The organism is Acidobacteriota bacterium, assembly GCA_016715115.1.
Taxonomy (GTDB): Bacteria; Acidobacteriota; Blastocatellia; order Pyrinomonadales; family Pyrinomonadaceae; genus JAFDVJ01.
Window position 1 is genome coordinate 287,056 of record JADKBM010000001.1, and the last position, 57,671, is coordinate 344,726.

45 protein-coding genes and 1 tRNA gene (1 of these 46 running past the window's edge) are annotated in these 57,671 nt (G+C 56.3%); 26 read left to right on the forward strand and 20 right to left on the reverse strand.

All coding sequences use genetic code 11. The features are described 5' to 3' along the window. A protein-coding gene (locus IPN69_01260) for a HEAT repeat domain-containing protein (protein MBK8809348.1) crosses the window boundary here: on the forward strand, positions 1 to 3,149 show its 3' portion. Its footprint begins 571 nt before the window's first position; 3,149 of the gene's 3,720 nt are visible here — the last part of the coding sequence; its start codon lies off the left edge, out of view; its stop codon occupies positions 3,147 to 3,149. On the opposite strand, the gene IPN69_01265 is transcribed toward IPN69_01260, so the two are convergent. Continuing rightward, positions 3,142 to 3,321 carry a hypothetical protein gene (locus tag IPN69_01265; GenBank protein MBK8809349.1) on the reverse strand — a complete coding sequence of 60 codons (180 nt, stop codon included), beginning with the start codon at positions 3,319 to 3,321 and terminating at the stop codon, positions 3,142 to 3,144. The two genes, IPN69_01260 and IPN69_01265, sit on opposite strands and share 8 nt — an antisense overlap. Positions 3,322 to 3,434: 113 nt before the next feature. Here IPN69_01265 and IPN69_01270 point away from each other — a divergent pair, with 113 nt between their 5' ends. The 11 genes from IPN69_01270 to IPN69_01320 all read left to right on the forward strand — a co-directional run bounded on the left by IPN69_01270 (position 3,435) and on the right by IPN69_01320 (position 13,314). After that, positions 3,435 to 3,656: a 30S ribosomal protein S21 gene (locus IPN69_01270; protein ID MBK8809350.1), complete on the forward strand. Its 222-nt coding sequence runs from the start codon at positions 3,435 to 3,437 to the stop codon at positions 3,654 to 3,656. A 102-nt stretch (positions 3,657 to 3,758) separates the two neighbouring features. Then, positions 3,759 to 4,517: a 5'/3'-nucleotidase SurE gene (gene surE, locus IPN69_01275; protein ID MBK8809351.1), complete on the forward strand. Its 759-nt coding sequence runs from the start codon at positions 3,759 to 3,761 to the stop codon at positions 4,515 to 4,517. A gap of 90 nt (positions 4,518 to 4,607) precedes the next feature. Next, entirely contained in the window at positions 4,608 to 5,228 is a 621-nt protein-coding gene (locus IPN69_01280; protein MBK8809352.1) for a protein-L-isoaspartate(D-aspartate) O-methyltransferase, read from the forward strand. Between the two features lie 30 nt (positions 5,229 to 5,258). Continuing rightward, positions 5,259 to 5,750 (forward strand): hypothetical protein, encoded by a 492-nt coding sequence (locus IPN69_01285; GenBank protein MBK8809353.1) that lies wholly within the window; start codon positions 5,259 to 5,261, stop codon positions 5,748 to 5,750. Positions 5,751 to 6,191: 441 nt separating this feature from the next. Continuing rightward, positions 6,192 to 6,896: a VTT domain-containing protein gene (locus IPN69_01290; GenBank protein ID MBK8809354.1), complete on the forward strand. Its 705-nt coding sequence runs from the start codon at positions 6,192 to 6,194 to the stop codon at positions 6,894 to 6,896. 62 nt (positions 6,897 to 6,958) lie between these two features. Further along, on the forward strand, positions 6,959 to 7,678 hold the full coding sequence (locus IPN69_01295) for a hypothetical protein (GenBank protein ID MBK8809355.1): 720 nt from the start codon (positions 6,959 to 6,961) through the stop codon (positions 7,676 to 7,678). Positions 7,679 to 7,754: 76 nt separating this feature from the next. Next, positions 7,755 to 7,831: transfer RNA gene (locus IPN69_01300), tRNA-Pro, on the forward strand. Continuing rightward, positions 7,806 to 8,423: a hypothetical protein gene (locus IPN69_01305; protein ID MBK8809356.1), complete on the forward strand. Its 618-nt coding sequence runs from the start codon at positions 7,806 to 7,808 to the stop codon at positions 8,421 to 8,423. Before IPN69_01300 ends, IPN69_01305 begins: the two co-directional genes overlap by 26 nt. Positions 8,424 to 8,674: 251 nt before the next feature. After that, positions 8,675 to 10,024 (forward strand): hypothetical protein, encoded by a 1,350-nt coding sequence (locus tag IPN69_01310; protein ID MBK8809357.1) that lies wholly within the window; start codon positions 8,675 to 8,677, stop codon positions 10,022 to 10,024. 297 nt (positions 10,025 to 10,321) lie between these two features. Beyond that, positions 10,322 to 11,731, forward strand: coding sequence for a sigma-54-dependent Fis family transcriptional regulator (locus IPN69_01315; GenBank protein MBK8809358.1), 1,410 nt, complete (start codon positions 10,322 to 10,324; stop codon positions 11,729 to 11,731). Between the two features lie 17 nt (positions 11,732 to 11,748). Then, positions 11,749 to 13,314 (forward strand): response regulator, encoded by a 1,566-nt coding sequence (locus IPN69_01320; GenBank protein ID MBK8809359.1) that lies wholly within the window; start codon positions 11,749 to 11,751, stop codon positions 13,312 to 13,314. On the opposite strand, the gene IPN69_01325 is transcribed toward IPN69_01320, so the two are convergent. The 5 genes from IPN69_01325 to IPN69_01345 all read right to left on the reverse strand — a co-directional run bounded on the left by IPN69_01325 (position 13,311) and on the right by IPN69_01345 (position 19,846). Then, entirely contained in the window at positions 13,311 to 13,673 is a 363-nt protein-coding gene (locus IPN69_01325) for a hypothetical protein (protein ID MBK8809360.1), read from the reverse strand. The genes IPN69_01320 and IPN69_01325 overlap by 4 nt on opposite strands. A gap of 537 nt (positions 13,674 to 14,210) precedes the next feature. Further along, positions 14,211 to 14,399: a hypothetical protein gene (locus IPN69_01330; protein MBK8809361.1), complete on the reverse strand. Its 189-nt coding sequence runs from the start codon at positions 14,397 to 14,399 to the stop codon at positions 14,211 to 14,213. Positions 14,400 to 14,602: 203 nt separating this feature from the next. After that, positions 14,603 to 17,362: an insulinase family protein gene (locus IPN69_01335; GenBank protein ID MBK8809362.1), complete on the reverse strand. Its 2,760-nt coding sequence runs from the start codon at positions 17,360 to 17,362 to the stop codon at positions 14,603 to 14,605. A gap of 93 nt (positions 17,363 to 17,455) precedes the next feature. After that, on the reverse strand, positions 17,456 to 17,839 hold the full coding sequence (gene queD, locus IPN69_01340; GenBank protein ID MBK8809363.1) for a 6-carboxytetrahydropterin synthase QueD: 384 nt from the start codon (positions 17,837 to 17,839) through the stop codon (positions 17,456 to 17,458). Positions 17,840 to 17,848: 9 nt separating this feature from the next. Next, a complete protein-coding gene (locus IPN69_01345; protein MBK8809364.1) occupies positions 17,849 to 19,846 on the reverse strand; it encodes an ATP-dependent DNA helicase in 1,998 nt (665 codons plus the stop codon). Between the two features lie 223 nt (positions 19,847 to 20,069). Here IPN69_01345 and IPN69_01350 point away from each other — a divergent pair, with 223 nt between their 5' ends. The 4 genes from IPN69_01350 to IPN69_01365 all read left to right on the forward strand — a co-directional run bounded on the left by IPN69_01350 (position 20,070) and on the right by IPN69_01365 (position 32,427). After that, positions 20,070 to 24,149, forward strand: a complete 4,080-nt coding sequence (locus tag IPN69_01350; protein MBK8809365.1) for a M36 family metallopeptidase — start codon at positions 20,070 to 20,072, stop codon at positions 24,147 to 24,149. Between the two features lie 419 nt (positions 24,150 to 24,568). After that, entirely contained in the window at positions 24,569 to 28,627 is a 4,059-nt protein-coding gene (locus tag IPN69_01355; protein MBK8809366.1) for a M36 family metallopeptidase, read from the forward strand. Positions 28,628 to 28,785: 158 nt separating this feature from the next. Beyond that, complete coding sequence (gene ppk1 / locus IPN69_01360) at positions 28,786 to 30,903, forward strand: polyphosphate kinase 1 (protein MBK8809367.1); 2,118 nt, start codon at positions 28,786 to 28,788, stop codon at positions 30,901 to 30,903. Between the two features lie 87 nt (positions 30,904 to 30,990). Next, positions 30,991 to 32,427, forward strand: a complete 1,437-nt coding sequence (locus tag IPN69_01365) for a VCBS repeat-containing protein (GenBank protein MBK8809368.1) — start codon at positions 30,991 to 30,993, stop codon at positions 32,425 to 32,427. 526 nt (positions 32,428 to 32,953) lie between these two features. On the opposite strand, the gene IPN69_01370 is transcribed toward IPN69_01365, so the two are convergent. The 12 genes from IPN69_01370 to IPN69_01425 all read right to left on the reverse strand — a co-directional run bounded on the left by IPN69_01370 (position 32,954) and on the right by IPN69_01425 (position 47,316). Continuing rightward, positions 32,954 to 34,270 carry a prepilin-type N-terminal cleavage/methylation domain-containing protein gene (locus tag IPN69_01370; GenBank protein ID MBK8809369.1) on the reverse strand — a complete coding sequence of 439 codons (1,317 nt, stop codon included), beginning with the start codon at positions 34,268 to 34,270 and terminating at the stop codon, positions 32,954 to 32,956. A gap of 37 nt (positions 34,271 to 34,307) precedes the next feature. Further along, a complete protein-coding gene (locus tag IPN69_01375) occupies positions 34,308 to 37,265 on the reverse strand; it encodes a pilus assembly PilX N-terminal domain-containing protein (protein ID MBK8809370.1) in 2,958 nt (985 codons plus the stop codon). Between the two features lie 26 nt (positions 37,266 to 37,291). Further along, positions 37,292 to 37,864, reverse strand: coding sequence for a hypothetical protein (locus tag IPN69_01380; GenBank protein ID MBK8809371.1), 573 nt, complete (start codon positions 37,862 to 37,864; stop codon positions 37,292 to 37,294). A gap of 2 nt (positions 37,865 to 37,866) precedes the next feature. Beyond that, the gene (locus tag IPN69_01385) at positions 37,867 to 38,478 is read right to left on the reverse strand and encodes a GspH/FimT family pseudopilin (GenBank protein ID MBK8809372.1); all 612 of its coding nucleotides are present in this window, start codon (positions 38,476 to 38,478) and stop codon (positions 37,867 to 37,869) included. A 277-nt stretch (positions 38,479 to 38,755) separates the two neighbouring features. Beyond that, complete coding sequence (pilQ, locus tag IPN69_01390; GenBank protein ID MBK8809373.1) at positions 38,756 to 40,426, reverse strand: type IV pilus secretin PilQ; 1,671 nt, start codon at positions 40,424 to 40,426, stop codon at positions 38,756 to 38,758. 114 nt (positions 40,427 to 40,540) lie between these two features. After that, positions 40,541 to 41,353: a hypothetical protein gene (locus IPN69_01395; GenBank protein ID MBK8809374.1), complete on the reverse strand. Its 813-nt coding sequence runs from the start codon at positions 41,351 to 41,353 to the stop codon at positions 40,541 to 40,543. 41 nt (positions 41,354 to 41,394) lie between these two features. After that, positions 41,395 to 42,066 carry a type 4a pilus biogenesis protein PilO gene (gene pilO, locus IPN69_01400; protein MBK8809375.1) on the reverse strand — a complete coding sequence of 224 codons (672 nt, stop codon included), beginning with the start codon at positions 42,064 to 42,066 and terminating at the stop codon, positions 41,395 to 41,397. Positions 42,067 to 42,124: 58 nt separating this feature from the next. Further along, on the reverse strand, positions 42,125 to 42,859 hold the full coding sequence (locus IPN69_01405) for a PilN domain-containing protein (protein ID MBK8809376.1): 735 nt from the start codon (positions 42,857 to 42,859) through the stop codon (positions 42,125 to 42,127). Continuing rightward, positions 42,856 to 43,917, reverse strand: coding sequence for a type IV pilus assembly protein PilM (gene pilM / locus IPN69_01410; protein ID MBK8809377.1), 1,062 nt, complete (start codon positions 43,915 to 43,917; stop codon positions 42,856 to 42,858). Before pilM ends, IPN69_01405 begins: the two co-directional genes overlap by 4 nt. Before the next feature lie 797 nt (positions 43,918 to 44,714). Next, entirely contained in the window at positions 44,715 to 45,500 is a 786-nt protein-coding gene (locus IPN69_01415) for an alpha/beta hydrolase (GenBank protein ID MBK8809378.1), read from the reverse strand. Beyond that, positions 45,493 to 45,990, reverse strand: coding sequence for an N-acetyltransferase (locus IPN69_01420; GenBank protein MBK8809379.1), 498 nt, complete (start codon positions 45,988 to 45,990; stop codon positions 45,493 to 45,495). Before IPN69_01420 ends, IPN69_01415 begins: the two co-directional genes overlap by 8 nt. 129 nt (positions 45,991 to 46,119) lie before the next feature. Further along, on the reverse strand, positions 46,120 to 47,316 hold the full coding sequence (locus tag IPN69_01425) for an acyl-CoA dehydrogenase family protein (protein MBK8809380.1): 1,197 nt from the start codon (positions 47,314 to 47,316) through the stop codon (positions 46,120 to 46,122). A gap of 150 nt (positions 47,317 to 47,466) precedes the next feature. Between IPN69_01425 and IPN69_01430 the strand changes: the two genes are divergently transcribed. From IPN69_01430 to IPN69_01455, 6 genes are all read left to right on the forward strand, one after another. Then, positions 47,467 to 48,528, forward strand: coding sequence for a phosphotransferase family protein (locus IPN69_01430; GenBank protein MBK8809381.1), 1,062 nt, complete (start codon positions 47,467 to 47,469; stop codon positions 48,526 to 48,528). Positions 48,529 to 48,617: 89 nt separating this feature from the next. Beyond that, on the forward strand, positions 48,618 to 50,036 hold the full coding sequence (locus tag IPN69_01435; GenBank protein MBK8809382.1) for a glycoside hydrolase family 1 protein: 1,419 nt from the start codon (positions 48,618 to 48,620) through the stop codon (positions 50,034 to 50,036). 96 nt (positions 50,037 to 50,132) lie between these two features. Continuing rightward, positions 50,133 to 50,699, forward strand: a complete 567-nt coding sequence (gene folK / locus IPN69_01440) for a 2-amino-4-hydroxy-6-hydroxymethyldihydropteridine diphosphokinase (GenBank protein MBK8809383.1) — start codon at positions 50,133 to 50,135, stop codon at positions 50,697 to 50,699. 109 nt (positions 50,700 to 50,808) lie between these two features. Further along, the gene (gene panB, locus IPN69_01445; protein ID MBK8809384.1) at positions 50,809 to 51,669 is read left to right on the forward strand and encodes a 3-methyl-2-oxobutanoate hydroxymethyltransferase; all 861 of its coding nucleotides are present in this window, start codon (positions 50,809 to 50,811) and stop codon (positions 51,667 to 51,669) included. A 140-nt stretch (positions 51,670 to 51,809) separates the two neighbouring features. After that, entirely contained in the window at positions 51,810 to 52,664 is an 855-nt protein-coding gene (locus IPN69_01450; protein ID MBK8809385.1) for a pantoate--beta-alanine ligase, read from the forward strand. Positions 52,665 to 52,722: 58 nt separating this feature from the next. Next, on the forward strand, positions 52,723 to 53,226 hold the full coding sequence (locus tag IPN69_01455) for a TlpA family protein disulfide reductase (GenBank protein ID MBK8809386.1): 504 nt from the start codon (positions 52,723 to 52,725) through the stop codon (positions 53,224 to 53,226). Between the two features lie 304 nt (positions 53,227 to 53,530). Here IPN69_01455 and IPN69_01460 read toward each other — a convergent pair whose 3' ends face one another. Next, the gene (locus tag IPN69_01460) at positions 53,531 to 53,701 is read right to left on the reverse strand and encodes a hypothetical protein (protein ID MBK8809387.1); all 171 of its coding nucleotides are present in this window, start codon (positions 53,699 to 53,701) and stop codon (positions 53,531 to 53,533) included. A gap of 294 nt (positions 53,702 to 53,995) precedes the next feature. After that, positions 53,996 to 54,562 (reverse strand): septum formation protein Maf, encoded by a 567-nt coding sequence (maf, locus tag IPN69_01465; protein ID MBK8809388.1) that lies wholly within the window; start codon positions 54,560 to 54,562, stop codon positions 53,996 to 53,998. A 58-nt stretch (positions 54,563 to 54,620) separates the two neighbouring features. Between maf and IPN69_01470 the strand changes: the two genes are divergently transcribed. From IPN69_01470 to gatA, 4 genes are all read left to right on the forward strand, one after another. Next, positions 54,621 to 55,121 (forward strand): DUF721 domain-containing protein, encoded by a 501-nt coding sequence (locus IPN69_01470; GenBank protein ID MBK8809389.1) that lies wholly within the window; start codon positions 54,621 to 54,623, stop codon positions 55,119 to 55,121. Continuing rightward, complete coding sequence (gene gatC / locus IPN69_01475; GenBank protein ID MBK8809390.1) at positions 55,108 to 55,392, forward strand: Asp-tRNA(Asn)/Glu-tRNA(Gln) amidotransferase subunit GatC; 285 nt, start codon at positions 55,108 to 55,110, stop codon at positions 55,390 to 55,392. Before IPN69_01470 ends, gatC begins: the two co-directional genes overlap by 14 nt. Positions 55,393 to 55,482: 90 nt before the next feature. Continuing rightward, a complete protein-coding gene (locus tag IPN69_01480) occupies positions 55,483 to 55,929 on the forward strand; it encodes a hypothetical protein (GenBank protein ID MBK8809391.1) in 447 nt (148 codons plus the stop codon). A 3-nt stretch (positions 55,930 to 55,932) separates the two neighbouring features. Next, entirely contained in the window at positions 55,933 to 57,327 is a 1,395-nt protein-coding gene (gatA, locus tag IPN69_01485; GenBank protein MBK8809392.1) for an Asp-tRNA(Asn)/Glu-tRNA(Gln) amidotransferase subunit GatA, read from the forward strand. The last annotated feature ends 344 nt before the right edge of the window (positions 57,328 to 57,671 follow it).

Here is a 57,671-nt window from a genome sequence, read left to right on the forward strand (position 1 = left end):
TGGCCAGGGTCGACTGGGACAAAGCCGAACCGCTGCTCAACAAACTCTCCAATGATGCGTCGCAGCCCGTTTCACAGACCCTTGCGCGCTGGGCCTATTACGAGCGCGCGATGGAAAAGAAGGACGAAATCGAGGCGAGCAAATGGCGCGACCTCTTGAAGGCGACCGTCGAGGACAAGAACCAGAAGCCCGGAAACCGCGATCTGGCGATGGACGCGCTCGTCGAATCTGGCGATTTCGAGGGCCGCGACGAATGGTATATGTCGCTCCTGGAAGACGAAACCCTTCACGATCTGCGCGTCAACGGCCAGACATACACCGGACTGACCACGATCCTCAACCATTCCGAGGAAGGAAAATACACCAAGCGGATGATCGATCTGCTCGGCAGCAGCAGCAAGACCGTTCGGAGCGCGGCGGTCCGCAATCTCGCCGGCCGCGGCGGCACCATTGAAGAGGAAGCAGTGCGTTTGATGCTTCCGTGGCTCGACGATCCCGACTGGGCGACGGATATCAACAATTCGCGCCGGGCGCTGATCTCGGCGCTCAAGGAATATCGAATGCCCGAAAGCGTGCCGGGACTCCTTGCCGTTCTGGCGGAACGAAAGCTCCGCAAGACCCCGTCGCTATCGGCGAATTCGGCGAACACTGTTCCGCGGGCGTCAAACTCAGCCGTCAATACCGTAAGTTCCGAAATTCAGGTTTTTCAGAATCTGTACGAATATCAGAACTTCGTCGGCGAGATAGTCGGGGCGCTCGGCAACCAGCGCGACGCGCGGGCGGTTCCCGAACTTCGTTCCGTAATGCCGGAATTTGAATCTTGGCAACGGCAGAACGTCATCCGCGCGATCCTCAATTGCGGCGGTTTTTCGACTTACGAACAGGTCGATGCGATCGAACACGTCGCGCGTCTGAGCGCGCAGCGCGAGGAGGCAATTCGGCAATCGGTAAATTCGAACACCGCGGTCGATGCCGAAACGATCGAGCTCAAGACCGTGACGGTTACGAATATGGCGGCGCGCTTGAACACGGACGACCCGAACGAACTAAAGTCGCAGCTCGGATCGGCACTGTATCAAAATGACAATCCGACCGAAGACCTTGTATCAGCGATGATCAGCAGGATCGAGGCGCTTGAGAAGAAAGAGCCTCCGATCGCGGCGCAGATGCGCGAGGTACTGCGAAACTGGCGCGGTGTCGCGGTCAACGCCGTTTTGATGCGAACCGTCAAGAACGGGAAAGCCGAACTCTCGGACGCGCTCAAGCTTCTCGCCCGACGCAAGGAGATACGCGAGGCGCAGATCAACGACATTTACGATCTCCGGGGCGGAGTTCCGTTCGCGGTCGGACTTTCGGCCTGCCTTCTCGAACAAAATGGCGAATATGACGCCGCCCTCGACGGCGACGATCTGGAGGTCAAGATCACCGCTCTCGGCTGCGCCCGCCTGATCCGCGCGCCGCTTCCCGTGCGAAAGGTCGCCGACCTGATGAACTCCCCGGACAAGACACTGGCGATGGCGGCGGAAAGATATCTCGAATCCGAGGATTCGCTCGAGGCGCGCGCCTTCGTCCTTGCCAAACACCCGAACGAGGCGAAAGTCCTCGGCGCGCGGACGAGTTTTACCGGCAAAGGCGAATTCAGCGATGCGCTCCGCGAGGTTTTCGCGACCGTTACACCCTTCGAGTTTGGATTCGGCTTCGGAACCGAGTTTGAAGAACTTGACAAGATCGAGGAAAAACTCAAAAAAGAGGTAATTGAAAATCAAGAACTTATCGGGGTCTATGCGTTCGACAAACATTTCGTTCGGATGTATAAGGATCGGGCCGTTTTCAGTTGGGAGGAAGATCCGGCGCGGTTCCGCGAGCGAACACTTGAGACCAATGAAATCGAGCGGCTCAAGGGCTATCTGGCCGAATCGGGCGTTGACGATCTGCCGCCGTTTCTTACGTTTTGCGGCGAGTACTGCGCCAACTCAAAGGAGCTGCTGATGCTCGGACGCGGCGGCGGTCGCCGTGTTTTCACGCTTGGGTTTCAGACACCGCCGTTTTTCGTAAAATTGAACGCGATCTTCGAAGACCTCAAGCGCCCTCCGGCGAAGCTACAGTATTATCTGCAAAAACGCGTTCCGGGACTTGAGATCCTTTTCGAGGACAAGGAACTTTCCGCGCTGACCGTCTGGAAAACCGGTCCGGACCTGCGTGTCCTCACCGACAATTCGACGAAACGCGAGCAGATCGAAAAGGAGTTGGCCGCGCAGGACGACGCGGACGAGGAAAACGAGGATTTCGAATACGAAGAATATCGCGAACGGCGCCGCAAACGCCGCGAACTCCGAGCATATGAGAATCTTAACTGGTTCCGGTTCGGCGGCGGCCGACCGATCGCGGCGGCTGAGCAGCCGGCGAGTTTTTCGTTTATCCCGAATCGCGACCGGCTCACGGTCCAACCGGATCAGTTGCAATGGAAGGCGCGAACGTCCACGGTCGAGATCCGTGCTGATTCCGAAGGCATCTACAAGGTCGTACGCGGTCAGCTCACGCGAATCCGCGCCGGATTTTTCGAAAATCCGGTCGTCACACCGAATGGCCGCTGGGTGATCGCCAGAAAGTACGGATCCGATGAGTCCGACGTTGAAGATCAGTCCTACGGGGTTGGTTTGGTTCGAATAAATCTCGCGACCGGTAAGGAGTTCAAGGTTCCATACCAACAGTATCCGCCGCTTCTGCCGATCGCCTTCGTCGTCGGCCAGAACAAGGTACTTCTCGGCGCGGCTTATACTTACGGAGACGAAGAGGAGAATGTCGATGATTTCGTGATTCCCGAGCCATCCTATCAGAAGTACTATTGGCTCGACCCCGAAACCGGAGCGCTTGCGGAAACCAAGGGAAACGTCGAAGCGCTTTCGCAACAGATGTTCCGTCCGCTTCAACCCGTCAACGCAAAACCGGACGAGTTTTGGGCGGCGATTCCGGACGCCGAGAAGAACAAGACCGATATCGGAATCTACAATCAGCGGACGCTGGCGTTCAAGCCGCTGCTGACGCTTCCGCAGATCGAATTCAACAGTATGCGGATGTGGGTTGACGAGGCCGAAAACAAGGCCTATTTTGCCTACGCCGGCCATCTTTTGAGCGTTCCGCTTAAGTGATTTGCGATTTGCGATTCGGGATTTGGGATTTGGGATTTGGGATTTGCGATTTGCGATTTGCGATTTGCGATTTGCGATTTGCGATTTGGAATCTGGAATCTGGAATCTGGAATCTGTAATCTGGAATCTGTAATCTGGAATCTGGCAAGAAATCGCAAATCGCAAATCGCAATTCGCAAATCCCAAATCCCAAATCCCTTCGCGTTTGCCAGATCAAATGAAAAGTGCTTTAATTGTTGTTTGCTCCGCGAGCAATATCTTTTGCCGAGAGGGGGTGAACGAATTATGGCTTACATTTCTGTTAATACGAACGAATCGATCGAGAATGCTCTCCGCCGTTTCAAGCGAAAGGTTATGACGGAAGAGATCATCAAGGATCTCAAGAAGCACGCGCATTTCATCCCGCCCGGCCAGAAAGCGAAACTCAAGTCGCAGAACGCCCGCAAACGGAACAAGAAACGCATGCGTTCGATGAGAACACAAAACAGCGCGCCGTCCAATGGCTAGTTGAAGTTGTATTCTCGCAGTTTCTATAATGCGTGAAACGAGGTTCATAATACTGATCCGCTCGTTTCACGCATTATCTGTTTTCTTTGCCGAATCCTAAGAATGCCGATTGAAAGACCACGCATCCTGATCACCAACGACGACGGCTACCATTCCGAAGGTATTCTCGCGCTCGAATCGGCGCTCAAAGAGATCGGCGACGTGTTCGTCGTCGCGCCCGCGTCGGAAATGTCGGGCGCGTCGCACAGCCTGACGCTCTCGCGGCCCTTGCGCATCAGGCAGATCGACGAACGCCACTGGACGGTTGACGGCACGCCGACGGACTGCGTCACCTTGGCCGTCAATATGATCCTCACGCCGCGGCAGTTGCCGGACATTTGTGCGTCCGGCATCAATCACGGTCCGAACCTCGGCGATGACGCGACCTATTCAGGTACGGTCGCGGGCGCGCTTGAATCGACGATCCTCGGCGTTCCGGGACTCGCTTTCAGCCTTGTGGCCAGCCGCGATTGTGATTTCAGCGAGTCCGCCCGCATCGCGCGGACGATCACCGAACGGGCGCTTGCCGAAGGATTGCCGCCAAATACGCTGCTCAACGTCAACATTCCGAAAGGGATTCCGAAAGGCGTCCGGATCACAAAACAAGGATTCAAGAACGCGCGCCCGATCATCACCGAACACATAGATCCCCGCGGGAAGCCCTACTATTGGATCGGTGAACTTCGCGAAGGGTTTCACGCCGAAGGCGGGACGGACTTTGAAGCGATCGACGAAGGGTATGTCTCGGTGACACCGATGCGGAGCGATCTGACGAATCATCAGGCGATCGAGCGCTTGCAAAATTGGGACTCGGAGTTATGATATTGATTCGCCATCGCCAAAAGGCGCGGCGTTCAAGATAAAGTGACGGGATCAAAGCTCTTAAAAGAATACGAGATACTTCGCGGTCAGATGATTCGAAAACTCCGCGACGAGTATCGCATCGCCGACGAGCGTGTGCTCAACGCGATGGCCGAAGTGCCGCGTGATTTTTTTGTTCCGACGGCGCTGAAATCTCAGGCCTATCGCGACAATGCGTTGCCGATAGCGTCGAATCAAACTATTTCGCAGCCGTTCATCGTCGCGCGGATGACCGAACTTCTCGAACTGAAACCGTCGTCAAGGGTTCTTGAAATCGGCGCCGGATCCGGATATCAGTCGGCAGTCCTCGCGAAACTGGCGGGATCCGTTTTCGCGATCGAGAGGATTCCGAATCTCGCTGCCGAAGCGCAGGAGCGTCTCAAGACGCTCGGCATCGGGAACGTTTCGCTGCGCTGCGCCGATGGCACTGCCGGTTGGGAGGTTTACGCGCCGTTCGATGCGATCCTTGTCGCCGCCGGAGGACCTGAAGTTCCGAAACCGTTGCTTGAACAGTTGAGGGTCGGCGGAAAACTCGTGATTCCCATCGGACAGGGCCAGAAGAGCCAAACACTGGTCCGGGTCACGCGCACAAGCGACGCCTTTGTTTCGGAGGACTTCGGCTCCTGCTCGTTCGTCCCGCTGATCGGCGAACACGGATGGAAAGGAGCGTAGGGTTGGGATTTGGGATTTGCGATTTGCGATTTGAGATATTTGAGATTTGAGATTCCAGAGGATTCCAGGGATTCCAAGAATTCCAGGGATTCCAAGAATTTCAGGGATTCCAGGGATTCCAAGAATTCCAGGGATTCCAGGGATTCCAGGGATTCCAGGAATTCCAGGGGATTCCAGAGGATTCCAAGAATTCCAGAGGAATTCCAGGAATTCCAGAGGATTCCAAGAATTCCAGAGGATTCCAGGGATTCCAAGAATTCCAGGGATTCCAAGAATTCCAGGGATTCCAAGAATTCCAGGGATTCCAGGAATTCCAGGGGATTCCAAGAATTCCAGAGGATTCCAGAGGATCGTAACCGCGTGTGCGCAGCACACGGAATCGATTTTTCCAACGGGATCCCCGAATCTGAAATCTTGGAATCCGGAATCCTGGAATCTGGAATCCGGATCCTGGAATCCTGGAAATCTGGAATCCGTAATCCGGAATCCTGGAAACTGAAATCTGAATCCCAGAATCTTTAATCCTGGAATCTGGAATCCTGGAATCCTGGAATCCTGGAATCCTGAAATCCGGAATCCTGAAATCCGGAATCCTGGAATCTGGAATCCTGAAATCCTGGGATCCGGAATCCTGGGATCCGGAATCCTGAAATCCGGAATCCTGGAATCTGGAATCTGGAATCTGGAATCTGGAATCCTGGAATTTGGAATCTGGAATCTGGAATCCGAGATCCCGGAATACGGAATCCTGGAATCTGGAATCCTGGAATCTGGAATCCTGGGATCCGGAATCCTGAAATCCGGAATCCTGAAATCCGGAATCCTGGAATCTGGAATCTGGAATCCTGGAATTTGGAATCTGGAATCTGGAATCCGAGATCCCGGAATACGGAATCCTGGAATCTGGAATCCTGGAATCTGGAATCCTGGAATCGTGAATCCTGAGACCTTCTTTATCGAATTATGTTTTTCGCTCTTATTCTCGGCATTTTTGAAGACATCAAAAAGACGTTTTGGTTTCTCGACCCGAACGTTTTGATCAATACGCTGCTCGACACGTTCGGCGTCTATGCTTACTTCGGTCTCTTCTTCATCGTTTTCGCGGAGACCGGACTGGCCGTCGGCTTTTTTCTGCCGGGCGATTCCCTGCTTGTCGTGACCGGCTTGTTCGCCAAGACCTATCCGGAGAAACTCAACGTCCTGATCGTGATGCTGTCGTTCTTTCTCGGATCGGTGCTCGGAGATTCTACCGGTTACTGGACCGGGCGCCTGATGGGCAAACGCTTGTTCAACCGCGAGAATTCACGGATCTTCAAGCCATCGCGAGTCGAAAAAGCCCACGCGTTCTTTGAGAAATACGGACCGAAAACCGTTTTGCTCGCGCGGTTCGTCCCGATCGTCCGAACGTTCGCGCCGCTGGTAATCGGAGCGGCCGAAATGCCGTACCATAAATTTTTGACATACAGCATCCTTGGCGGTCTGCTCTGGATCTCGAGTATGGTCTTCGCCGGTTACTTTTTGGGTTCGGCGATTGAAAACGCGTTCGGCATCAAGCTCGAAGCGCATATCGAAAAGGTCGTCATTCTCGTCATTTTCCTGTCGCTTCTGCCGCCGATGATCGAGTATCTGAAACATCGGTTTTCCAAAAAAGACGAACCGGTTTCGTAACGGAAAGATCGGTCTTGATACCGTTTCCTCCGTCCTTGCGCGTTAAGGACGGAGGATTTTTTATGGCTATCGATACCCGTTTATTGACTCGGCATACTGACCAACGATTGTTTCTCGCTGCCGCGGCATTGTTTCCGTTGCTGGTCTTCATCGGCTATTCGCGGACTTACTATCTCGGCAGTTTGTTCGATGCGCTGCCGCTGGCGAACAATCTTGTTCGTTTTCACGGACTCGTGATGTCGCTCTGGGTGGTCTATTTTTCCGTTCAAGTGGCGCTCATTCGAACAAAGAACGTCAACCTGCATATTTCGATGGGACTCGCCGGCATCGCGCTCGCGACGCTCGTCGTCGTCGTCGGACTGGCAACCGCGTATGACTCGAATCTCGTCCGCGGCGCCGCGCCTCCGGGGCTCGATCCGCATTCGTTCTTTGCGGTTCCTGTTTTTGATATGCTCAATTTCGTGATCTTGTTCACGGCGGCTATCTGTTATCGGAAGCGGCCGACCGAGCATAAACTGCTGATGCTGATGACGGCGTTCAACTTCGTCGGAGCCGCAATCGCCCGGATTCCGGTCGTGCCCGATGATTACATTATCTTCTGGGCATTCGGAGCGACGGACGCACTGATTCTCGCGGCGATCGGCTGGCACACCTGGAAACATCGCAAACTCAACCGCGTTTTTGCGGCGGGCGCGTTGCTCGTGTTCGTTTCGGAACCGCTGCGGATCTTCGTTTCGGGTACCGAATCGTGGCTTCGTTTTACGAACTGGCTGGCCAGTTAGCGACATTTTTGAACCGCGGACCCGATCGAGGTTGACTTACGCGATGCGGTCGCATAGAATCAAGAACTTGATTTAGCGGGGCGTGGCTCAGCCTGGTAGAGCGCACGGTTCGGGACCGTGAGGTCGGATGTTCAAATCATCTCGCCCCGACCACCTACAAAAAGAACAGTCGCCTTCATCGGCGGCCGTTCTTTTTTTAAATCCCGGATATCAACCCGAGTTAGGCCGAAAGGATTTCCATCGCGGATTCTTGTCGACCTTGCAGACCGATCTCCGCGCTGGAAAATGCCTGATCGGCGCAATGCCGGTAGTTTTCTCTTCGGAAATCTCCGGGCATAAACTCTCCAAAACCGGTTTTTCGCGCAAAGTCCGCCAAGTCCGCAAAGAGCGGGAATTCTCTGAATCTGATTTGTGCCTATTGCGTATTAAGATTGAATTCCTGGAAGGATCGTTCAACCCAAATTGCGTAACAGAAAATTTCTTTCCCGCGAAACCCGCCAAAAACGTGAAAAATGGCATTTTTGATGTTGTCTTTCGCGTATTTCGCGGGAAATTGCTTTTGATGAGTAATCTTGGTTCAATTTTCGTCCTTCCGCCATCGAAGTTGGCTCAAACCATTAAAATCAAAGGCCGATGCGCGATTCGGGTCGCAATCTGTCCACGCCATTCGCGGAAATGCGACCTTCTTTCCGAGCCTTCGAGTTTCTGGTCAGAGGTTCGCGATTCGCCAATTCAGGGCGAATAATGAACCATTGACCGCGAACAATTACCCTGCAGCAGGGCGATCGAAATCTTCCACACCAGGAATCCCCTGCGATTTTATTGCCTTTCACCTGATTTCGCAGCCTTCAGATCTGGCATATTACTTGCGCTTCCTAGTTTTGACGCTTGTATTTCACGCAATCGCCGGCGCTTCGTTTCGGTTGCGGCTCAACGTGTTTCGCATCCCAAATCGACACCGGACGGCGGATGAAGGCATCGTCAGGAGGCGACAGAATGAAGGTCACATCATTTCGAATTCCAAGAAGCGGTTTGATCGCACCCGCGATCGGTCTTGCCCTTCTGCTGCTTCTGTCTCCGGCTTTCAGTCAGGACAAGAAGGCACGCTGCGAGGCAAAAAAGGAAGAGCTCGCCAAGCTCGAGAAAAAGGCAGGCCAGCTGTCGGCTTTCGTAATCCCGCCGGTCCGCACGGCCCAAACAAAACTAAGCCGCGATGACCTGAGTCTGCTCAACAATGCAATGTCCGAACTGTCCTCAGTTAACTGGGAGTCAAGCCCGCCGATCGTGGAACTTTTGTACGCAGTCAGAACGCGCGGCGGATTTTCGGGCATGGCCGAACAATACGATTCTACTGCGAACTTCGACAACGTGCGGGCGGATGACAAGGAGTCTCTGCGCGCATTCATCGCGGCAACGCGCAGCGCGGTGATCTCAAGGATCAATTTGCTTAAGTTTTTCGACGAGAACCCCGATTCGGCTTCCGTCGCTCTTCGGGATTCGCAAACGAAGGTCGAAGAGCAAAGGGCGGAACTTGCAAGGATGAAATGCGATGAAACGGCCACCGACGAAAACGATCCGGCGACCGAGAAATCCAAGAAATCGCCGTGCGACCTAAAGAAGCAGGAGATCGCGGATCTCAGGGGAAAAGAGATTGAACTCAGGACGACGATCGACGAGGTCGACGATTGGATTGGCACGACCAGAGAGGATTTGGGTCTCCTCAATCACGTGATGGCCAATATCTCGGACCCGAACTGGCGTGCGACCGAATATAGGGCCAAGGTGGAAGCAATCTTCGGCCGCTCCCCGAGTTTGACGATTTTCGCCGAAAGATATGGACTTAAACGGGACTTCGACGATATCCAACGCGACGACGCCAACGCCGTTCGTGAATTCATCCTCGCCGTAAGGCCCTTTGTCATCAAACGCCTTGACCGTCTGTTGTACTTGCGCGACAATCCGAAGGCCGCAAGGGACGAATTGAAAGGTCTGCAAAATCAGATCGATGCCGCAATTTCCGAACTTGAAGAACTCCGCTGCGACGAAACCGGCAAGCAAGAATCTGTCTGCAGTATGGAAGGTTCGTGGACGCAATATGCAGCCGGATTGGGCAGGTCCACATGGCACGTGACATCAGACGGCAAGGCGATTGAATCGGGGCTCGGCGCGTCGACCGGAACAGCCAGTATGACCAAAAACGTGATGCGGATCGAATGGTCCAACTCGAACGGCTGGTCAGGCTACTATGAATGGACGATGGACGCGGACTGCCAAAAAGGTACCGGAACCCTTGTCTTCAAGTCTGGCGGCAGCGGTTCGAGGACGAGCACCGTTGAGCATAACTGAGGCGACGGCGAAACCGATCGCGAACGTCGAACGGACGACGAAAGCCGAGCAAATCCGGCTTTCGTCGAAATGCGAGATAGGAGTTTGCCCCACAATCAGGGAAGACCGCCAAATCAAATATCATTCAGCACGTTTTTGTGTCTTCCAGAAATTCTCCAACGCGCGCCTGAAACCCTAAAATCGCATTCAGCCGTTATCGTCTGACGTTGTCAGGCGCCCGATCAAATTCCGCAAGTGAATCGCGTCGATGATTTGTAGTAGAATGTCTGCACGATCCTCTTTTGGAAACGGTGCAATTTGGGAACAAAACGAGAGAAAATCCTGATCGTAGACGACGAGCGTTTTATCCGTATGACGCTCGGCGAAGCGGTGCGTTCGTGGAACTACGCGCCGATCGAGGCCGGCGACATCGGTACGGCGCGCGAGGTTTTCGCGAACGAGGAGCCGGACATAGTCCTGCTCGATATCGACCTTCCGGACGGGTCGGGACTTGATCTGCTCGACGAGATAAAAGAATCGTCGCCGGATACGGTCGTCGTTATGATCACCGGCAACATCAGCGTCCCGAACACGATCGCGGCATTGCGCGGCGGCGCCCACGATTTCATCGGAAAACCAGTGAGATTGGAGGAACTGCGCGTCACGCTCCGCAACGCGGTCGAGGTCAAACAACTGCGCCGCGAGGTTAAGTACTCGCGCAGCAGCCAGAAGTCAGCGTTCAGTTTCGAACAGATAATCGGAGAATCCCCGGCAATCGTCCGCGCCAAGGACCTCGCCGAAAAGGTCGCGGCGTCCGACGTCAACTCGATCCTTCTGCAGGGCGAGACCGGCACCGGAAAGGATCTTTTCGCGCGTGCCATCCATTACGCTTCGGAACGCGCCGATGCGCCGTACCTTGCGATCAATTGTGCGGCCTTGCCCGCTAACCTGATCGAATCCGAACTCTTCGGCTACGAAAAAGGCGCCTTCACCGATGCCAAACAACGCAAAGAAGGCCTCTTCGAACAGGCCCACGGCGGCACCATCTTTTTGGACGAGATCGGCGAAATGGAACTCGGCTTGCAGGCAAAGCTCTTGCGGGTACTCGAAGAGAGTACATTCAGACGCGTCGGCGGCCTCAAAGACATTACGTTCGACGCCCGTATCATCGCCGCGTCGAACAAACGGCTCAGGGACGAAGGTGAACACGGAACCTTCCGGCTCGACCTGTTTTATCGCTTATCGGTTATTCAGATAGACATCCCGCCGCTGCGCGAGCGCGACGACGACTGCCTGCTTCTCGCAACCTCCTTCATCGAACGCAACAACCCGAAGCGGCGAGGTGAAAAGCTCAAAGGATTGTCGCCGCAGACCGCCGAACTGTTTCGCGGCTACAACTGGAAGGGGAACGTCCGCGAGTTGCGGAACGTCATCGAACGCGCTTCGATCCTCGAAGACGGCGAGTACGTTTCGACCGCGCATCTTCCGGCCGATCTGCTCAAGGATTTCAACGGAGCGGAAGCCGTTTCGAATTCGGTCGTCAGGTTGCCGGCCGGCGGGATCGCGCTCGAGGAGGTCGAAGAAATGCTCGTCAATCAAGCATTCGAGATGGCCAATGGAAACCTGACGCGGGCGGCGAAACTGCTTCACATATCCCGCGATCAGCTGCGCTACAAACTCAAGAAATCGGGCAATTATCAGGTTGAAGGGCAGCACGACGAGGAATAGCGCCATCGAATCCAGCAATGAACGATCTTGTGAGTTTGAATCATTTGAGTTTTGAAGATGAAAACCGGAGTCTGCTCAAGGAACTCTCGGAGATGAAATTCGCACTCGACCAGTCGGCGATCGTCGCCATCACCGATCGCGACGGCACGATCACTTACGCGAACGACAAGTTCTGCCAGATCTCAAAATTCAGCCGCGACGAACTTATCGGCCAGAATCACAGGCTCATCAATTCGAAATATCACTCAAAGGAGTTTTTTCGAAACCTCTGGAAGACCATTTCCGGCGGCGAGGTTTGGCGCGGCGAGATTCGAAATCGCGCCAAGGACGGTTCGTTCTACTGGGTCGAAACGACCATCATTCCGTTTCTCGGCAGCGATCTCAAGCCCTACCAGTATGTCGCGATCCGATATGACATCACTGAGAAGAAATTGACTGAGCAGCAGCTTCTGCGGGCGCAGCGGATGGAATCCATCGGGACGCTCGCGGGCGGCATCGCGCACGACCTCAACAACATCCTCTCGCCGATCCTGATGTCTGTCGATATGCTCGAGATGAACGGCCCGGACCCTGAAACGAAACGCTGGCTCGAGGTCATTCGTGAAAACTCCGAGCGCGGCGCGAACCTTGTTCGGCAAGTGCTGACTTTCGCGCGCGGAATGGAAGGCGAACGCATTCCGGTGCAAACCCGGCACATCGTCAAGGACCTCGTCAAGATCCTTCAGGAAACGCTCCCGAAATCGATCACGCTGCGTTACGAGATCTCAACCGACTTGAAACTGATAAATGCGGATCCGACCCAGATCCACCAGGTACTGATGAATCTCTGCATCAATGCCCGAGACGCGATGCCGTCCGGCGGAAATCTCGTTCTGGCGGCGCGAAACGTCTCCCTCGACGACAATTACGCCCGGGTCCATCTCGACGCGACCGCCGGGAACTACGTTTTGCTGAGCGTCTCCGACAACGGAACCGGAATGACGGATTCGGTCGCGAAGCGCATCTTCGATCCGTTCTTTACGACCAAGGACATCGGCAAAGGGACCGGTCTCGGCCTTGCAACATCGCAGTCGATCATCAAAAGCCTTGACGGATTCATCAACGTCTACAGCGAGGTCGGCAAAGGCACGCAGTTCACGGTTTACATTCCGACATTCGAAGCAGACAACGACGAATCGAACATCACATTGGCGGCGCAAATGCCGCACGGGTCAGGCGAGTTGATCCTGGTCGTTGACGACGAGGAAAGCGTCCGCGAAATAACGCGTGTGACGCTCGAACGATACGGATACGAAGTCCTGACGGCGACGGACGGCGCCGAGGCGCTTGCGGTTTTCTCGAAGAACTCGGACCGCATCGGGATCGTCCTGACTGACCTGACGATGCCTCTGCTCGATGGCAAGGCGCTGATCCGCACGCTTCGCAAGATCGAACCTGAACTGCGGATCATCGCGATGAGCGGATTGATGGGAAACGAACATATCGGCGATCTGAAGAATCTGCAGGTCACCGATATTCTGAACAAGCCCTTCTCCGCCGAGACCTTGCTAAATCTTGTCAGCAAAAGCCTCAGACGATTTTAGATTTGGGATTTGGGATTTGGGATTTGGGATTTGGGATTGGGGATTGGGGATTTGGGATTTGGGATTTGGGATTGAGGATTTGGGATTTGGGATTTGGGATTGGGGATCCTGGAATCTGGAATCTGGAATATCTGGAATCTGGAATATCTGGAATCTGGAATCTGGAATCTGGAATATCTGGAATCTGGAATATCTGGAATCTTGAATCTGGATTCTGGAATATCTGGAATCTGGAATATCTGGAATATCTGGAATCTTGAATCTGGAATATCTGGAATCTTGAATCTGGAATATCTGGAATCGGCGTCAGGTTTGAGATTTGGGATGTCTCGGACTTTCGCGTCGGGCGGCCGCAGCAACGCGCCAACCCGACGATCAGCGAGTCGGTACCGCCTGCGTGAGCGGGCGGGCAACCGCGACCGCACGACGCCAAAACCCCAACTCGTGCTTTTGGAAAAACCGACATGAAGGAAGCAAATCGCGTTTTTTCCAGAACACAGATTGGCGGGATGGAGCGGATTCGTTTCGACCACTAAAGATAGAAAAAGTTCTCAAGAAACGCTGAGTTCGAATTATCCTCTTGCATCCGTTCTCTGTGTCCTGTCAGAATCGGCGCCGGGACCGCCGTAGGCTTCGTGCGGGCGCGGGCCCGCCCGCTGACGCAGGCGGTACTGACTCGCTGATCGTCGGGTTTTCCTTGAACCCGGTTTTTCAAAGTTCCCGAATCTGGAATCCGGTCTCCAGTTCCCCAAGACATCGCAATCCGAATTCGAGGGCCACAAAAATGCCGCAACACATATCGATGTGCTGCGGCTTAAAAGAGGAGGATTGCCAAATTTCAGGAGTCTGTCTTTTGTAGGGTGCCCGTCTGAATGCGCTTTCCCCACGATTTCGACTTACGGTATTTCCGGATGATTCCGATGCGCGACGGTTGCGGGCAAGATCATCATCATTCCAGCGAAGATCATTCCGAAAACCACAAAGCCGATCGCGACACCGACCAACATCGTCATATTACCCGTTACCGTGACCGCGATTGCGAAAACCGCGATCAATGCCCAAATCGTTTCGTAGATTCTAGTCATTCTTCAAAACCCCGTAACTTCTTTCTGAAAGGCGATGATTCTGCGTATCGCCGCTAAAAGGAAGAGCAATACGCGTTCCACACCCAAGATTTGTTCCTTGTGGGGGCATCTCCTAAATCCGCGCGAATTTTCGCGCATTATCAAACAAAAAAAGTGCGGATTTCTCCGCACTTCCCATCTTGCCACCCGGCTTGATCCGTTGTTTACGGCTTTGTCACGACCTTGCCCTCGCTGTCGAGGATGACGATCTCGCCGAGATTCAATTCGCGAATTCCCGCTTCTATCTTCGACAGGTCGCCCACGAGCAGCAAAGACGAACCGCCGACCGATGCGTACTTCTGAACGATCGCATTTACATCGGCCAGTTTCAATTTCGAGAACTCGTCGGTTTCCCGCTGCAGATCGGTCATCGGAAGTCCGTCCGTCCAAAGCGCAATGACCTGGCCGCTGATCCTGCCGTACGCTTCGAATTGCTGTGCGTAGCCGCGCAGTTTGGCCAGACGCGCGCCGTTCAATTCAACTTCCGAGATCGGTTTCTCGCCGGCGAGATTCTTGAGTTCTTTCATAAACTCAACGACCGACTCTTTCGTTTTGTCGGTCTGAACGCCACCCGACGCGATCCACGTCCCGCCCGCCGAGAAATGCTGCGGAAATGCGAACACGCCATACGAGTACCCCTTGTCTTCGCGGAGGTTGAGATTCAAACGGGTTCCGAACCCGCCACCGTAAACCGCATTTGCGAGCGCCAGGGCGTAATAGTCCTTCGACTTGCGCTCCGGAGCCTGAAGCACCTGCGTGACGACCGTTTGGGCCGCACCCTGTTTATTGATCAGATAGACCTTCCCCGGCCCCATCGGCTTGACCGGCGGGATCTTCGCGACGGGCGCCGCGCCGCCTGACCAGGAACCGAAGCTCTTGCGCGTCAGATCCGTGGCTTCGGCGAGCGTGATGTCGCCGACATACACGATCGCCGAACTCGCCGGCTTCCAATATGCTTGGTAGAACTGCGCCAGATCCTCACGCGTGATCGCCGAAACGGTCGACGGCAACGCCGGGCGTCCGTACGGATGGTCCGCGCCGAACGCGACCATCTGACCGACGCGCGATGCAATGCTGTTCGGATTGTTCGCGGCCTGCGTCAATCCGTCGAGGGTCGTTTGCTTCTCGCGTACGAATTCTTCTTCAGGAAACGACGGATTGAGCACGACGTCCGCCATCACTCCGAGCGAATCGCCGAGGTTTCGTTTCAAAACCTCCATATTCATACCCGCCGATTCCCTGCCGGCGCCGCTGAATAGCCCCGTCCCGAGATTTCCGAGAGTTTCGTCGATCTGCAAAGCGTTCCGTGTCTTCGTGCCGCGACGCATCATCCGCGACGTCATCGACCCCAGCCCGGACTTTGCGGCCGGGTCATTTACGCTGCCGGCGCGCGTTGCGAGCGAAACCGCGACCTTCGGAAGTTCAGGCTTTTCGACCACGAAGATCTCAAGTCCGTTTTCCAATTTCGCCGACTTGACCGCAGGAGCCGTAAACGGTTTGTCGCCTCCGAGCCCAGGCTCCTTCGTGCGGTCGACCGCGACGGTCGATGGCTGACCCGACTTCTCCGAACGAAAACGGACGAGCAGACGATCCTTCGTATTGAGATATTTGTCCACCGCCGATCTCAGACTCTCCGCGGAAACGCTGCGGTGCCGCGCGAGATCCGCATCGAACTTGCCCGGGTCGCCGAGAAACGTGTTGTACTGATTCAAGAGGTCCGACTTTCCGCCGAATCCGCCGATCGCTTCAAGGCCTGAAACAAAGCCGAATTCCCACTTCGTCTTAGCTCGATTCAGTTCTTCGGCAGTTGGGCCCTCCTTTGCGAGCCGCGCGATCTCGGCAGTCGTAAGCTTTTCGATCTCAGCAAGATTCGCGCCGGGACGCGCCGTCGCCCACATCATAAACGCCCCGCCGAGCGGCTGGCCCGACTGAAATGCGACAACGTTCGACGCGACCTGCTTATCGTAAACGAGCGCCTTGTTCAGACGCGCCGAAAGGCCGTCGGTCATTATCGCCGCCGCGAGTTCGAGTTCGGCGTCTCCTTCTTCAAAATAGGCCGGCGAGTGCCAGGCAAAGTAAGTACGCTCCTGCGGGACGCGGTCCCTGACCTCGACCGTTCGTTCGCCGTCAAGTTTCGGCATCGACTTTAGCGGTCGATCGAGCGGCGGTCCCGGCGGGATGGTTCCGAAATACTTCTCGACCAACCGTTTCGCTTCGGCGATGTCAAAATCGCCGGCGATGACGAGCGAGAGATTGTTCGGCGTGTAATAGGTGCGGAAAAAGTCCTTGACGTCGTCGAGCGAGGCCGCCGTCAGATCTTCGGGGGTTCCGATGACATCCGTTTGATATGGGTGTCCCTTCGGAAACAGGTTCTCGTTGACGATCTTGTACCAACGGCCGTATGGCTGATTCTCAAGTCCCTGGCGCCTTTCGTTCTTCACAACGTCGCGTTGGTTGTCGAGTTTTTCTTTCGTCAAACCTTCCGGCAGAGTCGCGAGTCGGTCGGCCTCGACCCACAGGAGATTTTCGAGATTTCCCGACGGAACCGTCGCGAAATAGTTCGTCCGGTCCTGATTCGTCGTGCCGTTGACCCCGCCTTCCATCAAGTTCGCGCCGGCCGCTTCGACGTATGTGAAATAGTCCTTGCTCGCGTTTTTCGAGCCCTGGAACATCATATGTTCGAAAAGATGCGCGAAGCCGCTGCGTCCCGGACGCTCGTTCGCCGAACCGACGTGGAACCACTGATTGACGTGGACGATCGGCAGTTTGCGATCGACGTGCAGAATGACCTCAAGACCGTTCGAGAGAGTGTACTTCTCGAATTCGATCTTGGGAACGGAACTCTGTTGAGCCGTCACCTTGACCGCCAAAAGCGGCAGCACAAGCAGGACGATCACGAGATTCAGGCTGATAATCTTTTTCATAGAATGACTCCGGTAAGTTTTTTTGATTGATAGATCCGCCGGTCACGGCGTTCGTTTCGATTGGTACGTTGGAAAGCAGCCTCAGGTTTCGGATCAGCCGATCTGAAAGGTCGCAACGCTGGTCGGCGTCTCGTAGCACCGAACTTTGTAAACCAGGACGCGGTCATCGCCGACGCGCGAGTTCATATACTCACAGAAATATGCTGCGAGATTTTCAGCCGACGGGTTGAGTTCCTCGTCGAACGGCGGGAGTTCGTTCAAATTCCGGTGATCAAGATAACGAACGATCTCGTCCGCCGCGTCTTTCAGATCACCGAAATCGATCAGCAGGCCGATATTGTTGAGTTCCGATCCGCGGGCGAAGATCTCGATCTTGTAGTTGTGCCCGTGCAGGTTTTCGCACTTCCCCTTGTATCCGCGCAGTTGGTGCGCCGACGAGAAGTTGCGTTCGATCATCACTTCATAAAAAGATTGCATTTCAAGATTCTATCCGTCCGATTTGGATCCGGGCAAGGGTCCGCCGTCGAAGATCTTCGCCACTTCGGCGAGATCGCCCGTGATTCGGGTGCGCGGGAGCGAACTCAGAAAATCGCGTCCATAAGATTTTGTCCTGAGCCGCGTGTCGAGCAGTGCGATCACGCCGCGGTCCGTCTTGCTGCGGATCAGCCGCCCGATTCCCTGTTTGAGCGCGATCACCGCCTGCGGCACCGAATAATCGAAAAACGACTTGCCGCCGTTCTCGTCGATGAAACGCGTCCGCGCGGCGACGATCGGGTCGGTCGGAACGGCGAACGGAAGCTTGTCGATGATGACGCACGAAAGCTGATCGCCCTGGACGTCGACGCCCTGCCAGAAGCTCGAGGTCGCGAACAGGACCGCATTCGGCGTTGCGCGAAATCGTTCAAGGATCCCGGCCTTCGACATCGATCCCTGGACGAAGCACGGATAATTTATGCGCATTGAAACCAACTCATAAAGCGCGTTCATCGCGTAATTGCTCGTACACAGCACAAACGCGTGCCCGCGCGTGATCGACAAAAGCTTGATGATCTCGGCCGCCGCCATCTGGCTGTACTCCGCCGAGCGCGGATCCGGCATCGCCTTCGGAATATAGATGATCGATTGCCGTTCGTAGTCAAACGCCGACGGCGCAAGAAGCGTTTCAGTCATTTCGCCTTCGAGCCCGAGGCGTTCGCGGATGAAATCGAACTTGCCGTTCGTCGAAAGCGTCGCGCTAGTGAGAACGACGGTCTCGGTCTTGTCGAAGAGTTTTTCCTTGAGCAGCACCGAGACATCGATCGGCGAAGCGCGCAAAAACATCCCGCGGCCACGTTTTTCGAGCCAATAAACGTAGTTCTTTTCGGCCTGCGAGACGATGAATTCAAGGTCGAACTTGGCTTGACGGACGCGGCGGACGAGACTTTCGGCCTCGGTCATCTTGTCGGACCAGAAATCGACCGCCGATTCGAGCCTTTCGAGCGCTTTCTCAAGTTCAAAATACGCCTCGCCGAGCGGCGTCGGTTCGAGTTCGCCCCGCACTTGCTGAACAAACGCTTCCGGAACGAGCGGAAAACGCCCGTCCTGAGCGCGCGCCTGCGTGAAACGAATCCAGAAATGATCGGCCAAGGTCATTATCTTCGCGCCGAGTTTTGACATATCGCGGGTCGCGATCGCGTCCGTGATCGGAAGTTGATCGGCATCGCGGACCAGTTCGTCGAGCTGAAAACTCGAGACCTGAAAACCGAAGTAGTCGGCCGCGATGTCCTCGATCAAGTGCGCTTCGTCGAAGATCACCGCCGAATAATCGGGCAGGACGCGGCCGTACTGATTGCCGCGAATGTTCAGATCGGCAAAAAACAGGTGATGGTTGACGATGACCACGTCGGCGCCCTCGGCGCGCGAACGCATCCGCGTCACGAAACACGGCTCGAAATCCGGACATTGCTGGCCGAGACAAGTTTCGCCCTTGGCGTTGATGCGGTTCCAGAACCCGATGTTCTCCGGCAGACCGACGAGTTCGGCGCGGTCGCCGGTCTCTGATTCACGCGACCAGCCGCGAACTTCTTCAAAATGGTCCATCTCGTCGAGCCCGTCGAGGATCGGCTGATTCTCGGCTTTCTTTATCTTATACAGGCACGCATAGTTCGAACGGCCTTTCATATAGGCGGCGGTGAACTTCTTCGGAAAGATCTTCTGCAGAAACGGAATGTCCTTCTCCATTAACTGTTCCTGCAGATTCTTCGTTCCGGTCGAAACGATTATGCGCTCGCCGTTTCCTACGGCCGCGGCGATCGCCGGGACGAGGTAGGCGAGCGTTTTGCCGGTCCCGGTTCCAGCTTCGACGATCAGATGCTTTTTCTGTTCGAAGGCGCGCGTCACCGCTTCAGCCATCTTTATCTGCCCGTCGCGATGTTCGTATTGCCGGTGGTGCCTGGCGATGAGCCCATCGGCGCCAAATATTTTTTGTATGAAGTCGTTTTCCATTTAAGACGTATTTTTGAGGGAACTTTTAAAAGAATCCTTGGCCCCGGCGTTGACACCGATTATCGTTTGCGGTGAACATTGTTGTGTTTCCGAATCTGATTCACAACTCGAACACCGCATTTTCGGTCCGAAGAGTCATATCGTAGCAAATAAACCCGAACTTTTCCTCTGGACCGATTGCCGGGACCCGAGGCCAATGAATCGCAGGAGAATTTTATTTATTATGAAGAAAGCGCGTAATCCGCTGTTCCTGACCTTGGTCGCTCTGTTGGCCATCGCATTTGTATCAATTATGCCGGGTCGCTTCGGCTCGGCCGCCGGAACCTCTGGCAAAGGGTTGCTCGAAAGGACCGAAAGCCATGTCGAAGGGCTCGAAAACTACGACATTCGGACCGACAAGCAAGCAGTTCCCAAACTGGTTGAGTTTCGCAACGCAGCCGGCAAAGACGCCGTTGCGGTCGCCGACATCAGGACCGGATTCGTCGCGGGCGAGGAACTCCTCAGCCGGCGCGTGCCCTCGCTCAAGATCGAATACAACTCCGACATCAGGATCCCGGAGGTCATCGCGCCGGACGTCAAACAGGGACGTAATTTTCTGACTTCCGCGTCGAACCTGAAACGGGCCGAGATCCTGCGCGGCTTCGTCAAGGAAAACGATTCGCTCATCGGAGTCGATGCTGCCGGCGCCGATCAGTTGAAGATCACCGCGGACTACACGAACCCCGACGGCAATCTTTCGTTCGCGCATCTCGAACAGCGGATCAACGGCATTCCGGTCTTTCGCGGCGAGATCAAGGCGGGCTTCACCAAATCCGGCGAGATCATCCGCGTTATCAACAATCTCGCGCCGGGTCTCGATTACGAGTCGCTTTCGACGGATTTCCGCAATCCGCTTGACGCCGTCAAGGCGGCCGCCGGACACGCCAACGTCGACGTCAACAAACTCGACCTGAAACGAGGCGAATCCGACGACCTCAGGACGGAGTTTGGCCGCGGTGACTGGGCGACAACCGCCGAAAAAATGTATTTTCCGACCGAACCCGGCGTCGCGCGCGCGTCCTGGCGGGTGCTCATCTGGCAACCGGTAAACGCGTTTTACGTCATCGTCGACGCCGCAACCGGCACGATGCTCTGGCGCAAGAATATCACCGAGGACCAGACGCAGTCGGCGACCTACAACGTTTATGCGAACCCGAACGCGATGATCAACGTCGCCGACAATCCGTTTCCCCTGACGCCCGGGCCGACATCGCCGAATGGCGCGCAGGGTGCCGCGATCAGCCGCACTTCGGTGACGCGAATCGGAAACGAGGCGCCGTACACATTCAACAACAACGGCTGGATCACCGACGGCGGGAACGAGACGGACGGCAACGCCAACGAGGCCGGGCTCGACCGCGATTCGACCAACGGCGTCGATGTCACCAACGGCCGTGCGGTCGGAACCGGCCGAACCTTCAATTTCCCGGTCAACCCGCTAAATCCGAACACGAACACGGGCGACACCCCGATCCCGGCCGGCGAGGTCGTGAGCCCTTGCGCTTCGATCGTCCAGCCGCACGGGATGAACGACGCCCAGCGCGCCGCGGTGACCCAGCTTTTCTATATCAACAACTGGTATCACGACGAACTCTATCGGCTCGGATTCACCGAACAGGCACGTAATTTCCAAGGACTCAATTTCGGTCGCGGAGGTTCCGAGAACGACCGTGTTTCCGCCGAAGCCCAGGATTGTTCCGGCACGAACAACGCGAATTTCTCGACTCCGGCCGACGGTGCGCGCGGCCGTATGCAGATGTATCTCTGGACCGGCCCGACTCCTGACATCGACGGAGATTTCGATGCCGAGGTCATCATCCACGAACACACGCACGGACTCTCGAATCGCCTTCACGGCAACGGCAGCGGGCTTTCGACCAATATGTCGCGCGGAATGGGCGAGGGTTGGTCGGACTTTTACGCCCACGCCCTGCTCAGCGAACCGACGGATCCGATCAACGGCATTTACACCGCCGGGGGCTATGACACGTATCTGATCCAGGCGGGATTCGTCAACAACTATTACTATGGCATCCGCCGTTTTCCGAAAGCTGTCAAGGCATTCACCGGCGGTGCCGGCAATCTGCCGTACAACCCGATGACCTTCGCCGATGTCGACTCGACGCAATTCAACGTTTCCGACGGCGCTTTCGCGCGTGGTCCGGTCGGGTCGGCGACCGTCGATCAGGTTCACAACCTCGGCGAGATCTGGAGTACGGCGTTGTGGGAAGTCCGCGCGAAGCTCGTGACGCGGCTCGGTTGGGCGACCGGAAACCGGCTGACGCTTCAGTTGGTAACGGACGGAATGAAGCTCGCTCCGGTAGGGCCGACCTTTTTGCAGGAACGAGACGCGATAATCGCGGCCGCGCAGGCGAGTTCCGCAGCGCCGGAAGCGGCGCCCGATGTCGCCGATGTTTGGGCGGGATTCGCGATTCGGGGAATGGGTTTCAGCGCCGTCGTTACGAACGCCGGAACCGGCGCGAGCAATACGCGCGTAACCGAAGCGTTCGATCTGCCGAATCTTGTTCAGACACCGACATTTACGGTTTCGGATTCGACCGGTGACAACGATGGATTTCCGGAACCCGGAGAACCGGTTTCCCTCTCGATTCCGCTGTCCAACAACACCGGAAACACAGCGACCGGCGTCACCCTTCAGGTTGTCGGCGGCGGATCGGCCAACATCGGCACGATCAACAACGGTCAAACCGTCGCTCCGAACGTCGCTTACACGATCGCTCCGGGAACACCCTGCGGCAGCGTCCTGAATCTGACGTTCAACGTCAACAGCAGTCTCGGTGCGACGAGTTTCAACCGGTCGATCATCGTCGGTCAGCCGATCACGAGTGTTACGGAGAATTTCGACGGCGTTACGGCGCCGGCGTTTCCGGTGGGCTGGACGGCGGCGGTTGTCCAAAACGGTCAGAATTTCGTGACCTCGACCAATTTCGCAGACTCGGCGCCGAACTCGGCGTTCGCGGTCAACCCGGCAACCGTCGGCGGCGGCAGCGATCTGACATCGCCGACGATCGCGATCGTCTCGCCGGCCTCCACCGTTTCCTTCCGGAATCGGTACGATACCGAACCCGGCTGGGACGGCGGCGCGCTCGAGATCAGCATCGCAGGCGGCGCGTTTCAGGACATTATCGCGGCCGGCGGAGCCTTCGTTGCGAACGGCTATAACGGCACCCTTGGCGCGGGCACCAACAACCCGCTCGCCAACCGTGCGGCCTGGAACGGAAACTCGAACGGCTTCGTCACGTCCACCGTCAGGCTTCCGGCATCGGCCGCGGGCCAAAACGTACAGCTCAAGTGGCGGTTCGGCGCTGACGACAACACCGTCGGTCAGGGTCCGAATCCGGGTTGGTACGTCGACAACGTCGCGGTCGTCAGCAACTACGCCTGCTCGTTCACACCGAACGCGGTAAAATCCCGCGGCGACTTCGACGGCGACGGCAAGACGGATGTTGCGGTCTTCCGCGCTTCGGAGTCGAACTGGTACCTGAACCGCTCGACCGCCGGCTTTGCGGTCGTCAACTTCGGCCTCGCGACCGACACCTTGACGCCGGCTGACTGGGACGGCGACGGTAAAGCCGATCCGTCAGTCTTCCGCCCGGTGGCGACTTCGGGGTCTCCTGATTTCTGGATCCTGCAGTCCGGCAACAACACCATCGCAACCCGTGAATGGGGAACGACGGGCGACACGCCGCAGGTGGGCGACTACGACGGCGACGGCAATGCCGACGCGGCGGTCTTCCGTTCAGCGACGAACACCTGGTTCATCCTGAAGAGCGGCGGCGGCACGACGATCACCGGTTTCGGTGCGGCCGGCGACGTGCCGGTTCGCGCCGATTACGACGGCGACGGCAAGACCGACATCGCGATCTTCCGTCCGTCGTCGAACCAGTGGTGGATATCGAACAGCACCGGCCCGGTTACGGCGCAGACATTCGGCGCGGCCGGCGACAAACTCGTTCCGGCCGACTACGACGGCGACAACAAGGACGATATCGCGATCTGGCGACCTTCGACCGCACAATGGTGGATCATCGCAAGTTCGACCTCCACCGCGTCGGCGACGACGTTCGGCATCCCGACCGACACGCCGGTGCCGGGAGATTATGACGGCGACGGCAAGGACGATCTGGCGATTTATCGTTCGGGCTCGGGACAGTGGTGGCTCAACCGCTCGACCGCCGGCGTCACCGCGATCACCTTCGGAATCGGGACCGACACACCGATTCCGACGCTCTACATTCCGTAGTCTGCAGGAATGAACTCAAGCAAAAGCGGTTTGAACGGATTCATTTCGTCAAGCCGCTTTTTTCTTGGATAATTCGTGGAAATATGCGATCCGCCCGAATCTACATCGGAATTGATTGACGCGTAAGTATTTTCTGTCATATGATAGTCGGCATTCGAAATGAGTTATTGGCGGCGATTTACTATTCCTTTTAATACAATTCCGGGCTGACGTTTCCCTTTTTTGTCGGTTCGAACCGCCGAAAATTGACGTATTTTGTGCAAAATCAGACATTTAAAGCGTCTGAACGGTGATTACGAATTCATTTATCTTGTTTAACTTCAGTTCATTTTGTCCTTATTTTTAAGGTTATCCGATTAGAACAACTTCCGAAGGGTTGTTAGAGTTTCCGTTTTTTTAGCTTTGAGGAGGGCTTACAAATGCAGAAAAGTTCTACAGCAAAAGCACGCAATCCGCTTTTGCTTTGTGTATTTATCTTGGGATTGATGACGGCGCTGGTAATTTTGCCGATTCAGTTCCGCACCGAGGCCGGCGGGCAAAAGGGTCTGTTGAACAGAACCGAAAGCCACGTCCCGGGACTCGAAAACTATGACATCCGCACTGCAAAGGCGGTGGATGCCAGCGATGCGTTGATGAAATACCGTCAATCATCGGGCAAGGATGCGGCGATGACGGCCGACATCACGGAAGGTTTCGTGCGCGGCGAAGAGGCTCTGCGAACGAAAGTGCCGACCTTGAAGGTTGAGTACAATCCCGAACTCCGAAATCCGGAAGTCATCACGCCCGATGTCTGGAAATCCGACATCGAACGCCTGAGCGGACCTTCGTCATTGAAGCGGTCGGAAATCCTCCGCAACTTCGTGAAGGAGAACAGCAGCCTGATCGGCGTCGACGAACAGGAGGCGGCTTCGCTGAAAGTCACTGCCGACTACACGAATCCGGATGGCAACATTTCGTATGCCCATCTCGAACAGAGAATCAACAACATTCCCGTTTTCCGCAGCGAGATCAAAGCCGGCTTCACCCGTTCGGGCGAAATGATCCGCGTGATCAACAATCTCGCTCCGGGACTCGATAACGATTCGCTTTCGTCGGATTTCCGCAATCCGCTCGACGCGGTCAAATCCGCGTTTCGGCACATCAATGCCGAGCCGACCAAACTCGATGTCGAGGTCAATTCGGCGGCTTCGTCGGATCTGAAAACTGTCTTCGGCAACGGAGACTGGGCGACGACCGCGGAAAAAATGTACTTCCCGACCGAACCCGGCGTGGCAATCCCGTCGTGGCGCATCTTGATCTGGCAGCCGGTCAACGCTTTTTACGTTATCGTCGACACCGAAGGTACGATGCTTTGGCGCAAGAACATCACGGAAGATCAAACCCAAGCGGCAACCTATCAGATCTACAACAACACGAACGCGTTTATGAAGGCGGCGGATTCGCCGGCACCGCTGTCGCCGGGTCCGATAGATCCGACGCTTGGAACGCAAGGCGCGCTTTTGACCCGTTCGAACGTCACGTTGATCGGTAACGAAGCTCCGAACACGTTCAACAACAACGGATGGATCACCGATGCGGCCAACGTCACGGACGGCAACGCGCTCGAAGCGGGTATCGACCGCGATGGCACAAACGGCGTCGACGCTCCGCAGACCGGATCGCCGACCCGCATTTTCGATTCGACCTGGAACCCGGCACCGGGAAGCCCCGCTCCGGGAGACGACCCGCTGACGGCGCAAGCCCAGCGCGGTGCGGTCATCCAGATGTTCTACGTGATGAACCGTTATCACGATTCAATGTATGAACGCGGATTCACCGAAGCGGCGTTCAACTTCCAAACGGACAACTTTGCCCGTGGCGGCGCCGGTGCCGACCGAATTTCGGCTGAAGGCCAGGATTCTTCGGGCACGAACAACGCCAACTTCTCGACGCCGGCAGACGGCGGACGCGGACGTATGCAGATGTTCGTCTGGACCGGGCCGACTCCGGACTATGATGGAACGGCCGATGCCGAAGTCATCATCCACGAAGCGACGCACGGCACATCGAACCGTCTCCACGGAAACGCTTCGGGTCTCTCGACGAATATGGCCCGCGGTATGGGTGAAGGCTGGTCGGATTTCTATTCGTACACGCTTTTGGCCGAACCGACGGATCCGATCAACGGCATCTACACGACGGGCGGCTACGCGACATATTTGATCTCGGCCGGATTTACCGGCAACTACTACTACGGCATCCGCCGTTTCCCGCGCGCTCCGATCACATTCCTCGGCGCGAACGGAAAACCGCATAACCCGTTCACGTTCCGGTACGTCAATGCCGACTGCAACACGCTGATCGGAACGACGACGTCGAATCCGCCGCCGAACAGCGCGTTCCCGCGCGGCCCGATCGGCGTCACGACCTGCGACCAGGTTCACAATATCGGCGAGATCTGGAGCTCGATGCTTTGGGAAGTCCGCAACCGTTTGGTCACGCGTCTCGGCTTTACGGCCGGCACGACCCGCGCCCTGCAGGTTGTCACGGACGGCATGAAGCTTGCTCCGATCGGCCCGACGATCCTTCAGGAACGCGACGCCATTATCGCAGCGGCGGCCGCTCTGCCGCTCGCCCCTGAGGCGGCTGCGGACGTTGTCGACGTCCGTGAAGGTTTCCGTGTTCGCGGCGCAGGTTTCAGCGCGGCTGTCACGAATGCCGGAACCGGCGCGAACAACACGGTTGTCGTCGAAGCGTTCGATCTTCCGAACGTCGTGATGACCAATCCGTTCTCGGTCAACGATTCGACCGGCAACAACAACGGCGTTCCGGAACCGGGTGAAAACGTTCTTTTGAGCGTTGCGATCACCAACACCACCGGCGCGACCGTCAACGCCGTCACGGCAAACGTCAACGGCGGTCCGAATGTCGCTTATGGCAACATGGCGAACGGCGCGACCGTATCGATGAACATCCCGTTTGCCATCCCGGGCGCAGCCCCTTGCGGAAGCACCCAGATGGTGACCATCAACATCGGCAGCGCGATCGGCGCGCAGTCGCCGCAGATGCGTAGTTTCGTTCTCGGTTCACCGGCCGGCATTACGCAGAACTTCGACGGCGTTACGCCTCCGGCACTTCCTGCCGGCTGGACGACGACGCAGGATTCCGGCACCGGAATTACTTGGGCGACGACCGCTACGGGACCGAATTCGGCTCCGAACTCGGCCTTCGCGAACGATCCGGCAACGGTCAATATGTCGTCGCTGGTCAGCCCCGCGGTTCCGATCACTTCGACGGCCGCACAGCTGAGCTTCAAGAACAAGTACGTGACGGAATCGACCTTTGACGGTATGGTCCTTGAGATCGCCAACCCGTCGGTCAACGCGGGCGCGTTCCAGGACATCGTCACCGCCGGCGGCACCTTCGTCAGCGGCGGCTACAACGCGACGATCTCGACGTCGTTCACCAGTCCGATCGGCGGCCGTATGGCTTGGTCCGGAACATCCGCCGGCGGTTATATCGACACGGTCGTCACTCTCCCGGCGAATGCGAACGGAAATTCCGTTCAGTTCAGATGGAGAATGGCGAGCGACAGCTCGGTCGCTTCGACCGGCGTCAACGTCGATGACGTTGCGATCGTCAGCAGCTACACCTGCGCGCCGGCCATTTCGGTCAAATCGCGTGCTGACTTCGATGGCGACGGCAAGACCGATCTCTCGATCTTCCGTCCGAGCGAAGGCAACTGGTATCTGAACCGTTCGACGGCTGGATTCCAGGTTCTTAATTGGGGACTGGCAGCCGACGTTCTGACACCGGGCGACTATGACGGTGACAGCAAGACCGACACCGCAGTCTTCCGTGCAACGGCCGATCCGGCACAGCCCGACTTCTACATCCTCAACAGCAACGGCTTTACCTTGACCGGCGCTTCTTGGGGGCTTGCGGGCGATGTTCCGGTAGTTACGGACTACGATGGTGACGGCAAAGCCGACATCGCGGTGTTCCGTCCTTCCAACAACACTTGGTATGTCATCAAGAGCGCCGGCGGGACCACGGTCACGACGTTCGGTCAAGCGGGCGACGTACCGGTGGCCGGCGACTTCGACGGCGACGGCAAGGGCGACCTAACGGTCTACCGTGCCGGTTCGTGGCTGCGACAGCTTTCGGGCGGCGGTTCATCGAATGTCTCTCTCGGCTCGGCAGGCGACATTCTTGTCCCGGCTGACTACGACGGCGACAACAAGGACGATGTTGCGGTCTTCCGTCCGAGCACGGGTCAGTGGTTCGTTACGAAGAGCAGTGACTCGATGACGGTCATCACCGTTTGGGGCGCTTCAGGCGATGTTCCGGTACCGGGAGATTATGACGGTGACGGTAAGGACGACTACGCCATTTATCGCAATGGTCAGTGGTGGCTCAACCGTTCGACCTCGGGCATTGCGGTTGCGAACTTCGGTATCGCGACTGACAAAGCGATTCCGAGATCGTACGTTCCGTAACCGGTCAAATTGACCAATAGGACTTCGGCCGGCGGCTTAAATACCGCCGGCCGATTTTATTTTGTTGAAAATATGCCGGAATCTTCGCCGCGAATGTTGCCTTTAGTCCTTTATCTCCTTAAACTTCTGTGAAGCGGTGAGCAATCCGCCAGACTCCGATGGATCTTAGCACTACCTTACAATCAGCTCGGTCGATTTCGAACTCCGGTCGCCGGGATTCCGAGGGCCTTTTGTTCAATCGCGAATTGAGTTGGCTTGAGTTCAACCGTCGGGTTCTGAACGAAGCACTCGATCAGTCGAACCCGTTGCTCGAAAGACTCAAGTTCCTGTCGATATTCTCGACCAACCTCGACGAGTTTTTTATGATTCGCGTCTCGGGCCTCAAGGAACAGATCGCGGAGAACGTTGTCAGATTGTCGCCCGACGGATTGACCGCCGGCGAGCAGCTGAAAGCGATCCGCGAACGCCTGCGCCCGATGCTTTCCGAGCAGATGAGATGCCTGAACGAGGAGATCTTGCCGGCGCTTGCGGCCGAAGGCATCAAACTCTGCTCGTTTCGAGGTTTGTCCCGCGAGATCAAATCACGTCTCAATGAATATTTCAAAACCCACGTTTTCCCGGTTTTGACGCCACAGGCGGTCGATGTCAGTCATCCTTTCCCGTTTATCTCGAACCTCAGTTTGAATCTCGGCCTGATGGTCGAACCGCCGCGTATCCCGGTCAAGTATCCGGCGCGCCATATTTTCACTGGTCGCCGATTTGTCCGCGTCAAATTGCCTCCGAACGTTCCGCGGATCGTCCCGATCGACGACTCCGGTTCCCGGTTTGCGCTCCTCGGAGAGATGATCGGCGCCAACGTCCGGCACCTGTTCCCGAATATGAAGCCGCATTCCGCGCATCTGTTCCGGATCACGCGCGACGCCGACATCGAGATCCGCGAAGACGAGGCCGGCGACATTTTGCGCACGATGGAGCGCGAACTCCACCATCAGCGGCGCTTCAGTTTTCCGGTGCGGATGGAGGTTGCGGACGGAATGCCCGATGAAATGGTCAATTTTCTGGCGGGATCGATCGGCCTCACCGAACACGATGTTTTTCGCGTCAGCGGCCCGATCAATATCCCCGATCTGATGCGGATCTACTCGCTCGACCGTCCGGATCTGAAGGATGTCCCGATCACGTATTCGATTCCCGCGCCGCTCCAGTCGGGCGACAACGTTTTTGACGTGATCAGTAAGCAGGACATTTTGCTCCACCACCCATACACCGCCTACAGCACGGTCACAGACTTCATCGACGCCGCCGCGGAGGATGAACAGGTCCAGGCGATCAAGATCTGTCTTTACCGGACGGGCAAGAACTCCCCGGTCATCAAATCGCTGATGAAAGCGAGCCAGAACGGCAAACAGGTTGCGGCCCTCGTCGAACTGAAGGCGCGTTTCGACGAGGAGAACAACATCGAATGGGCACGTTTGTTGGAGAACGAGGGGGTCCACGTGATCTACGGAATGCGGGGCCTTAAGACGCATTCGAAGGTGACGCTCGTGATCCGCAATGAAGACGACGAACTGCGGCGTTATGTGCATATCGCGACGGGCAACTACAATCCATTTACATCGCGCATCTACACAGACATCGGGCTCCTCACGTGCGATCCGGAAATCGGCGCGGACGCAACCGACCTTTTTAACTTCCTGACGGGCTATTCCTATCAAACCGAGTTCCGGCAACTGCTCATCGCCCCGATCAATCTCCGCGACCGGCTGATCGACCTGATCCGCCGCGAAACGCAGAACAAAATCGACGGAAAACCGGCGCGGATAATCGCCAAAGCGAACAGTTTGACTGACGACCGGATCATTTCGGAACTCTATCGAGCATCTCAGGCCGGCGTCGAGATCGATCTCATCATCCGCGGCATATGCGTCTTGCGACCGGGAGTTCCCGGGCTTTCCGACAATATCCGGGTTACATCGATCGTCGGTCGTTTTCTCGAACACAGCCGGATCTTCTATTTTCAAAACGCGGGTGACGAACGGGTCTTCATCGGCAGTGCCGACTGGATGCATCGAAATCTGGACCGGCGCGTCGAGGCGGTCGTGCCGATCCTCGATCGGGCGTTGCGGCGCCACATAATTGATGAGATTCTCCCGGTTTATCTGGCCGACAACACTAACGCATCGCGGTTGCTTTCAAACGGCGAATACGCGAAGGTCCGCGGCGATGACAATCCGCTGTTTGATTCCCAACTCCGCTTTGTCTCGGACGAAGTTTAGTTTCTGACGCCGGAACGGTATAATTCATCAGACTTTCCGATGCTGCCGGGCGTCATATAGTAGTTCCTTCGTACGGAGTTAGATTCAATGAAAAGATCGTATAGTAATGTCTTTGTCGCAAAGGTCGGCGTTGTTCTTGTTTGCGCGCTGGTTTCGCTGGTCGGATTTCAAGGCTATTTTGAACGTCGGATCGACGCATCCGCATCGGGGCCGACCGCCTCGAACACCGGCGCGCCCGGCGAGTCGAACTGTACGGCGTGTCATTCGGAGTTTACCGTGAACAGCGGGACCGGAAGCGTCACGATCGGCGCGATACCGGCGAATTATCTGCCGAATCAGCAGATACCGGTCACGGTCACGACCGCCCAGGCCGACGCCGTCATTTACGGCTTTCAGATGACCGCCGTCGACAGTTTGGGGCGCGAGGTCGGAACGTTTACGCTGCCGACGCAGGTTCCGCCGCAAACCCAGTTTGCGACGGGGATCGTCGGCGGAAACCAGCGGCGCTATGTCCATCATACGGTCGACGGCGTGATCCCGACCCAATTCGGCTCGAAGACCTGGAATTTTACCTGGACGGCCCCGAACCGCCGCGCCGGGAAGGTGAGTTTCTATGTTGCCGGAAACGCCGCCAACAGCGACTCGACGACTGGCGGCGACTATATCTATACGGCTCAGAAGGCGACGCTTTCGGGCTCCGCGATCTCGAATTTCGACGCCGACGGAACGAGCGACATTGCCGTCTGGCGCCCATCGACCGGAGTCTGGTACTCGCTCAACACAACCAACAACGGATTTCAGTCCTCGCAGTTCGGGTCGAATGGCGACCGCATCGCGCCGGGCGATTACGATGGCGACGGCAAGACCGATCAGGCAATTTTCCGGCCTTCGACCGGACAGTGGTTTATCCGCAAGAGTGACGGGTCCGGATTCATCATCACGCAATTTGGCTCAAACGGCGATATTCCGGTGGTCGGCGACTATGACGGCGACCTGAAGTCCGATCTCGCCGTCTGGCGGCCATCGACCGGCGTCTGGTACATTTTCAGAAGTTCTGATTCAACGTACGATATCCGTCAATTCGGCATTTCGACCGACAAGATCGCGCAGGGCGATTACGACGCCGACGGCAAGACCGAACTCGCCGTCTGGCGACCGTCGACCGGAGTTTGGTACATCTGGCGGACGACAGATGGCGGATTCACGATCCAGCAGTTCGGGCTCAATGGCGACAAACCGGTTCAAGGCGATTACGACGGCGACGGACGCGCGGATCTGGCGATTTTTCGGCCGTCGAACAACACGTGGTATTTGCTCCGCAGTTCGCTCGGTTTCACGGCGACGCAGTTCGGTTTCTCGACCGACATCCCGGCATCCGCCGATTATGACGGCGACGGCCTTACGGACGTTGCGGTCTACAGAAACGGAACGTGGTACGCGCAAAAGAGTTCAGGCGGCACGCTCATCGTCAATTTCGGAATTGCGGCCGATGTTCCGGTTGCCTCGGGTTATCTTTCGGAGTAGGGACGTCTCGAATGCGTTGGCAATCGGGCGTCGCAATGTTTCCACTAGCTTCAGAAGCTGTTTCAAAACTCCGTCGGGATGCGAGGGCTATGAGAAACAAGGAAATGTGATTCGAATTGGGGCCGTCTGGAAAGTCCAGGTTCCTGTGGGTCGCAAACGGGACAACAAAGCAGTGTGCGGCAAGGCGAAAGAAATGAGCGCCGCCCTTTGTTGAACACCGCGACACTATGATGCTGCAAGGGTCCAACAATCAACGGCTTACCTTCGACACCTTCAGGGTCGGCGTCCCATCTGACTAAAAGCCTGGGGTCACGCTTCGCTCACCCCAGGCTTTTATCTGATTCGCTTTCAGCGGATTTATCCGCTTTTCAGACAACCTCAATTGATAGGCAAATCTTCGTGTATGTCGGTTGGATTTGTGGCTCGTACTGACTGCCTTCGTAGCCCGACGGAGTTTTCCCACGGCATCTGAAGCTATTGTCCACGGCGCCATCCGGGGCTCGCGCCGACAGACAACCCGGTGATTTCAACCGATACCGGTCTTCAAGCCCTCGCCGCTGCCCGGAGTTGGCGTCGGTGTCGGAGTCGGAACCGGCGTCGGGGTCGGCGTTGGAACTGGCGTCGCCGTCGGCGTAGGCGTCGGAACCGGTGTCGGTGTCGTTGTCGGGAAAGGCGTCGGACTTGGCGTCGGCGTCGGTGTCGGAACCGGTGTCGGCGTCGGTATCGGGGTCGGCAGAGGCGTCGGCGTCACCCAGGGTGTCGGCCCCGGATACGGAAGATCCGTATTACCCTGCGAATCGCGCGGCACGGCGGCTTCGAGAAACTGTATGTTTCGGACACCGATCTTGGTCGTGCCTTCAACCTGATGATAGTCGCCGTCCTGCAGTTGGTAGGCGGTGCGAACCGAAATGCTCAGTTCGATCGTCCGTATCAGCGACGCTTCGTCAAACGCGACGTTTTCGACAGGTTGTTCGAGAATCGTCGTGTCCACGCCCGGCTTCATAACATACCGAAACTGCAGCGTGACCAGATGTTCGGCGACGATGCTGTCGAGAAACGCCTGTCCCTTGACCCCGAAAACGCGGCGTATCAGCCGGCCTTCGGCGTCGACGAAATACTGAACGATGTTGACACGCTTCAGAGTCGAAGGATTCTGGCCGTAGTTTGTAGCCGAAGCCAATGGCGATGTCCATCCGAGCCGGTTGAGACCTTGCGCATCGCCGTTGCCCCAAGAGATCGACCAGTCCGGCGCGTTCACATTGGTGATCGTCCCGAATGATCCCGTTCCTCCGCTCGAAAGATAATAGATCTCGCCCGTGCTGAAGCGCGATACGTCACCGCCCGGTATCCAGATCTTGCCGGAGTCGTAATTGGTCCACCAAGCGGGTATATCGACCGGTGAAAAGGTTGTATCGGTGACGAGAAAGGTGATTCGATCAGAGTTCGGCAGAAGCGTCGAGGCCGGAGTCGAATCGTGTATCACCACGCCGGCGGCGATGTTGTTGTCGGTAACGATGCTGCCGACGTTCGTGAACCCGATGTTCGAAGGATCGATCTCGGACGCGGTCCGCGTCGTCAGGTATTTGGTGACGAACTGCGTCGAAAGCCAAATGTTCGTCGTTCCTTTGAGCCCGTCGGCGGCGGTCAGGATGTCGCGTGTGATGTACTCCTGCGCGTTCCGCATACTCTGCGTCGCACCGGTCATTTCATAGTTCGCGTTCGCCGATGTGATCGCGCCGCGCATCAACGTGAAGACGCCGGAGAGCACGATCATCGTGACCACCATCACGACGATCAGTTCGACCATTGAGAAGCCGCTTTGAGCTGTTGTTCGGTTCTTCATTTGTCTCTCTTTTTCGATCTCCCTGATTCGATCAAAGCTAGTTCAGGCTCAAACGGAAACCTGTCGCCTGCACATATTGGAAGAACGGCGTTCCGGGCGGCAGTTTGTTCGGCGACAGAAACGTCGAATCGAAGCCCCAGTTGCGGCGCGGCGGCAAGTAAATGATCGAAGTGCTGTTCTCCCATTGCGCCATCGCCTGCGTCGATTTGAAAAGCGGCACAAATGAACCGGAATAGCTCCACGTTGCGATCCCCCCGGTCCAGTTCCAGATCTCTTGAAATCGCGGGTAGTTGATGATTCCGCCGTTGATCTTTTTGCCGGCCAGGTCCCGCCCCGGCGAAGCGGTCAGAGCGGAGATCGAGTTTCCGGCGATGATCGCCGTGCGGACCGCCGTCCCTTCGCTCGTCGAGGCGCCTTCGTCCGCGAGTCGATATGCTTCCCCGCTGATCGCGCGGGCGTTGCTCGATCCTTCCGGATAAAGCGTGCTTGAAGCATCGAACCACGTCCTTGAAAGCGCGTAAAACGCGTCGCAGACGACCGACGAAGGAATCTGGGGTCCGAGAAATCCGCCGTCATTCAATGTCGAACCGCCGGTCGGAATGCTCGCCACGCCCGTTGTGTTGAGATTTCCCCAGACATAGACCATATTCTCCGAGGCTATCGTGATTCCCTTTGTCGGCGAGAGTTTGCCGGTTCCGGCGGTAACACTGAGAGTGTCACCGTCGAACAATCGCACGGCACGGCGAAAGTAGTTGTTCGTGTTGAACCAACTCAGCGCCGTGTTCGAACGCGTCAGGCGATCCGCAACGGGCGCATTCGAAACGGACGGAGTGCAACAAAGCGAACCGGAATCCGGAAGTTCGGTCGTGTCCTTTTGAAGGGTTCCTTTTTTGCTTGTTCCGCCCAGGTTCCAGCCGAAGTCGATGACGTCTTCGCCATCGTCGAGCGTACCGTTAAGCCCGTAAATATCCTCGTTGTCGACGATTCCGTTCGTGCTCGCGAACGCAGTACCGTCGGCGAGATATTCGGTTTTGACCTTGTCGCCGCGACGATCCGAGACGTAAACCACGTAACCGTCGTCGCCGCGGATGTTCGAACTGACGGCCGTCGTTCCGGACAGCAAATTCGTGTCGTAAACGCCGTCGAGCCAGCGCGCGAGGTTTCGCATATTGATCTCGACAACGCTCGTCATTCCGCGTTCGTAGATCTCGTATTCGTTGAGTGACGAGTTGATCCAACCCTCGCGGACATTGTAGACATTGATCGGAACGATCGCGTTGTGGGCTCCGCTCGGAACCGGTTCGCGAATGACCGCGCCGCCGTCCTCGTTGGCTATCGAGATCGGCGAATTGATGAAACCGCGGTTGGCCTGAAACGTCGTCGAAGGATCTCCGATCTCGCCGTCGGCGGCGGTTTGGTAGTTTCTTGTAAGATTCGAGAGTGTCAGGCCATTGACGGTCCGGTCGCGGCTGCCTTGAACATAACCCGCCCAAAGTGGCCTTTGAAGATACACGATCCCGTTTGGTTCACCCTGCGTAACGCCCATACTTAGAACGGTTTGGGTAACATCGACGGTCGTGCCGTCCGGTTTGGTGATCTCGATCAGAATCCTGCCGGCGATCCCCGATCCTGACGGAATGTAGTTTCCACCGACGGTCTCACCGGCGAGTTTTATGCCGCGCACGGTTTGAGCTGTTGTCACGGTCGTGTCCGGAAGACGCTGCGAAACGTTGGAGCCGCCAACGACGCCCGCGTCGGAGATAAGCCGCAACGGATTCGCTCCGGTGAACACCGAAGGAGTGAAACTCGATAGAAGAAGACCTTTTCCGGCCGGGATTCCGGCGACGTTCGACGTTCCGTTTCCAGCCGATTCGTCGTCGATGATGATTCGGATCTCGGATTTCGAATGATAGCGCGACATTCCGACAATTTCGCCGTCGGACGGCAACAGTCTCTTGATCAGTTCGGCCGGCGAATTCCCGTTTAGTTCGAGCGGAAGCTTGAGTTGTGTCGCGCCCGTCGTTCGCGTCAGGATCTTTCCGGCAAATTTGTCGACGTCGCCGCTTGCAGGGGTCGCGACCGAGAGTGATTCCCAATTGCTGTTCGCGATTCCCAGCGGACTATCAGGAAAGAAGCCGCGCTGTGTCGACGCCGCTCCGGTGAACTGCGGACCACCGACCGTGCCGCTGCCGGATTTGACGCTGCCGTTTCCGATCGTGCTTTGAACGTTAAGCCCGTTGACTTCGACCCAGACGTTCGTGTTGCCGCCCGAACTGTTCGGTTCGCCTCCACGCCAAGCATCCCTGATGAATTCTCCCGCCATCGTCAGACGGTTCAGAAACTTGGTGTTTCGCAGCGCGTAGATGTTGCGGTTGCTATGGATGCGGCCGTTGAAAGTCATCAGCGGTCCGGGATGGATCTCGATGTCGTCGTTGCTGAACATCCCGAATTGGAACAAAGGGACAAGATAGTTATTGAACTCGCGCTGCAGTTTCACTTCCGAACGGGTACCGAAGTTCTTCGCGGTCGAGGTCATCTTGTACGGTACGATCGAGGCGTAAAGTCCCGAGTACGGGCCGTCCGGAATGTTGACGCGCGGATAGACATTCGACGGCAAGCCTTGGGTATTGCGAAGTTCCGCGAGCCGGTCAGTGTCTTCGGCCAATGTCTGGGTGAACTGAAACCCCTCGGTCACCAATTCGGGCGGCGGCGAGTTGCGGATGACGTCGATGTCGGACGCCGTCGGGGATAGTTTTTCCCGAAAGACGTTGCTGAAATCGTTGGTCATCTTCTCGAGCCCTGCCGATGCCGCATAAAACGCGTGCGTCCGATTAAGATCGCTCCCGGCGATCCGCGCCTCGCTCGAGGAGAACGCGAGCGCGGTCAGACCGACGATCGAGAGAATCGCCACGACGATCACGGCAATAGCCAGTGCCGCGCCGCGTTCCGACCCGCAATTTGAGTGGTCAATCGTTTGCGCAGAGTTTATTTTCACCTTCTGATCCCCATTTTCGAAGTGCATTAATGCGTCGTTCGAGTCTCGTCATTCAAATAAGCGACGCCGTTGATCTCGCCGACCCGTCCGCCGCTGCCGAAATATCGGATCGTGATTTCGATCCGCTTTAGTGACGCGCTCAGATTCGTGATCGCGATCTCGCGCCTGTATCCGCTTCTGACGAGCGCCGGATTGGTGTAATCGTCACCCGTCCCGAACGTTCCGTCGGGCCCCGCGTCGGTCAAATCGTCGGTTGTGCCTGAAACGCCGTCCGGACCGGGATCAAGCGAAATGTCTTGAAAGCCGGTCGCAAATCCGCCGAATGTCGCGGTCGAACCCGCGTTTTCGACGCTTCCGACATTGGCGATCTGCCGAAAGCTGAGCCGTCTTGAATTGCGCAGAGTCTCGATCTCTTCGATCGTTGAAACGATCATCCCCTTCGCGGTCGTCACGTTGCGGCTGATCGAACCGTAGTGAACGGCATAGCTCAAGGCCGCGGCGGTTCCGATCAAGCCGATCGTCATCACGAAGATCGCGGCGATCGCCTCGATCATCGAAAAACCGTTCTGGAGGTTGCGAGGTTTTGATTGATGTTTCATTTTTACTCGATGTAGGCGTTCGCTCCCTCGCTGTAACGCCAAAGCTTTACCCGACCGCCGGCACCCAGGATTGAAACCGCAAACGCGGTTTCGAGCCGATACTTGTCGTGATAAAAGAAAACTGCCTTGTTTTGCGGATTGCCTGCGCCGTCCAGCACCGAGCCGTCGGATTGAAATGTGATTTCGACCGCTCCCGAAGTGAGCGCCGTCAGGTTCGTGGTGTCCGCAAGCGCGGCGCTTGTAGCTCCCGCCGGACGCCCGTAAGTCACGTCCGCGGGCTCGATCCCTGTATCGGCGAGCATCGTGACGCGGTTCTTGGCATCGCCCAAAGCGCCGAATTCTCCGCCGAAGGTGGTCAGGGTCTTGGCGGCGTTGTCGTATCGGATCGTGATCGGCCGGCGTTGCCCCATTGCTTCCTGGCGTGCCTCGCGCAAGCCGGTCGCGACCTGGCGCTGGACGCCGGCGAAACGGAACAGGCGCCGCGACGAAATGATCTGCGGCAGGGCCAATACGAGGATGATAGCGCCGACAAGCAGGACAACGACCAATTCGGGCAAACTAAATCCCTTTTGCCATTGACGCTTTTTCTGGATCTTGGGGTATTGCGTGTTCATCGCTTTAACAATCGGAAACCAAGGCATTTCCTGCTATATCAAACAGGGAATAACATTGTTGTTCCACAAAAAACAAAATTGATTGAAGAAGAGTGAGCTAAGGGGAAAACCCGTCAGGCGTCGAAACGCCTGACGGGAGAGGTTGAAGCTTATGCGGTTTTCAACATGATATTGGACTCTCTTTCTCGAAGAATCAGTTCCCTTTTCGGCAACCGGCCGGGTCGGTGTCGGTCGGCCGGCTGCCGATGGCAGGGAATGCCATCTTTCGTCTTGATGATTACGGCTTCGGATTCATTTCCGGCTGTTTGCTGACAGTCGGCGCGATCTGCGGCTGCATTGTCGGCGTCGGCGTTTCCTTGCTCGAGTTCGACTGCGGATTGCCGAGCGGAACCGGTTGCAGGATCGTCGTCGAACGCGTTCCGTCCCCGACCTTCGACGGCAGTTGATTTCCGTTTACATCGGCGCGGTAGATGCGCGGCGTGATGAAGAACAGGATCTCATTCGTCGTGCGGCCAACGGCCTTGCGTTTGAAGAGATTTCCAAGCAGCGGAACCTTCGACAGACCCGGCGTTCGGAAGGTGTCGTCGCTTTCCGAATCAAGCAACGCGCCGCCGACGACCGTCGTCCCGCCGTCGGGAACCGTGACTTTCGTCTTCATCCGCTGGGTGTTGATCGCCGGCGTGCCGCCGACCGCGATCGATGAATTGATCGAGCTGTTCTCGGCAACGACGTCGAGGACGACCGTACCGAGATCCGTGACCTGCGGGATGACCTCAAGACGCAGCGGGACCGAAACGAAGGTCGTCGTGAAGACGACGCCGCCCGTCTGGTTGCCGCTGTTCTGTGTCGTGACGACCGGGATCTGCGTGCCGCTTTCGATTTCCGCCTTTTGTTTGTTGAGCGTGGTGACACGCGGCGTCGCAACGATCTTGGCCTGGCCCTTCTGTTCGCCGGCCGTCAGCAGAAGATTGATCTGCGCCGTACCGATCCTGCCGGTCGTCAAACCGATGACCGTATTCGCGATCTGCGAGGCGAGGTTGTTGTTCGGCTCGCGGTTGATCGGCGACGGCAACGGGTTGTTCGTCGTGGCGGTCGTGCTTCCTCCGCCCGTGCTTCCGCCGCCGGAGTTGCCGGTCGACGTCGCGTTCGGAAGCGAAGATCCGCCTGCCGCGCGGCCGTCGTTTCCGAGCACGAAGCCCGAAAGCTGAACGCCCATATCACGGCTGAAGTTGCGGTTGGCAATTACGATGCGCGCTTCGATCTCGACCTGCGGTTCAGGCTGATCGAGCAGGAATACGAGCTGGCGGATGGCATCGATGTTCTCGCGAACGTCGGTGATGATCAGTGTGTTGCTGCGGCTGTCGACTTCGACCGCGCCGCGCCGCGACAGACGTTTCTTGACGACGCCCAGGATTCCCTGATCTTCGCCGCCGCCGGCACCGCCGCCCGTGCTTCCGGTCGTGAAACCGGTCCCCGAGGCGCACGCTCCCGCGCAGGCATAGTTGAGACGGACGAATTCGGTGTAAAGCGGCGAACCGTCTAGCTTCGAAGCCGCGATCAGATTCTGGGTCTCGCGCTCGCTGGCGAGTTTCTTCGAGTCCGCGACGCGAAGGATCGGACCGTTCACCTGAACCGACAGATCCTGCGACATCAGCACCGAGTCAAGCGCGACGTTCCAGGGAACTTCGTTGACATTGACCGTCACCGGAACTTGCTTGACCGAGTTGTCGATCACGAAGTTGATTCCGTACTGCTCGGTGATGTAGTTGAGAATGTCGCGAATGTCGGCATTTACGACCTTCAGGTTGATCGGTTCGCCGATAAATCCGGCGCAGCCGTACGATTTGCAGTCGGCCTGAGCGCTCGTCGCGACCGCAAAAGAGCTTACCAATATCATAGCGAAGACTGCCTGACGGCACACAACGCTCGCTTTCTGAAGAAAATTCATTGCTTCCTCCCAAATTTTGATCTCGTTGACCGGAGACCACGGGTTTAACTTTTACTGTGGAATCAGGCGCGCCGGAGAAACCCCGGGGGACACCCGTAAAAGACTTTGTGACGATCAGGACTTCTTGGCCGTCCTCACCGGTTTCTTGGACTTTTTGCTGTCCTTGACCGAATCCTTTGGCGTCTCGACCGGCTGGTTGTTCATTTCATCGACCGGCGAGACGATCCTGCCGGGCGTCACGACCTGGGTCGTGGTCGATCCGGTCGTCGTCGGAGCGGTCTGCGGCTGGGTCGGCGTCGAATTGTTGACAACCTCGGTCTGGCCCGGCGTCTGCTGGCTATTCTGCTGAACCGGCGCGGTGCCCTGGACCTCTTGTTGGACCGTGTATTCGCGAAGAGTCTTGTTCTCGACCGCGGTGATGAATTTGCTGTTGCTCATCTTCGTCACCTTGCGGAAGACCGCGCGATTGTCCTCGATCGCGACGAGTTGCCCGTCAAAGAATTTCTCGCCCGGATAGATCGTATAGGAGAGCTTTATCGGCACGGCCTCGACCATCGCGGCGTAACCGCGCGGTGTCTTGAAAATTCCGGTGATCGCCAGTTCATCGAGTGTCAGGACGCTCGTCACCTTCGGTACCGGAAGTCCGTTCACGACAGCCGTTTCGCGCTGTTGCTTGTAAAAGGCGATGCGCTGTTCGATCGGCGGCGCGAGAACCGCGATCACCGGCGGCGGACCGGGTTTGGTCGGTTTCGTCGCTCCCGGTGTGGTCGCTCCGGCCTGCTTCTTCGGCTGTTTCCAACTCGGAGTGCAGAACGGATCGCCGTTGCACTGCGCGTTGGTTTCGTTGAGGCTGCCCGCGATCAGAACCAACCCGACCGTAACCAAACTCAGACAAAGATAACGTTTCACAATTGATTTGTTTCTCATGGCTTTCTCTCTCTTCGGAAAAGAACTTGTAGGTGATGCGACTATTTCGCGGCGGGCTGCTGCGGAGCCGGTTGGGGCTGGCTGTTCGGCGCTCCGGCCGGCGTCGGCGCATTAGGATCTCCGGGCTTTTGCGCGGCCGGTTTCGGTGTCAGATCGTCAGGCGACGCATAATACGCCGTCAGCATAAATCGTGAATGAAGCGTACGGTCGCCGGTCTGGGCCGGAAGCCTCGTCAGCTTGAAATCGCTGATCGAGACGATTCGCTGAAGTTTCGCCATCTTGTCGAAGAAAACCCGCAGATTCGCGAAGTTGCTGTCGACTTCAACCTCGACCGGTTTGGCCATCACGCCGTCCTTCTGCGAATCTTCGCGCGGATTGAAACGCATCATAACGAGTTTGCTTCCGCTGGCGGTATCCTGGAGTCCCTGAAGAACGTTGGTGATCTCGCGCTGTTCCGGCAAGAGGACCTTGAGTTCGTCGTATTCCTGCGACTTGCTCGCATAGACCGAGCGAAACTCGTTGATTCTCTGAGTCGCGACCCGCGCCGTTTCATTCTGCGACGTCTTTTGTGCGACCTGATCCTCAAGCTGTTGGATTTCAGCACGCGTTCCGCTGGTCACGAAATACCAGACCGACAGATAAAGCAGGGCCGCGAGTCCGACCAGAACGATTAACTGTATGTGCCACGCAAGGGCTTTGAATTTTTCTAACATCTCGGTTTCCTTCTACTCTTTGGTTATTCTCAAACCGCTTCAGCTTTTCGCTAAACTGTTAATTCTTTGCGACTTGCGGCGGAGCCGGGGCGCCGTTCGGGGGACCGCCCGGACCTGGTTGGTTCGCCGCCGTCGTCGACGTCGGATTTTGACCGGCTTTCGCCGAATACGCGCAACGGATCACGAAATCGAACGATACGAGTTTCGGGGCTTCCGCCGGGTTGGTCGTCGTCGGTGTCGTCGTCGAAGCCTGGGTCGTGATGGCTTCTTCCTTGCGCGTTGTTTCGATACCGAGGTTCGAGAACAGGCCGCCGGAGAATTCGAGACTCTGACCAAATCGAGTCGGCGCCGATTCGTCGTTCGACGTTCCGCGGATCTCGAGCTGATCTCCCTTTTGCTCAACGCTTTCGAGATAAAGCCCCGGAACCATCGAAATGCGTTCTCGCAGCGCGTCAAGCACCGCGCTCGGTCCCGACTGTTCTTCGCGAAGCTTCTTGATCGCACCGATGCGGGCATCGATCGCGGCGATCTTCGCTTCGAGTTCCTTCTGCTCCTTCATCACCGCTTCGAGTTCAGACGCGATGCGTTTCTGTTCCTCGAGCCTCGCCTCGGCGTCGGCTTTCGCCATCTGGGTGCTGACCACGTCCCAGCCAATGAGTGCGATCGCCAGGACGAAGACCGCGGCAGCCATCAGGAGGAGACGAGACGTCGCGCTTCCGACTTTCCGTTCGACGGTTGCGACCGTGCCGCTATGTCTTTCGGTTACTGAATTTAATAGGTTTACTTTGATCATCTTAGTTCAACTCCCCTTACTGCCAATCCGACGGCAACCGCCATCTCCGGCATAATTTCACTCAGGTAATCGGGGTCAAATTTCCGCGTGTCGACTTTGATCTGACGGAACGGGTCGAGGACCTCGACCGGCAGTTCGAGCTTTCGGGAAATGTCTTCGGCCAGCCCGGCGAGTTTCGAACCGCCGCCGCTGATCAGGATCTTCTGCACCTGGACGCCGCTGTCTTCGGTCGTCGCGCGGTAAAAGTCAAAGGTCTTCTGGATCTCCATCGCGACCATCTCGGTGACGTTGTTGATCAAGGGTTCGATCGATTTCTCGTCAACGCCGTTCGAAGCGTCGGAAACTCCGCGCTTGACCGCCTCCGCCTGCTGATAGCTGAGCCCGAGGTTACGCTGGAGAATATCTGTGAACTGGCTGCCGCCGACGGTGATGTCGCGTGTGAACACCGAATTGACGCCCTGAACGATATTGACGTTCATCGTCGAGGCGCCGATGTTGAGCAGCGCGACGACCTGCGAGGCGTCCGGCTGATAATTGATCTCGTAGCAGTTCTGAAGCGCGAAGGTGTCGATGTCGATCACCACCGGCTGTTTGCCGGCAAGCTGGACCGCCTGCTTCAGACTGTCGATGCGCTCGCGTTTGCACGCGGCGATGACGACGCTTGTCGCACTGTTCGACTGCTCGGTGATGTGATAGTCGAGGCTAACGTCGGCAAGATCGAACGGAATGTGCTCTTCGGCGTGCCAATCGATCGACTCTTCAAGCTCGTCCCGGCTCATCGGCGGCAACACGATGTTCTTGACGATCACCGAATGCCCGCTGACGCCGGTTACGACCTGCGGCGCGTTTATCTGATGATTCCGACAAACGTCCTGGATCGTTTCGCTGACGGCGTTCATCTCCATTATCTGCCCGTCGACGATCGCATCATCCGGAAGGTTTTCGAACCCGAGTCCGACCAAATTCAAACTGCTCAATTTTCCGTCGAGTTCGACGACTTTGACAGAGCTTGAACCGACATCCAAACCGGCAACGCCTTTCTTTTTACCGAATAGCATTCTCTTCTACTCCTTGAGCCGCTCTGGCGGCAATCATCATTTTTCTTTGATTTTCTGTCTTTTAAGGAACAAAACGATTCAGGGTCTTGGCTAACTGGGGGAATCTTTTTTACCACCTTTTCGGACTTGACAGCGAAGACGGGACAACTGTTGATAGGTCTAAACTGACGGAGAGCCAAAACACCTGATTCGTTTTTTCATCCTTGGCCTGTGTGACTGATTCCGCAAGAGTGAATCTGTTCGCACATGAATTTTGCTTTTAGGTGGCGATAGGATAGGACCTTGTGTCGGTCGCTACATTTCCAAACTACAGGAGTGACAAATAGTTGTCAACAATTATTTACAATGTTTAACGCTTTTTGACACATTAATTTCTCAGTTTGAACTGTTTTCGGTCAGAATGACGGGAAACCCTTTTGGATTTGGGTCTTCGAGCTTTGAACCCGGATTAAGCCATAGAAACCTTCTTTTCTGCCAAACACGCTAAAATAGGCCACGCACGGCAGGCTTTACAAGTGCAGTCCGCAAAGACAGGTCAGTACCATCTGCGGTAGCGGATGGTTTGCCGTGGCAGTCTGCCGCCCCCGCTGTCCGATCGGCAGTTCGTATGCCGATCGTCAGCCATCCGCTACCGCAACTGGTACTGACTGATCTTGGCGGACTTTGCGCCCTTCGCCGATGAGGCATTTTCCCGCGCGGAGTTCGCAAGGAGCGCAACTTTCGAGAAAGCGAGGTCGTCAAGAATCCGCGATGGAGATCCTGAAGCGTAATTTGGGTTGAAGGCTATTCGCCGGGAATCAAGGACCGAGGATCAAGGACCGGATCGTCGAAGCCGTCATTTCCGGACTTTCGAATGGAAAAAGATGCGATCCCGGAACGGTCTCGACTTCAATCCCGAAATGCTTCTGCATAAAAGAAAGCCGGGCAAGACGGCCCTCGCGCGAATCTGAACCGCCGACATAGGCGGTCGGGACGCGGAGGCGCCCGCGGAGTTTCGGCAGATGGTGCGGGATCGTCCGATAGATCGCGGCTTCGACGCGCGGCGTGAAGAAGAGTTCGATCCCCTTCTCGGTTTCGACCGTTCCGTAGTCGATGTAGTCACGCAATACATCGGGATCGAACGCAGAGAACTTCGGCTTGGCCGCGAAATGATCAAACGCTTCGTCACGCGATTTCCACGTATTTCGACGAAATCGCGTCATTTGCGACGGCGAGTAGCGATCGATCAATTTGGCGAGTTTGAGGATTCGCAGTCCGTGGCTGCTGAGACGGCTGATGATCGGCGCGTCGAGCAATATGATCTGTCGGTAGAGTTCGGGGCGTTCGCAGGCGACCATCAGATGGAGAACGCCGCCGAGGCTGTGGCCGACGCCAATCACCGGTTCGGAGTGACGCGTTTCGATCGCGTGGCGAAGTTCTTCGCGGAGATGCGGCCAATTGTCGGTGACTTCAAAGCGCGGATCGTGCCCGAATCGCTCGACGAAGTCGATCTCAAACTCGTCGCCAAGCAGCGAAAAAATCTTGCTGTATGTCCGCGCGGGAAAACCGTTGGCGTGAGCGAAAAAGATCGTTCGCTTAGTCATTGAGTTTGTTGCTCAGTTCCCAATAACCCACATCGACCCAGCGCCCGAGTTTGTAGCCGACCTCCTTGAAATGCGCGACCTTTTCGAATCCGAGTTTCTCGTGAAAACGAATGCTCGCGTCGTTTGGGAACGAGATTCCGGCAACGATGGCATGAATGTCCGTTTCGGCGAGCAAATCGAAAAGCTGCGAGTAAAGCGCGGTGCCGATGCCCTTCTGCTTCGCCTCGTTCCGGACATAGATCAGAACCTCGGCCGTAAACTCGAACTCCTGCCGGAGACGAAACTGCGAGGCGTACGCGTAGCCGTGAATCGCGCCGTCGTCTTCGGCCACGAGAAACGGAAAATCCTTCGTTACTTCCGCGATTCGGCGCGCCATTTCCTCGGCGCCGACCGGCTCGGTTTCAAATGTATGATGCGTGTTCTTGATGTAGTAATTGTAAACATCGACAACCATTGCGGCGTCTTCCGGCGTTACGTTTCTGATGTTCATAGCTCTTTTGATCTTTGACCTTTGACCTTTGACCTTTGACCTTTGATCTTTTCAATGATGATTTCTCGAGCGAGCATTGGTCAACGCTCCAAAATCAAAGATCAAAAATCGAATATCCAGCGTTAAAGGTCAAACTCTCTCCCGTCTTAACTCCATCTTTGCGATCGACTCAAGATGAACTTCATCCGGGCCGTCGGCGATTTGCAGCATCCGCGCGATTATCCAAAAATTCGCCAAAGGAAAGTCTTCGCAGACTCCGGCACCGCCGTGAGCCTGAATCGCGCGGTCGACCACCTTCAGCGCCATCGGCGGAACCGCCGCCTTGATCATCGCGATCTCGCGGCGGGCCGTTTTGTTGCCGACCTCATCCATCATCCAGGCTGTCTTCAGCACCAGTAGCCGCGCTTGATCGATCGCCAGGCGCGACTCGGCGATCCACTGGCGCATCACACCCTGCTCCGCGAGCGCCTTCCCGAAAGCGACTCTCGCTTTAGCGCGCGCGCACATCAATTCAAGCGAGCGCTCGGCAACGCCGATCAAGCGCATACAATGATGAACGCGTCCCGGCCCGAGACGTCCCTGCGCGATCTCAAACCCGCGCCCCTCGCCGAGCAGAAGATTCGTGACCGGCACGCGAACGTCCCTGAACGAGATCTCCGAATGTCCGTTCGGCGCGTCGTCAAAACCAAAAACCTGAAGGTTGCGTTCAACCTTCACTCCGGGCGCGTCAAGCGGAACCAGGATCATCGATTGCTGTAAATGCTTCGCCGCGCCGGGATCTGTCTTGCCCATAAAGATCGCCAGTTTGCAGCGCGGGTCTCCGGCGCCGGTCGACCACCATTTCAACCCGTTCAGGACATATTCGTCGCCGTCGCGGACGATCGACGCGCAGATATTCGTCGCATCGGACGATGCGACCTCCGGCTCGGTCATCGAAAAGCAAGAGCGTATCTCGCCGGCAAGCAGCGGCCTAAGCCAGGTTTCTTTCTGTTCAGGCGTTCCGTAGCGCTCGAGGACTTCCATATTGCCGGTGTCCGGAGCCGAACAATTGAAGACCTCGGAACTCCAGAAGACGCGGCCCATTATCTCGGCCAAAGGCGCGTATTCGAGGTTCGTCAATCCGGAGATCTCCGGAAGAAACAAATTCCATAGTCCTTCGGCACGTGCTTTCGACTTGAGTTCCTCGATCAGGTCCAGTGGCGCCCAGCGGTCGCCGGTGTTGATCTCTTCCCTGTACGTGGACTCTTTTGGATAAACGTACTCACGCATAAACGACTCAAGCCGCTTCTGAAGTTCTTTGGATCTCGGTGAAAAGTCGAAGTTCATAACTATTCCTATTCTCATACCGAAACCGTCGAGATTCAATTCGACCGCGACCCTTTTTTCGGCGATCGCTTCACTCCGGTTTCGGGCGACTTTGCAATTCCGTACGATTGGCGAAATAATCGTGCAAGCAAGAGTACCCGAACTAGAACGATGACAGATTCAGACACCAGACCGGTGCGGGCCGGCGAAGAACTCGACCTGACAAAACTGCGGGAATTTCTGGCATCGCGTCTCGATTCCGGGTCGAATGACCTCGAGATCCTCCAATTCCCTTCCGGAAGTTCGAATTTGACTTACTGCGTGAAGATCGGCGACGCCGAATATGTGCTGCGTCGTCCGCCGTTCGGAAATCAGGTCAAGTCGGCGCACGATATGTCCCGCGAATTCAACGTTTTGTCGAAACTAAGTCCGGTTTACGCGCCCGCGCCGAAGCCTTTGGTTTACTGTGACGACGAATCGGTGATCGGTTCGGAATTTTACCTGATGGAACGCCGCGAAGGACTGATCATCCGCGGCAAATCGCCGGATTTTCTTGAAGATTCGACCGATCTTCAATACGCCGTTTGCGAATCGTTCATCAATAACCTCGCCGCGCTCCACGCGATCGAATACAAAGCGATCGGACTCGGCGATCTTGGCAAGCCGGAAGGATACGTCGGGCGTCAGATCGAAGGCTGGACGAGGCGCTATTTCAACGCCAAGACTGCCGATCAGTTCGAACTTGAAACCGCGATCGAATGGCTCGAAACACATATTCCCGAATCCGAAGGCGCGGCGCTCGTACATAACGACTACAAATTCGACAATGTGATGCTGAATCCGCGGAACGTCACCGAGATCACTGCCGTTCTCGATTGGGAAATGGCGACGATCGGCGAACCGCTGATGGATCTCGGAACAACGCTTGGCTATTGGATGGGGCGCGAGGCCGGTCCGGAGATGCTCGCGATGCCGTTCAACCCGCGAGCTATGATGGAAAACATCACCCGCGCCGAACTGGTCGAAATGTACGCCGTCGCGAGCGGACGCGACGTTTCGAACATTCTCTATTATTACGTCTTCGGAACATTCAAAATCGCCGTCATCGCGCAGCAGATCTACTTTCGTTACTCGAGGGGGTTCACGAAAGACGAACGATTTTCGAGGTTCAATCATTTCGTCAACGCGCTCGGCAAGATCGCGATGCACGCGATCGGTCGCGGACGGATTTGAAACTGTTCGAGATAATCGATGATTGAGCCGTCAATCTCAACTATCAGTTATCAACTCTCAACTATTCCGAAAAGAGTCAACTGACCCCTATGAAACGGATTCTGAAGACGATCCTGATTTTCTCGGCAATCGCCGGCGCGGCCTATTCCGTTGCGATCGCCTACTTTCATTTCAAATACCCGCAGACGCGCTGGGACTGGGCGAAGATCGACACCAACGACATTGCTTTTCCGAAGGGCTTCATTTGGGGAACGGCGACGGCCGCGCACCAGATCGAGGGAAGCAACGAAAACACGAACTGGGGTGAATGGGAAAAGGATCCGAAGCGGATCCGCGACGGCAGCGATGCGACCCAGGCGGTCGACGGTTGGAACCGTGCAAAAGATGACGTCAGGCTGATGAAGGAACTCGGCGTCAACTCGTATCGCTTTTCGCTTGCGTGGAACAAGATCGAGCCAGAAAAGGGGAAGATCAGCGAAGACGCGCTGAAGCATTACGACGGGCTGATCGACGAGTTGAAGGCGAACGGGATCGAGCCGATGATCACGCTTCATCATTTCACTCATCCGCTCTGGTTCGAACGCCTCGGCGCGTTTGAGAACGAGGCGAACATCGCGCGCTTCGTCGAATTTTCAAAGCTCGTCTTCGAACGCTATCGCGATCGCGTCAAGCATTGGGTAACGATCAACGAGCCGAACGTCTTCGTCACGTCGGGTTATTTCAATACCGTTTTTCCTCCCGGCAGGTCCGACCCGAAACTCGCCGCCGAAGTGTTGAAGAATCTCCTCAAGGCCCACGTCGAGGTTTATCGGGAACTGAAGCGGATCGAGTCGAGGCAATCCGGAATCCCGAATCCGAAATCGGAGATCGGCCTGGCTGTGAGCATCTTCCAGTTTGAGCCCGCGCGTCGTTGGCACCTCGGAGACTGGGCTATCGCCCGGGTTTCCTCGAACACATTCAATGAATCGGTACTCGGGTTCTTCCGTGACGGAACGATGAATTTCTACGTTCCTTTCGAGGCCGATCTGTCTTACACGGACAGAAGTGCGCCGGAGACGCTCGACTTTGTCGGCGTAAACTATTATTCGCATTACGCTTATCGGTTTGAGTCCGATTTCAAGAAGGCGACGCGGAGTCTTCCAGTCGAGGGCGAAGAAATGACCGATATGCCCTACACGATCTACACCGAGGGGATTTCACGCGCGATCGACGACGCGGCAAGGCTCAAGAAACCGATCATCATCACCGAGAACGGCATTGCCGACGCACTCGATGACCGTCGCGATAAATACATCCGTCAGAGTCTTTATGCGGTTTCAAAGGCCATCCGCGAAGGTCGGGACATCCGCGGCTATTATTATTGGACGCTTCTCGACAACTTCGAATGGGCGGAAGGCTACACGCAGAAGTTCGGACTGTTCGACGTCGACCGCGTGACCTACGAACGCAGACTTCGTCCCGGAGCCCGAGCATTTATCGAAACGGTGCGCCGTTCCGGTTCGGAATGAGTTGTGTTTTCGATCAGTTTTGAGTAATGTTTCTGTGTCTTTCTTATCAAATACAGAGATGTAAATCGGGAGATCTCAGCGGTTTAGGACAAACACGTGGACTCTGAAGCAATCATCGCTTACGTCGGCCTCGGTTCGAATCTCGGCGACCGTGCGGGCAATCTGCTTCTCGCCGTTCGGGGGCTGATGGAGGCCGGTTTGTGCGTGCACAAGCTTTCGGGGATTTATGAAACAGAACCCGTTGGCGTCACCGATCACTCCAACTACCTTAATATGGCGGCCGAAGTCCACCTTTCCGGCATCACGCCGTCGCAAATGATGACGCGAATGCTGAGAATCGAATATCTTCTAGGACGCAAGGACAAGTTTCTCCAGAAACCGCGATCGGTCGATCTCGATCTTCTCTTGTTTGACGGGATCGAGGTTGACTCGGAACTGGTGAAGATCCCGCATCCGCAGATGCACGAACGGCGGTTCGTCCTCGTCCCGCTTGCCGAGATCGCGCCGCACGCCGTTCATCCCGGATTGCAGAAAACCGCCGCGGAATTGCTTGCGACGGTCGAAGACAATTCCTCCGTTCACCGTTGGAGCCCGAACACGAACGTCGTTTTTGAACACGGCGAAATGAAATTATCCTTGAAGACCTTAAAGACAATGACTTAGCGATTTCGGATTGGGGATTTTTGATTTGGGATTTGCCGTTGCAAGCGTCGGCAACTTCTTCCCGAATCGATTCAAATCCGCAATCCCAAATCCCAATTCCCAAATCGAAATGGCTTATCTACAACCCGACCGACCCGAAAAAGTTTATCTGCCGGCCATTCGCGCGGCGAAGGAAAAGGGCGAAAAGCTCGTTTGTTTGACCGCCTACGACTATCCGACGGCGCGCATCGTCGATGAGGCGGGCGTCGATATGATCCTTGTCGGCGACAGCATCGGGAACGTCGTGCACGGATACGGAAACACGATCCCGGTCAGTCTCGACGAGATCACGACCGCCTGCATCGCCGTCAAGCGCGCGACCGAACGCGCGATGGTCATCGCCGATATGCCGTACGGAACCTATCACGTCAATCCTGACGAAACCGTCCGCAACGCGCTGCGTTTGATGAAGAACGGCGGCGCCGAAGCGGTCAAGCTCGAAGGCGGACGCAACCGAGTCGATCTCGTCAAACGCCTTGTCGATGAGGAAATCCCGGTTTGCGCGCACATCGGACTGACGCCGCAGTCAGTTTACAAACTCGGCGGCTACCGCGTTCAGGGACGCACCGCCGAACACGCGAAACGCTTGATCGACGATGCCAAAATGCTCGAAGACGCCGGCGCTTTCGCGATCGTTCTCGAGCTCGTCCCGCGCGAAGTCGCGGAGATCATCACCAAAGAACTAACGATCTCGACGATCGGCATCGGCGCCGGACTCGAATGCGACATTCAGGTTCTGGTCCTTCACGACCTCGTCGGGATGACGTTCGGCCGCCAGCCACGCTTCGTCCGCCAGTACGCAAACGTACGGCAGGTGATGACCGACGCCATACAGAGTTGGACGAACGACGTCAAAAACGGCCTTTATCCGAACGACAAGGAATCTTACGGCTTGACGGACGAGACAAAGAAAGAGCTTGAAAATATGTGATTTTTGGACCGACTTAGGGGATAATGCAATTGTCAGAGGGTTTGTGATCCCAACGAGCCGGGTTCAGTGGTGAATGGCATTGACTTGTGTTGATGCCGCACCAGGAAAGAATAATTGACTGTGCCTCAGTCAGTAGTTTAATGGAGATTATCAACCGCAGACAACGAATGGCCTCGCTCGCGCGCAAACTTCGGCGCGAAGGCAAGACCGTCGGGTTCGTCGCGACGATGGGCGCTCTTCACGAAGGTCATTTGACGCTCGTTCGCGAGGCGCGGCAAATGTCCGACATCGTCATCGTTTCGATCTTCGTGAATCCAACGCAGTTCAACGAACCGACGGACTTTGAAAAGTATCCGCGCGATATCACTACCGACGCGGCGATGCTTGCCGAATATCAGATCGATTACATTTTTGCTCCCGACACGGAAGAGATCTATCCGCCGAATTTCGCGACTTACGTTTATGTCGAGGGCCTGACGGAAACCCTCGAAGGATCGTCACGGCCCGGACATTTTCGTGGCGTTGCGACGATCGTCACGATACTGCTCAATACTATCCGTCCCGACTTTGCGTTTTTCGGCCAGAAGGACGCGCAGCAGGTCGCGGTCATTGCGCGGCTCGCGAAAGATCTCGGATTCGATACCGAGATCGTCGTTCTGCCAACGGTTCGCGAAGAATCCGGACTCGCGATGTCGTCGCGCAACGAACGCCTGACCGCCGAACAGCGCGAAAAGGCTTCGGTGATCTATCGGGCCCTTCGCGAAGCAAAGGGCGCCGCCCGAAACGGCGAACGAAATGCCGCGAATCTTCACGAAATCGTGCGCCGAACGATCGGGAACGAGCCCTTGGCGCAGATCGATTACGTCGCCTTGGTCGATAGCGAAACCCTGGAACCGATCGATCGGATCGCCGAAAGACCCGTTTTGATTGCAGTTGCGGCCCGATTTGGCGATGTTCGGCTGATCGATAACGTCGTCATCGACTCCTTGCAGTAATTTGGACTCAAACTTGCATCAAACATTGCGGGCTTCACATTTGAAACCCGTAAAGATTATGAAAAGCACAAGAATGATCCTGTCAGTTTTCGCATTGTCGGTTGTCTCGGCATTCGCCGTTTCGGCGCAGACGCTGACGTCCCTGAATGGCGAGAAGGTGGATTTGCAGGGACAAAACGGCAAAGTGGTCGTTCTCGCGATCGGCGCCAGTTGGCTGCCGCTTTCGAAGGATCAGGTGTTGATCACCGGCAAGCTGCAGAAAAAGTACGCGGCCAAAGAAGTTGTCATCTATTTTGTCGCGACCGATTCCCTCAACACGCGCTCGAAGAATTATGCGAGCGACGAACAGTTAAAGGCGTTCGCGCTGAAATGCAAATTGACGGCCGATATCCTGCGCGATTCCGACGGGCTGCTGACCTTGAAGAAATTCTCGATCGACCAGCTTCCTTCGTTCGTAATCCTCGACAAGACCGGAAAAATGTCCGGCGAAGCTTTTGGCGGCATCGATCCCGAAAGCGATCTTTCAATTCCGCTTTCGAAGGCGATCGACAAACTGCTGTGATCGCTTTCGAAAGCGATCCCGGGCGATATTGAAAGGAATCATCTCCGATTCGTCCGGTATCGCAGTGAATCTCCAATTCCGAAACTATTCCAATCAGAACGTTCTTGATTCAAGAATCGAGTTCTAACCCGAACTACGCAACAGTGGCAGATTCAAAGATCCCGCTCTTTGCGATCTTGGCGGACTTTGCGTGAAGTGCCGGCGTTGTAGTGCGCGGATGCTCGACTCGCGCGCACTCCGGCAAATCCGGGAACGGTTTCTCTCGAATTCAGATCGATCCCCAGATGCCTCGTTTTGAGATGTTTCAGATATTTTCGATTTGTGAATCCACAAATTCCAGATTCCAAGTTCCAAGAACCTGGAATCTGGAATCAGGAATCTGGAATCTGGAATATCCGGGAGTCTGTCGGAAAAGCCGTTTGAGAACTGAATCAACTTCTTCAAGCGTGCGGAGCACGCGAACTTGCGATAGCACCACGTGAAGCGGAGCGGAACGTGGTGGTCCGTCGCACCGACTTCCAAAGCGTGTGTAACACGCGTAACTCTAGCGGATGCAATAGGTCTGCGTGTTTCACACGCTCGCTTGAATTGGTGGCCGGTGACACCTGGGTTCCGCTCCGCTTCACGTGGTGCTGTCGTCCGTACGTGTGCTTCACTCGGGTCTGAATCACGAAAGTCACTTCGTGCGGCACGAACTGAAGTGGTCGCCCTTTCTTCACGAATCCGGCGGGCGACTATTGGTCATTGCGTAATATGGGTTAATCCGCGCTTACCCCAAAACCTCTGCCGCCAATCCATAAACCAAATTCACGGGCAGTCCGACAACGTTCCAGTAATCGCCGCGGATCTCCTCGATGAACAGCGCCGCCTGGGCCTGAACGGCGTAAGCGCCCGCCTTGTCGAGCGGTTCGCCAAACTCGACGAGAAACTCCACTTCACGTTCCGACATCGCCGCGAACTTCACCTCCGTACGCTGAAGTCCGACCGCCGAGCGCTCGCCGGAGACGAGTGCGACCCCTGTAAGAACGGCGTGCCAGTTGCCCGCGAGCATCCGTATCATCCGCCGCGCATCGTCGAGATCGATCGGTTTTCCGACGATCTGATCGTCGATCACAACCGTCGTGTCGGCGCCTAGAACGAGTCGGTCGGCGTACTTCGATGCGACCGCACCCGCCTTCTCGAGCGCCAGACGCATAACGTATTCGTTGGGCGATTCTCCCGGCCTTTCCGATTCGTCAATGTCGGCCGACTCCTTTTCAAAAAGCCAGCCGACGCTCTGCAGTATCTCGGCGCGACGCGGACTCCCCGACGCCAGTATGAGTTTTGGAAGTTTCATAAATTCGACTATGATTGTAGTTTGTTAATTTGAAAATGTTAAGAAACTCCGAGGGGTCGTGAACGAACTATTTCGTGCGCTTCCGGCGCTACTCAGGCAATTTGACGACAACGACGCGGTCCGCGAGGCCGTTGCGCTCGCCGCGTGGCGCAAGATCGCCGGCGAAAGCCTCCTGCGGCACGCGATTCCGGCCGGCTTGATCCAAAAACATCTGATCATTGCCGTCGCGGACGAAAATTGGAAAAAGCACCTCGAGCAGCTCGCCGGCCAAATGATCTTCCGTATCAACTCCGTGCTCGGTCAGGCGGTCGTGACGTTCATCGAGTTCAGGATCGACGAGAAGAGGTTTGAGATCGAACGCGCAAAGTCTGCGATCGGCGGACTTTCCGGCGCCGAACTGGCAGAGATCGCGCTGAACGAGGTCGACGCCAACATGCGCCGGTCGGCGGACTCGATCAAGGATGAGAATTTGCGGCAGCAGTTTTTGCTGGCCGCCGGCAGTTGTCTCGCCCGGAAGAAACGGATGCGGGCCGCCGACAAAGAGAATTATGGACGTTAGAAAGATCGCTACGCTCGCGCACCTCGAGATCACCGATGAAGAGGTTGCGCTGTACACTCCGCAAATGAACAGCATCGTCGCCTACGTTGAACAGCTCAACGAGCTCGATACCGACGCTGTCGAGCCGATGCTCGGTGGACTGACGAAAGAGGGCGAGGCAACTTTCGCGGAGCGAGTCGACAAACCCCACGACTCGCTTGGCCAGACGAATGCGCTGAAAGAAGCGCCGTCGGCTGTTGACGGCCATTTTCAGGTTCCGAAAGTTCTTTAGCAGGGTCCGGCGATTTGTCGGCGGTCGAATCTGAAATTCGAATCGGAAATCGAAACGCGTGAAACATTGGCCTGTGATTTGGACTCCGGAATGAAAATAGAGCTTCTAACGGTATTTCGCCCTTTATGGATTGCCATTTCCCTTTCGGCGATGTTCGTTTCCGCCTGCAGCGTGCCGACTCTCGAATCGCCCGAGTGTTCGGCTTCGCGCGGAACCGTAAAGGAGTTCTATTCGGTCCATTTCGGCAACGAGATGAAGATCACGGCGGAGAGTCTGAAGCCGAAAGAAAAGTTTTTGACGGCCGAACTGATCGAATCGGTTCGGGGCGCGTCGCCGGAGACCGACGTTTTCACGACCGGCACCACCGACATTCCGAAGGCCTTCCGCGTCGGCGGTTGCGAGTTGAGTGATTCGGTCAGCACGAAGGTCGAAATCATACTTTTCTGGCGGGACGACTCTCGGAGCGAAGAACGAAAGATCTACGCCGAGGTCGTGAAGCGAGGCGATAAGTGGTTGATAAATAGGATTTTGAACTAATTTATGTCAATTCGGGAAAACATTTCGAAGGTTCTGGGCGATGCCGAAAAACTCAACGGCGAGCTAAACGCCTTTCTTTCGGTCGAACGCGAAAGCGCGCTCAAACGCGCCGACGAGCTCGAGAGTTTGTCGGAAGAAGGTCCGCTTCACGGTTTTGCGATCGCGATCAAGGACAATATCTGCACCAAGGATATGCAGACGACCTGCGGCTCGCGGATCCTTCACAACTACAAGGCGCATTATGACGCGACGGCGGTCAAACGGCTCAAGGATGCCGGCGCGGTGATCGTCGGCAAGACGAATATGGACGAGTTCGCGATGGGGTCTTCGAACGAGTCTTCGGCTTTCGGGATCGCCCGCAATCCGTGGGACACGACGCGCGTCCCCGGCGGAAGTTCGGGCGGCAGCGCGGTCGCGGTCGCTTCGGGCGTCGTGCGCGCGAGTTTGGGTTCCGAGACCGGCGGTTCGGTCCGCCAACCGGCTTCGCTCTGCGGGATCGTCGGGCTTAAGCCGACCTACGGGCGAATCCCGCGTTTCGGATTGGTCGCGTTTGCGTCGTCGCTCGACAACATCGGAATTTTTGGCCGGACCTGCGAGGATGCGGCACGAGTTCTCGGCGTCATCGCCGGACGCGACCCGAACGACGCGACGAGCGCCGACGTTCCGGTTCCGGATTATACGGCGACGCTCGGTGACGACATTCGCGGTCGCCGGATCGGCGTTCCAAGGGCATTGTTCGGCGAAGGGCTCGAACCGGAGGTCCGCGACGCCGTCGAGCGTTCGATCGAGAATTTCAGGAGTCTCGGCGCGGAGATCGTCGACATCGAACTGCCACACGCAAAATACGGGATCGCGGTCTATTACATCATTGCGACGGCCGAGGCCTCTTCGAATCTGGCGCGTTTTGACGGCGTCCGGTATGGATTTCGCGCCGAGGGTTCACACGAACTTCGTGAAATGTACCGCAAGACGCGCGAGCAGGGATTCGGCGCCGAGGTCAAACGCCGGATAATGCTTGGAACTTATGTTCTTTCGAGCGGCTATTACGACGCGTATTATTCGAAGGCGCAAAAGGTCCGCGCGATGGTCAAGAGCGACTATATGAAGGCGTTCGTGAGTTGCGACGCGATCCTCACCCCGACTTCCCCGTCGGTGGCGTTCAAGATCGGCGAAAAGTCGGACGATCCGCTGGCGATGTACCTCAGCGACATTTATACCGTTTCGGCGAACCTTGCCGGCATACCGGGCATTTCAGTGCCCTGCGGATTGTCGTCCGAGAATCTGCCGATCGGCCTGCAATTGATCGGAAACCATTGGTCGGAAGGATTGTTGCTGAATCTCGGTCACGCCTACGAAACGGCGTTCCCCGTGGACGGAAAACCGGCCGTCTGCGTTTGAATCTGGACATATGCAGAACGCATTTGCAGAACGCATTTGCAGAAACGCGCACGAAGTAAGCGTGATGGTTCTTTTTTCACGCTTACTTCGTGCGCGTTTCTGCATTGAATCACGCTTACTTCGTGCGCGTTTCTGCATTGACGATCACGCTTACTTCGTGCGCGTTTCTGCATTTATTGAATCACGCTTACTTCGTGCGCGTTTCTGCATTTATTGAATCACGCTTACTTCGTGCGCGTTTCTGCATTTATTGAATCACGCTTACTTAGTGCGCGTTTCTGCATTTATTGAATCACGCTTACTTCGTGCGCGTTTCTGCATTTATTGAATCACGCTTACTTCGT

Excerpts from the sequence above, each read along its gene's own strand:
- IPN69_01385 (MBK8809372.1), bottom strand. The coding sequence starts at position 38,478 with ATGAACACGCAATACCCCAAGATCCAGAAAAAGCGTCAATGGCAAAAG.
- IPN69_01370 (MBK8809369.1), bottom strand. The coding sequence starts at position 34,270 with ATGAAGAACCGAACAACAGCTCAAAGCGGCTTCTCAATGGTCGAACTG.
- IPN69_01305 (MBK8809356.1), top strand. The coding sequence starts at position 7,806 with ATGTTCAAATCATCTCGCCCCGACCACCTACAAAAAGAACAGTCGCCT.
- pilO (MBK8809375.1), bottom strand. The coding sequence starts at position 42,066 with ATGTTAGAAAAATTCAAAGCCCTTGCGTGGCACATACAGTTAATCGTT.
- queD (MBK8809363.1), bottom strand. The coding sequence starts at position 17,839 with ATGCAATCTTTTTATGAAGTGATGATCGAACGCAACTTCTCGTCGGCG.
- IPN69_01425 (MBK8809380.1), bottom strand. The coding sequence starts at position 47,316 with ATGAACTTCGACTTTTCACCGAGATCCAAAGAACTTCAGAAGCGGCTT.
- IPN69_01450 (MBK8809385.1), top strand. The coding sequence starts at position 51,810 with ATGGAGATTATCAACCGCAGACAACGAATGGCCTCGCTCGCGCGCAAA.
- IPN69_01320 (MBK8809359.1), top strand. The coding sequence starts at position 11,749 with ATGAACGATCTTGTGAGTTTGAATCATTTGAGTTTTGAAGATGAAAAC.
- IPN69_01290 (MBK8809354.1), top strand. The coding sequence starts at position 6,192 with ATGTTTTTCGCTCTTATTCTCGGCATTTTTGAAGACATCAAAAAGACG.
- gatA (MBK8809392.1), top strand. The coding sequence starts at position 55,933 with ATGTCAATTCGGGAAAACATTTCGAAGGTTCTGGGCGATGCCGAAAAA.
- IPN69_01405 (MBK8809376.1), bottom strand. The coding sequence starts at position 42,859 with ATGATCAAAGTAAACCTATTAAATTCAGTAACCGAAAGACATAGCGGC.
- IPN69_01415 (MBK8809378.1), bottom strand. The coding sequence starts at position 45,500 with ATGACTAAGCGAACGATCTTTTTCGCTCACGCCAACGGTTTTCCCGCG.
- IPN69_01295 (MBK8809355.1), top strand. The coding sequence starts at position 6,959 with ATGGCTATCGATACCCGTTTATTGACTCGGCATACTGACCAACGATTG.
- IPN69_01380 (MBK8809371.1), bottom strand. The coding sequence starts at position 37,864 with ATGAAACATCAATCAAAACCTCGCAACCTCCAGAACGGTTTTTCGATG.
- IPN69_01435 (MBK8809382.1), top strand. The coding sequence starts at position 48,618 with ATGAAACGGATTCTGAAGACGATCCTGATTTTCTCGGCAATCGCCGGC.
- ppk1 (MBK8809367.1), top strand. The coding sequence starts at position 28,786 with ATGGATCTTAGCACTACCTTACAATCAGCTCGGTCGATTTCGAACTCC.
- IPN69_01345 (MBK8809364.1), bottom strand. The coding sequence starts at position 19,846 with ATGGAAAACGACTTCATACAAAAAATATTTGGCGCCGATGGGCTCATC.
- IPN69_01455 (MBK8809386.1), top strand. The coding sequence starts at position 52,723 with ATGAAAAGCACAAGAATGATCCTGTCAGTTTTCGCATTGTCGGTTGTC.
- pilM (MBK8809377.1), bottom strand. The coding sequence starts at position 43,917 with ATGCTATTCGGTAAAAAGAAAGGCGTTGCCGGTTTGGATGTCGGTTCA.
- maf (MBK8809388.1), bottom strand. The coding sequence starts at position 54,562 with ATGAAACTTCCAAAACTCATACTGGCGTCGGGGAGTCCGCGTCGCGCC.
- panB (MBK8809384.1), top strand. The coding sequence starts at position 50,809 with ATGGCTTATCTACAACCCGACCGACCCGAAAAAGTTTATCTGCCGGCC.
- IPN69_01430 (MBK8809381.1), top strand. The coding sequence starts at position 47,467 with ATGACAGATTCAGACACCAGACCGGTGCGGGCCGGCGAAGAACTCGAC.
- IPN69_01350 (MBK8809365.1), top strand. The coding sequence starts at position 20,070 with ATGAAGAAAGCGCGTAATCCGCTGTTCCTGACCTTGGTCGCTCTGTTG.
- IPN69_01330 (MBK8809361.1), bottom strand. The coding sequence starts at position 14,399 with ATGACTAGAATCTACGAAACGATTTGGGCATTGATCGCGGTTTTCGCA.
- IPN69_01480 (MBK8809391.1), top strand. The coding sequence starts at position 55,483 with ATGAAAATAGAGCTTCTAACGGTATTTCGCCCTTTATGGATTGCCATT.
- IPN69_01395 (MBK8809374.1), bottom strand. The coding sequence starts at position 41,353 with ATGAGAAACAAATCAATTGTGAAACGTTATCTTTGTCTGAGTTTGGTT.
- surE (MBK8809351.1), top strand. The coding sequence starts at position 3,759 with ATGCCGATTGAAAGACCACGCATCCTGATCACCAACGACGACGGCTAC.
- IPN69_01310 (MBK8809357.1), top strand. The coding sequence starts at position 8,675 with ATGAAGGTCACATCATTTCGAATTCCAAGAAGCGGTTTGATCGCACCC.
- IPN69_01280 (MBK8809352.1), top strand. The coding sequence starts at position 4,608 with ATGATTCGAAAACTCCGCGACGAGTATCGCATCGCCGACGAGCGTGTG.
- IPN69_01420 (MBK8809379.1), bottom strand. The coding sequence starts at position 45,990 with ATGAACATCAGAAACGTAACGCCGGAAGACGCCGCAATGGTTGTCGAT.
- IPN69_01365 (MBK8809368.1), top strand. The coding sequence starts at position 30,991 with ATGAAAAGATCGTATAGTAATGTCTTTGTCGCAAAGGTCGGCGTTGTT.
- IPN69_01355 (MBK8809366.1), top strand. The coding sequence starts at position 24,569 with ATGCAGAAAAGTTCTACAGCAAAAGCACGCAATCCGCTTTTGCTTTGT.
- IPN69_01270 (MBK8809350.1), top strand. The coding sequence starts at position 3,435 with ATGGCTTACATTTCTGTTAATACGAACGAATCGATCGAGAATGCTCTC.
- IPN69_01335 (MBK8809362.1), bottom strand. The coding sequence starts at position 17,362 with ATGAAAAAGATTATCAGCCTGAATCTCGTGATCGTCCTGCTTGTGCTG.
- pilQ (MBK8809373.1), bottom strand. The coding sequence starts at position 40,426 with ATGAATTTTCTTCAGAAAGCGAGCGTTGTGTGCCGTCAGGCAGTCTTC.